The following is a 57,671-nucleotide window of genomic DNA, read 5'->3' as shown; positions in this document are numbered from 1 at the left end:
CACCCTCGATGCGATCCCCGGCAAGCAGATGTCGATCGACGCCGATCTTTCTGCCGGCATCATCGACGAGAAGGAAGCCCAGCGCCGGCGTAAGGAACTCGAAGAGGAAAGCTCCTTCTTCGGTGCGATGGACGGTGCGTCCAAGTTCGTTCGCGGTGACGCGATTGCCGGTCTTCTGATTACCTGCATCAACATTTTCGGCGGCATCATCATCGGCTATTTCCGTCACGGGATGCCGATTGGCGAGGCCGCCGACGTTTTCGTCAAGCTCTCGGTCGGCGACGGCCTCGTCTCGCAGATGCCGGCGCTCATCGTTTCGCTCGCCGCCGGCCTTCTCGTTTCGCGCGGCGGCACGGTCGGTTCCACCGAGCAGGCGGTCGTCAATCAGCTCAGCAACTATCCGCGCGCGCTTTCGGTGTCCGCCGTGCTGATGGCAATCCTCGGCCTCATGCCGGGTCTGCCATTCGTCCCCTTCATGTTCCTTGCCGGTCTTTTGGCCTTCGGTGCCTGGTTCATTCCTCGCCAGGTCGAGGCTGAGAACAAGGCTCGACGCGAGCAGGAAGAGAAGAAGGTCGTCCAGAACAAGGAACTCGAAAAGGACTCCGTCAAGTCGGTGCTGCGCACCTCGGAGATCGAACTCGCGCTCGGCAAGATGGTGTCGACCCGGCTGCTCGGCGCCCATCAGGAGCTTGCCTTCCGTGTCGGAAAGATGCGCAAGAAGTTCGCGACGCAGTACGGCTTTGTCGTTCCCGAAATCAAGGTGACCGACGACATCGCCATCGCCGAGAAGTCCTATCAGATCCGAATCCACGGCACGACGGTCGCGTCGAACATGCTGCGCGTCGGCGAAGTTCTTGTTGTCACCGGCTCTGGCCGCAAACCGAGCATTCCCGGCGACGAGATTCGAGAGCCGGCCTTCGGCATGCCCGCCGTTTCCATCCTTGAGGCTTTTTCCGAAGACTTGAAGCGCGAAGGTTTCCAGCCGATCGACAACGTTTCCGTCGTGCTGACGCATATGAGCGAAGTCATCCGCAACAATCTGCCGGCGCTTCTCTCCTACAAGGACGTGAAGGTGCTGATCGACAGGCTCGATCCGGAATACAAGAAGCTGGCGGACGAGATCTGCTCGTCGCATATGTCTTACTCCGGTCTGCAAGCCGTATTGAAGCTGCTCCTTGCCGAGCGCGTATCAATTCGCAACCTGCATCTCATCCTGGAAGCCGTCGCCGAACTGGCGCCCCATGTCCGCAAGACCGAGCAGATTGTCGAACACGTTCGCGTTCGGATGGCACAGCAGCTGTGTGGCGATCTTGCCGACAACGGCGTCCTGCGGGTGTTGCGACTCGGCAGCAAGTGGGATCTTGCCTTCCATCAGGCTCTGAAGCGCGACAACAAGGGCGAGATCATCGAATTCGACATCGACCCGCGCATGCTCGAGGAGTTCAGCGAGCAGGCAACGAAAGTTATCCGTGAATTCATGGATCGCGGTCTGCCGTTCGCCCTTGTCACTTCGCCGGAAACCCGCTCCTATGTGCGCATGATCATCGAACGCTTGTTCGCAACGCTCCCGGTCCTCTCGCATGTAGAGCTCGCCAAGGGCATCGAGATAAAGATTCTGGGCTCTATTTCATGATAACTGACCCGCAAGGGACCGTGCTGGCGTTGTTCCTGATCTTCTGCAGGATCGGCGGCTGCGTCCTGGCGATGCCCGGCTTTTCCTCGGCGCGGGTGCCGCCGCAATTGCGGGTCTTCATCGGTGCTGCCCTGTCGCTGGCGATCCTTCCGGTCCTGTGGGATACGGTCTATCCGATCGTTCATACATCGAACGCCACCTATATCGGTTACATCTTCAGCGAATCGTTGATCGGTGTGATGTACGGCATGCTCGCTCGGGTCTACACGCTCGGCCTGCAGTTCGCCGCGAGTGTCATCGCCATGATGGTGGGATACACGCAGCCGAGCGCCGGCGACATCTTCGAAGATACCCCCGAAAGCAGCCTTTCAGGCTTCATCACCTTCGCCGGCATGATGATCCTGTTCATGATGGACTTTCATCACATCGTGTTCCGAGCGTTGGTGGATTCCTACACGTCGATGCCCTTCGGAGGCATCCTGCAGATGCGCAGCACGCTGATCTCGTTCACCGACACGCTGTCGTCGACCTTCATGATCATGCTGCGGCTCTCAAGCCCCTTCCTGATCTACGGCCTGATGTTCAACATCGCCATCGGCTTCATCAATAAGCTCGCGCCGCAGATTCCGGTGTACTTCATATCGACCCCGTACCTGCTTCTCGGCGGCCTGTTCCTTTTCTATTTCTCCGTGGCGGCACTGGTGAGCCAGTTCGGCCAGTCCTTCGCTAGCGTCTTTATCGGCAGGTAGCGGCATGGCGGACGAGACACGCTCCCAGAAATTGAAGCGCCTCGTGGCCGTTCAACGTCATCTGGAGCAGATGGCCGAATTCGATCTTGCCGAAACCAGCCGCCAGCGCGCAGAAGTTAACGACCAGATGGACAGCGTCATCCTGGCGCTTGGTTCTATGGATCCGGTCCACCACGCCTTCTCTCAGGGCTACGCGGATCGCTTCAACCGGCTCGGGATCAAGGACAAGCAGCTGACCGGCATGCAGCAGATTCACGAAATGCGCGTTGTTCAGGAGCGCGCCAGGGGCGACAGGCTGGAAGACGGCATGCGCGAGGCCTTGGAGTCGGAGCGCCGCGAAGCCGACGACAACGCGGTCTATGATCTCATCGATCAAAAGTTCGGTACGCCAGCCTCCAGCAAGCTTCAAAAACCATAATCGTCACAATCTTAAAGCAAGAGGATTGTGACTTGGCTATTTCACCTCCGAGTGATCTGGTCCTGGATGTTGTCAAGGCTGCCGACCCACTCGAGGTTCAGGCGGCGCAGGACAAACTGAAGGCAAACCAGGCCGCTTTTGCCGCCAACAGTCTCGCCGAAGCCGGCAAAGGCTTCACGTCGGCCGTCGATATTCTCGACCGCGCCGTCGGCAAGACCGGTTTGAGCGACGGCAAGAATCGCACCACCAAGACGGAAGAGGTGCCGGAAACCTATCGCAAATTCGAGGCGATGGTGCTGCAGAACTTCATCAAGAACATGCTGCCGAGCGACAGTGAAGAAGTGTACGGCAAGGGTGCCACCGGTGATATCTGGAAGGGCATGATGGCCGAACAGCTCGGCAACGAGATTTCAAAGGGCGACGGCATCGGCATTGCCAAGCAGCTCTATCAGGACGCGCTGAAGAAGCAGGAAGGCAAGGTCGCCAACGCTTCGACCGATCAGGACGATCGCAACATGGCGATGAGTATGATCGACGAGTTCCAGCGCAAGACCTTCGGTACAACAACTGCGGACAACAAGTCCGCCAATGACGCCTGAGAGAATCGAGGACAAAAATGGAAATAATCTCGAACGAATACCGTATCAAATCGGTTCTTGGACGCCTGGAGATGATCATCGACAATGAGAACACGCGTATCGGCAACGATCCGCAGTTCGATCTCAAGGTGTCGAACGCGCACAAGAGCCGCTGCCTCTATGAACTCTCGATGCTCTTCCGCGACACCGATCCGAAGGAACTGGCGGAGACGCATCTCGATCAGCTGCACGGGCTGAAGAAGAAGCTGGTACTGAACGCACGGCGCGTCGAAGCTCATCTTGAGGCGGTCCGCACGGTTGCCGATCTCCTCAAGAATGCGGTTCAGGATGCGGATGCCGACGGCACCTATTCCCAAGAGCAATTCGTGGCACGTGACGCTTGATGATTAAGCTCGTTCTGACAGGCGTCTGGGTTTGCGCGATCACGCTGGCATCGGTCTATTTCTCGGTGCACATGGCCACGGCCCCTGCGCCGGCTCCTGATGATTCCAAGCAAAGCCAGCTCGAGCTTGTAAAGGGCGAGACGATCACCGTGCCGATCATTGCCGATGGTGCGGTCACCGGTTACTTCCTCGGCAAGGTGTCTTTCATGATGAACAAGGACGCGGTGAAGAACGTGTCCTTGCCTCTGACCGAAATGACCACCGACGAACTCTTCACACTGCTCGTCGGCAACAAGATGGTCGACATCTCGAACATGAAATCCTTCGATCCGAATGCCTTCCGGGAGATGATCAAGAAGGACATCAACCAGCATCTCGGCGGGGACTATATCGACCAGGTCATGCTGGAGCAGCTCGACTATCTCTCCAAGGAAGACGTCAAGGCAAACGCTTCCGGTCAACAGAAGAAGACAGTCAAGCCTGTCAACGTCGTAGCTCCGGCGCCAGTGTCGGATCCGGCTGCAACCGAATAGACCTTGCCGTTGCCGGCATGTCTGCGTGTGGGTCTCGATGGTTAATCATTCCTTCGTTCGCAACCGGCAATTCAAGCGATTTTCCTAAGGGATAGTTGAAATCGCGCTGCTACAAGTCCCGTCGATGGGCTGATTGTGCACCTGCATTCCGGTTCCCGGAATTCTTACATACGCTCCCAGGCGAACGCGCTCGGTCGATGCTCAATCGCCCGCGCGATTGATTATCTGTTCCGGGATGCATGCGGCATGAAGCACTACCGTCAGGAGACCGGCATGAACTTGATCGCGAATTTCGCGGTTCTGTCGTCCCGTCGTGCGATTTTCGATCTGCCGGTTTGCGATCTCGGCTGGGATGACGCGCTGGTGTTCATCAACGAACTGCTGTCGATACCGGCCGGACAGACGACGATCTCGTTCGTCAACGCGCGCAATATGCTGATGACGCTGCGCGACAGTGAATATCGTGCCGTTCTTGCGCAAAGTCTGCTGCTCCCCGATGGCCAGGGACTCGATATCGCATCGAAGGCGGCGCACGGATCACCGTTCCCAGCCAGCCTGAAGGCTCCCGATTTTGTGCCGGCGCTACTGACGTTCATGGAAATACCACGGCGCATCGGCCTGGTCGGCAGCACCCCAGTGGCCGTCAGAAAGACAGCCGCGACATTCCGGCAGCACGCTCCGTGGCATGAATTCATCGTCATTTCCGACAGATTCGACGGGACCGAAGGGGGATCGGCGATCGTCAAGGAGATCGACCAGCAGCGACCCGACATACTCATCGTCGGGGCGACGACGCCGTCTCAGGAGAAATGGGTTCATAGGAATATCCGGGCTGATCACGCCCGGCTCGTTCTTGTTGCCGGTGACTTGTTCGCCGCCGTCGCAGGTGCTCCCCGTCGTCCGCCGACGATTGTGCGGAGGCTGGGCTTCGGACGCTCCTATCTCCGGACGCAGAAACCGGCTCGCTTGGGCCTTCAGTATGGCCTCGGCTTTGCAGCGTTTCTCTACTATGTGCTCCAGTACCGCCGATCACGCCGCAAACGGATCCTGAGTCGATCGAGGTAAGATGCTAGCGGCATCGCATCAGGCGCCGCCAGTTAACCATTTCTTTGCCATGAACATTTAGGCTTGGTTAACCATCCGCAATCGCGGGCGTCCGACCGTTCATACGCATGAGATCTGGCGATGTACGACAGTAATCAGAGAAGCCAAGCCTTCGATCGGTCGGCCGCCCGGCACGATCGTGCCGCGGCCCGATCCAATGCGGCGGCTGCGTTGCCGGCGGCCGAGGCACAACTGCTCGGCGTGATCGAGCGCGCGCTTGAGCAGCAGAGAGCAAGGCAGGCTGATGCGCCGGCGCTCGTCAGCCGCATCGAGACGATCTTGGGCAAGAGGCTCGAAGCCGCAAACGATGCAGAATTTGCAGTGGTTGAGCCACAGCCAGTGGTGGCGGAGCCAGAGGTGGTGCGTCCGGCCGCAAATCTCAATCAGGCGCCACTTGCCGTCGGTGCGCGGCGTTTGCAGCCCCTTTTCATGATTGGTCTCATGTGTGCATTGGGCGCCGCGAGCGGTACTCTGATCCCGGTGGAACCGGCGCGCTATAGCGCCGAAGGCAGGCTTAGCATCCAAGGCACCGGCCAAGGTCGCGGTGAAATGGCAAAAGCGGCCGAACGGACGCTTTTGTCTTCTCACACGGTCGCAGCAACCGTCGCGGCATTGAAGCTCGATCGCGATGCCGAGTTTTCCGGGGCGTCCTCCGATGCGCTTGCGGTGACTTTCGACCTGATCGCGGCCGATGGCGCCGCCACCGATCCTGTTTCACGCGCCGAGGCATCACTCGCCTCCGCAATTCAAACGGCGACCGATACACATGCGGGCACGGTCGATTTCAAGGTGACGACCGGGAGTGTGGCGAAATCCACACGGATCGCCGGCTACCTTGCCTCAATCCTAACAGGCGCAGGCGCCACCACCGCAGTGGCCGAAGGCGGATCGCTGAAGAACGCGGCTGACGCCGCACAGCTCGAACTTTCCTCCTTTACGCAGAAGAGCGGCGAAGGAAACGTCAAGGTTGCCACTGATCTGCGGCAGCAGATCGGAAGCGTTGATGCGGCGGTGAAGGCGGCCGAGCAACGCATCGTCACCGCTCAGGACAGGGTGCGCCGGCTAAAAACGGCGAAAGTCGGCGATGTGTTGGCCGGCACACTGGATGCGGATCTCATGTCGCCGACACTCGTCGAGCGCCGCGACAAGGATGTGGCCGCGCAACTCGCCCTTTCGCAACGGTCCGTCAGTCTCGGCCCCCGTCATCCTCAGCTTCAGGCGCAGCAGGCGGAGGTCGACAGCGTGAGGGCAGCAGTCGGCGACGAACTGGCGCGCCTGGTGCGCGACGCGAATGATGAGATCAAGTCAGCCACTACAGACAAACGGCAGCTGAGTGACCGCCGCAATGCGCTCATCGCGCAGAGCAAGGATACGGGCGTCGACCTGGCCAAACTCATCGAACTCCGCGACAAGGCGAGCGCGGCGCGCTCGCGTCTTGACGATGCGATTACCACAGGATCCGTGCCTGGCGCTGGCGGCGTGCAACTGCTGAAACCCGTGCAGGTCGCTGCGGTGCCGGCCGATCAAGGCTGGCTTCCACCGCTGCTCGGCGCTCTTGCTGGGCTTGCTTTCGGCCTCGCGACTCTCTCAGTAAAGGCGCGTACCATCTTGGCCGTTCCGATAAGGAAAGAGCCATCAATGCGGACAATTACGCGAGAGCCGGCAAGTGTCACTCCATCATCGGCTCCGGTCGAGACTTCACAGGACATGGCCGCCATCCGCGCGGACCTCGCCGCTATGCGGCAGAGGCTGCATACCCGGTCGGCGACGTCCTGACCTTGCTGCGACACGATTGTTCTTGCATTTGCCATTTTAGGCAGGATAGGGCGTGGACAGGCAAATCGCGCTGAGCGCCACCGGCTATAATGAGCGAAAGCAAGGGCAGGAGACAGTCTTGACGACAGTGATTGATGGCAAACAGGTCGCAGCTTCCGTCATCGAAACGGTAAAGGCGGCGACATCGGCACTGGACAAGCAGAGTGGCGTCAAGACGGGACTCGCCGTCGTGATCGTCGGCGATGACCCGGCCAGCCATGCCTACGTCAATTCCAAGAGCAAGATGGCGAAGGAATGCGGGTTCAAATCCGTCCAGCACACCTTGCCGGTCGAGACGACCCAGGAGGAGTTGGCGGCGCTCGTCGCTTCGCTGAACGACGATCTGTCGATCCACGGCATCCTCGTGCAACTACCGCTGCCCAAGCACCTGAAATCCGAGCCGATCATCCAATCGATCCTGCCGGAAAAGGACGTCGATGGTCTCCACGTCGTCAATGCCGGTAAGCTTGCGACCGGCGATCTCGAAACAGGCTTGGTCTCCTGCACACCGGCAGGCGCGATGGTCTTTGTGCGCCGGACACACGGCGAAGATCTTTCTGGCTTGAATGCCGTGGTTATCGGCCGCTCGAACCTCTTCGGCAAGCCGATGGCACAATTGCTGCTGAACGCCAATGCGACGGTGACGATTGCTCACTCGCGCACAAAGGATCTGCCCTCCGTCTGCCGCAACGCGGACATTCTGGTTGCGGCAGTCGGACGCCCCGAGATGGTCAAGAGCGATTGGGTAAAGCCCGGCGCTACCGTCATCGATGTCGGCATCAACCGCATTCCCGCGCCGGAAAAGGGTGAAGGCAAGACCCGTCTTGTTGGCGACGTTGCCTTTGATGAAGCCGCGAAAGTCGCTGCCGTCATCACGCCGGTTCCCGGCGGGGTAGGGCCGATGACGATCGCGATGCTGATGGCCAACACCGTCATCGCCGCGCACCGCACGGCTGGTCAAACCCCGCCCAAGTTCTGATCCGCTCGCGGCACAGGCCCCGTCGAGGACCTGACGATCAGCTCGGTCTTCCAGAGTTCCTGCTCCGGAAACGGCCCATCCTGCTTGATCGTGCCGATGAGGCGCTGGGCAATGCGAACGCCCGCGGCGCGCAGCGACGATCGCGTCGTTGTCAGCGGCACGGAGAAGTTCTCTGGCTTCAGATGCGGCAGGACGTCGTCATGCGCGATTAGCGAGACGTCCTCCCCGAGCTTCAAACCAGCCTGATTGACGGCGCGGATTGCGCCGAGCGCCAGCACCGTACTGGAACACAGGATCGCCGTCGGTCGCTCCGGCATCTGCAGAAACCGTTCCATTGCAGTCTGGCCAAGCTCGTCGGTCATCGTCGTGTGGCTCATGTGATCGTCCGGAAGTGACAATCCGCGCTCGGAAAGCGCGGCAATCATCCCGTTCTTGCGGCGCATTGCGAAGTCGAGATGTTCCGGCCCGTTGAGCAGGGCGAAGCGCGTATGGCCGAGTTGCAGCAGCAGGCGCGTCGCATCGTAGAAAGCGCCTTCGTTATCGATATCGAGATAAGGGTAGTCCGGCTCAGAACCGATGGAACGACCATGCACGAGGAAGGGCATGGAGAGCGACTTCAGCATTGGCAGCCGCGGATCGTGGCCACGCATATAGGCCACAAACAGCGCATCGACATTGCCGCTGATCGCAAGCCGCCGCAGCGCGCCCACTTCGTCGTTAGGATCGGCAGGCATGATCACGAAATGAAAATCGTGGCGGACGGCCTCCTCGCCGAGGCCCGTCAGGAACTCGCCGAAGTGCACATCGGAATAGTGGTCGGGAGCCGTCGGCATCACAAGGCCGATCGAGCCGGCCTTGCCGGTTGCAAGCCGCTGAGCCGCCTTGTTCGGGCGGTAGCCAGTTTCCTTCACCGCCTGCAGAACGCGCTCGCGCGTCGCTTCATTGACCTCTGGATAGCCGTTCAATGCACGGCTTACCGTCGTCTGCGACAGGCCAAGCAATTCCGATAGCTGTTTCAAATTCACGTGCTATGCTTCCTCCGCCTACCCTGGCTGCCAGCTCCCAATGGCATCCAAAGCGCTTTTAATTATGTAGCAATTGTGCCGCTTGACTCAAGGAAAATCGCTCCATATTCCCAAGATATGGCGCTGAAGCCGTGATATAAAAGGCCGCATCTTTTACGCTTTTCGCAAAATTGCTTGACTCTTTTCCGCCGAAAGTGACATGAGTGCTTTTGTCAAAGCGCTTTGGAACGGCGTCAAAATGGTTCAAAAGTGCGGTTGGGATTGTGATGGGAGGTTGATCACATGAGAAAGACGTTTTTGATGGGCGTTGCTGCGGCGGCGCTTCTTGCTGCCGGTGCCGCATCTGCTGCCGATCTGAAGTTTGCCCCTGGGCAGGATTCGAAGTTCAACTGGAAGAGCTACGACGATTTCAAGGCTGCTCACGCCGATCTCAAGGGCGAGCAGATGACGATCTTCGGGCCGTGGCGCGGCGAAGACGAAGCCTTCTTCCGCAGCATTCTTGCTTATTTCACCGAAGCGACCGGCGTAGACGCCAAATATTCCTCTTCGGAAAACTACGAACAGCAGATCGTCATTGACACGCAGGCAGGTTCGCCGCCGAATATCGCCGTTCTGCCGCAGCCGGGCCTTCTCGCCGATCTCGCCAGCAAGGGATTCCTGACGCCGCTTGGTGAAGAGAACTCCAAGTGGATCAAGGACAATTACGGCGCTGGCGACAGCTGGGTCGGCTACGGCACCTACAAGGGCAAGGACGGCAAGGAAGCCTTCTATGCCTTCCCGTATAAGGCCGACGTGAAGTCGCTGGTCTGGTACGTTCCCGAGAATTTCAAGGAAGCAGGCTACAAGGTCCCGACGACGATGGAAGAACTGCACGCCCTGACGGAGCAGATCGTCAAGGACGGCGGTGTTCCGTGGTGCATCGGTCTCGGTTCAGGTGGTGCGACCGGTTGGCCGGCAACGGACTGGATTGAAGACATCATGCTGCGCCAGCAGAAGTCTGACGTTTACGACAAGTGGACCACCAACGAAGTGAAGTTCACGGATCCTGCCGTGGTGGCTGCGATCGAGGAATTCGGTTCCTTCGCCAAGAACGAGAAGTATGTCAGTGGCGGTGTTGCAGCTGTAGCCGCAACCGACTTCCGCGACAGCCCGAAGGGCCTCTTCGGGGTGCCGCCGAAGTGCTACCTGCACCATCAGGCTTCGTTCATCCCGTCCTTCTTCCCTGAAGGCACGAAGCTCGGTCAGGATGCCGACTTCTTCTACATGCCGACCTATGCGGCGCATGCCGACCTCGGCAAGCCGGTTCTCGGTGCGGGTACTCTCGTCACCATCACCAAGGACTCCAAGGCTGCTCGTGCTTTCGTCGAATTCCTGAAGACGCCGATCGCACACGAAGTCTGGATGGCGCAGTCGAGCTTCCTGACGCCGTACAAGGGTGTCAACACGGCCGCCTACGCCAATGAGCAGATGAAAAAGGAAGGCGAGATCCTGACGACCGCGACTACCTTCCGCTTCGATGGCTCCGACCTGATGCCTGGCAAGATCGGTGCCGGTGCGTTCTGGACCGGCATGGTCGATTTCGTCGGTGGCAAGTCCGCGGAAGAGACCGCCACGGAAATCCAGGGCGCCTGGGATGCCATCAAGTAACAACGCCTGAGTTCCATGCCGCCGTTTGCGGCGGCATGATTGAAGTGCATGGCCGGATACTGGGAGTGTCCGGCCACTGTCGCCTGTCGCTTCGAAAGCGACGGCGGCGTGACGACATCGGCGCGCAAACCCGTCAGGATAGACCGGGTCGCAGGGGAGGGACGAATGCTGTCGCAGATAGTTTCCGCTTTAGGGGTCGTGGTCGTGGCGGTCTTCGCCTGCTCGGCCTATTTCTACTTCTCGAACAAGATCTTGGATTGGTCGCTGCCGGTGAAGCATGGCGATATCCATTTCGCGGCGCGTAACCTGAACCGCCGGGCAATGATCCGACCGTGGCTGTTCATCGGGCCCGCCCTTTTGCTGCTTGTCGTCTATCTCGTCTATCCTGTGGTCGCGACGCTGATCCTGTCTTTCTATGACCGCTCCGGCGAACAGTTCGTCGGCTTTGCGAACTACCAGTGGGCCTTTACCGACCGCGAATTCCGCCAGTCGATCTTCAATAACATCTTGTGGCTGGCTGTCGTGCCGGCGGCCTGCACTTTCTTCGGCCTCGTTATCGCCGTCATGACCGATCGCATCTGGTGGGGCAATATCGCCAAGAGCATCGTGTTCATGCCGATGGCGATCTCCTTCGTCGGCGCATCGGTCATCTGGAAGTTCATCTACGAGTATCGTGGCGGCAACGATGTACAGATCGGCTTGCTCAACGCCATCGTCCAGCTGTTCGGCGGCACGCCGCAGGTGTGGATCTCGGTGCCCTTCTGGAACAACTTCTTCCTGATGATCATCCTGATCTGGATTCAGACGGGTTTCGCCATGGTGATCCTGTCCGCAGCACTTCGCGGCATCCCGGAGGAAACCATCGAGGCTGCCGTCATCGACGGCGCGAATGGTTGGCAGATCTTCTGGCGCATCATGGTGCCGCAGGTCTGGGGCACGATCGCCGTTGTCTGGACGACGATCACGATCCTCGTCCTCAAGGTCTTCGATATCGTGCTGACCATGACCAATGGTCAATGGAATACGATGGTGCTCGCCAACCTCATGTTCAACTGGCTCTTCCGTGGAGGCGGCGATTCCGGCCGAAGTGCTGTTATCGCGTTGATCATCATGCTCGCCGTGACGCCGATCATGGTCTGGAACGTCCGCCGTGCAAATCGCGAGCTGGGAGGCCACTGAGATGACGCTGACCCGAGATTTCTTCAAGATCGGCCCCGCCCGCCTCTTCGTTCACTTCGCGGTGCTTGTCATCGTCATCATTTGGCTGATCCCGACACTCGGCATCTTTGTCAGTGCGCTGCGTGACAAGGACCAGCTCGTCGTCTCCGGCTGGTGGACGGCTTTTGCCGGCTCGTCGCGGACGGTTGCGGCGCGTCTTGGCCAGCCGGACCAGCAGACGCAGGAGGGAGCCGTCTACGTCATTTCCGGCAATGTGCTGGAGGGCCAGCAGGGCCGTTCCATCCGGGCCTTCGGAACGCGCGTCCAGCAGCCATCTGCCTATAAGGCCGGCGAGACGGCAGATCTTGGCGATGGCCTTTCGCTGACCGTCGCCAGCGATGGTAACTATCGCTACATGAAGAACGCCGCCTTTGGACCGGATGATGGCGGCCGGCGTGTTTACATTTCCGTCGCCACGCCGCCGGAATTCACCCTGCAGAACTACAAGAACGTTTTGACCAGCGAGGGGATTGGCCAATCCTTCATCAACTCGTTGACCGTGACCATCCCGGCGACGATCATCCCGATCCTCATTGCCGCCTTCGCCGCCTATGCGCTGAGCTGGATGGAATTCCCCGGTCGCGCGCTGATGATCGCGCTCGTCGTCGGCCTGATCGTCGTGCCGCTGCAGATGTCGCTGATCCCGCTTCTCAGGCTTTATAACGGCATCGGCGCGCTGCTCGACGCTCCGTCGAAGACCTATCCCGGTATCTGGTTTGCGCACACCGCCTTCGGCATGCCGCTCGCCATCTACCTGCTGCGCGCCTATATCGCCGGCCTTCCGAAGGAGATCATCGAATCCGCCCGCGTCGACGGCGCCAGCGATTTCGAAATCTTTACCCGTATCGTACTGCCTTTGTCCTTCCCGGCGCTCGCATCCTTCGCGATCTTCCAGTTCCTGTGGGTGTGGAACGACCTGCTCGTCGCCATGGTCTTCCTCGGAACCGACAGGGATCACCTCGTTCTGACAGGTGCCCTGAATGCACTGCTCGGCTCGCGGGGTGGCAACTGGGAAATCCTGACGGCATCGGCCTTCGTCACCATTGTCGTACCGTTGCTCGTGTTCTTTAGCTTGCAGCGCTATCTGGTGCGTGGTCTGCTCGCGGGCTCGGTCAAGGGCGGCTAGCAACCAGAAAGCATCCAACAGGAAACATGAGCATGGCATCCCAATCCATTTTGACGGCCGACAAGGACTGGTGGCGGGGCGCGGTGATCTATCAGATCTACCCGCGCTCCTACCAGGATTCGAACGGCGACGGCATCGGCGATCTGAAGGGCATCACCGCCCGTTTGCCGCATGTCGCGGCCCTCGGCGCCGACGCGATCTGGATCTCGCCGTTCTTCACCTCGCCGATGCGCGATTTCGGCTATGACGTTTCCGACTACGAAAACGTCGATCCGATTTTTGGCACGCTGGTGGATTTCGACACGCTGATAGCAGAAGCCCATCGCCTCGGTATCCGCGTGATGATCGACCTCGTCATCTCGCACAGCTCGGACCAGCATCCTTGGTTCGTCGAAAGCCGCACGAGCAAGACGAACGCCAAGGCGGATTGGTATGTCTGGGCCGATGCCAAGCCGGACGGCACGCCGCCGAACAACTGGCTGTCGATCTTCGGCGGGTCCGCATGGGCGTGGGACCCGACGCGCATGCAATACTACATGCATAACTTCCTGACCTCGCAACCGGATATGAACCTGCACAATCCCGAGGTTCAGGATCGGCTGCTGGATGTGGTGCGCTTCTGGCTGAAGCGCGGCGTCGACGGCTTCCGTCTCGATACGATCAACTTCTACTTCCATGATAGGGAACTGCGCGACAATCCGGCTCTGCCCCCTGAGCGTCGCAACGCGTCCACCGCTCCGGCGGTCAATCCCTATAACTTCCAGGAACACGTCTACGACAAGAACCGCCCGGAGAACCTCGAGTTTCTCAAGCGGTTCCGCGCCGTGCTCGAGGAGTTTCCGGCGATTGCGGCCGTCGGCGAGGTGGGCGACAGTCAGCGCGGTCTCGAGATCGTCGGCGAATACACATCAGGCAACGACAAGATGCATATGTGTTATGCCTTCGAGTTCCTTGCGCCCGATCCCCTGGCTCCCGAGCGGGTTGAAGAGGTCATGGAAGACTTCGCTGCGGCTGCACCGGATGGCTGGGCCTGCTGGGCTTTCTCCAACCACGATGTCATGCGCCATGTCAGCCGCTGGGGATCGCTGGTCGCTGACCACGATGCCTTTGCCAAGCAGTATGCGTCCCTGCTGCTGACGTTGCGCGGCTCGGTCTGCCTCTATCAGGGCGAGGAACTCGGCCTCACCGAAGCCGATCTTGCCTACCAGGACCTGCAGGACCCGTACGGCATCCAGTTCTGGCCGGAGTTCAAGGGCCGTGACGGCTGCCGCACGCCGATGGTCTGGGACAGTCAGGTTGCTCAGGGTGGCTTCTCCACCGTCAAGCCATGGCTGCCGGTCCCGGTCGAACACATCCTGCGCGCAGTCAGCGTCCAGCAGGGCGATGAGACCTCGGTGCTCGAGCACTATCGCCGCTTCCTCGCCTTCCGCAAGCAGCATCCCGCCTTTGCGAAGGGCGAGATCGAGTTCATGGAACCGCAGGACGACGTGCTGATTTTCGTGCGCGAATACGGCAACGAGAAGCTGCTTTGTGTCTTCAACATGAGCGCTACCGAAAGCGCAGCTGTTTTGCCCGCCGGCGACTGGCAGGCGTTGACGGGCCACGGCTTCGTCAGCAATAACTACGGTGAGAAGATCGATATTCCGGCATGGGGAGCGTATTTCGCTCGTCTCGCCTGACGATTCTGGAGGAGGAATTAATGACTGGACTGACGCTCAAGGATATTCGCAAATCCTACGGCTCCGTGGACGTTCTTCACGGGATCGATCTTGAGATCAAGGAGGGCGAGTTCGTTGTGTTCGTCGGTCCTTCGGGCTGCGGAAAATCCACGCTGTTGCGCATGATTGCCGGCCTGGAGAACATCACCGGCGGTGACATGTATATCGATGGCCAACTGGTCAACGATGTGCCGCCGTCGAAGCGCGGCATCGCCATGGTGTTCCAATCCTACGCGCTCTATCCGCACATGACGGTTTACGACAACATGGCGTTCGGCATGAAGATCGCCGGCGAAAGCAAGCAGGAGATCGATCGCCGTGTTCGTGCTGCGGCCGACAGCCTGCAGCTCGGCAAGTATCTCGATCGTCTGCCGAAGGCACTCTCCGGTGGTCAGCGCCAGCGCGTGGCCATCGGCCGCGCCATCTGCCGCAACCCCAAAGTCTTCCTCTTCGACGAGCCGCTGTCGAACCTCGATGCAGCTCTTCGTGTCGCAACCCGCATCGAGATTGCCCGCCTCAGCGAGCAGATGGCCGGCACGACAATGATCTACGTCACCCACGATCAGGTCGAAGCGATGACGCTTGCCGACCGCATCGTCGTTCTTTCTGCAGGCAACATCGAGCAGGTAGGCGCGCCGCTGGAACTCTACGAGCGCCCGGCAAACCTCTTCGTCGCGAAGTTCATCGGCTCTCCGGCGATGAACGTCATTCCTGCGACCATCACCGAAGCTGGCAACACGACAACGGTGACGCTGACGGGCGGCAAGTCCGTCACGCTGGATATTGCGACAGCGGCTTCCGAGAAGGGCAAGACGGCAAGCTTCGGCGTCCGCCCTGAAGATCTGCGTGTCGCCGGTGCGGGCGACGACTATCTTTTCGAAGGCGAAGTCTCGATCGTCGAGGCGCTCGGTGAGGTGACGCTTCTCTACATCGAGGGCCTTGTCCGCGGCGAACCGATCATCGTCAAGCTGCCAGGCATTTACGACATCAAAAGGGGCCAGAAGATGCATTTCTCTGCCGACCGTTCCAAATTGCATCTCTTTGATGCGGACGGCCGTACGTATCGTAAATAAAATTGCTCCAAACGGGAGCAGCAAAAAGCGAAGCCCGGGGGTCAGCAAGCGCTGCCGGGCTTTTTATGTATCTGATCGAAAACAATATTATTTGCTGAGACACGCCTCGCCGTTCGCTGTGGACAGTACTCGATATCGAAACTGCTCTCACCTTCTGTTAAGCATCGCCCGCTAGTATTTCCTCATTGAGTATTGAGGGGAATACGAGCGGTGGCTCCATCCAATCCGATGCCCTTTGGGCAGCACTTTCTGAACAAAGAGGAATCCTTCATGTACGACCGCGAAGTGCGGTTCAGAATGGAGGATACGAGGAACGCCGCGCGCATCGAATATACGGAAAAAGGCGTCATGCACATGGCGTCCCGGCGGTGCGACATCATTCGCATTTCCAAGAGCACGGCGGTTCTCGCGCTCCTCACCCAATACGCCCTTCCGAAGCAGTTCTATCTCGATATTCCGGATGCGCGCATCACCAAAGTCGGCTGCATGCTGATGAGGGTGAATGCGAACAACACGATCGAAGTCCGATTCCTGCGCATGCTGAACGACAAGGAACTGAACAAGATCTTCGTCTACAGCACACATCCGGCGCACCGCGATCGCGTTCTCGATATTCGCGCCTGAGTTTTCAAACCATCAAAAGACAAAGCCCGCGAGCTTCCTCGCGGGCTTTGTTGTTTGATGGCTGGCTACCGACTAGTGGAAGAGCACACTCGCACCACGATCCGACGGGCCAACCGCCCGGCGGAATGGCGCAAACAGGTCGCGGCCCATGCCGAATTCGTTCTCCGACAGATCGGCGACCACCGACTCACGCTCGGCCATATCAGCTGCGTCGACAAGAACTTCCAAAGTGCCGGCGATCGCGTCGAGACGGATGATATCGCCGTCCTTGATGCGAGCGATCGGGCCGCCATCGACAGCCTCGGGCGTGACGTGGATCGCCGCCGGCACTTTGCCGGAGGCGCCGGACATGCGGCCATCTGTCAGCAGCGCGACGCGGAAGCCGCGATCCTGCAGCACGCCGAGCGGCGGCGTCAGCTTGTGCAGTTCCGGCATGCCGTTCGCCTTCGGTCCCTGGAAGCGCACGACGGCGATGAAGTCCTTGTTGAGCTTGCCTTCCTTGAAAGCGTCCTGAAGCTCCTGCTGGCTATGGAAGACAACGGCCGGTGCTTCGATGACATGCCGGTCCGGCTTGACCGCCGAGATCTTGATGACTGCCTTGCCGATATTGCCGCGAAGCATCTTCAGGCCGCCATTAGCCTGGAAGGGCGTTTCGATATTGGCGAGCACCTTCGGGTCGACACTCTTTTCCGGTGCGGGTTCGCGCACGATCGCGCCGTCGTCGCCGAGGCGGGGGTCGATCGTGTAGGCCTGCAGGCCATGTCCGAAGACGGTGCGTACGTCATCATGTACCATGCCGTGCTTGAGCAATTCCTTGATGAGGAAGCCCATGCCGCCGGCGGCGTGGAAGTGGTTCACGTCGGCAAGGCCGTTCGGATAGACGCGTGCCAACAGCGGCACGATCTCGGAGAGCTCGGCAATATCCTGCCAGGTGAGCTGGATACCGGCTGCCCGCGCCATGGCGACGAGGTGCAGCGTGTGGTTCGTCGAGCCGCCGGTGGCATGCAGGCCGACGACACCGTTGACGACCGAGCGCTCGTCGATCATCTCGCCGGCCGGCGTGAATTCGTTGCCCTGCGCGGTGATCGCCAGCGCCCGTTTGGCCGCTTCGCGCGTGAAGGCCTCGCGCAGCGGCGTGCCTGGATTGATGAAGGAGGAGCCAGGCATATGGAAGCCCATGATTTCCATCAGCATCTGGTTCGAGTTCGCCGTACCGTAGAAGGTGCAGGTGCCCGGACCGTGATACGACTTCGATTCAGCCTCTAGCAACTCGGCACGGCCAACCTTGCCTTCGGCATAGAGCTGGCGCACGCGCGACTTTTCGTCGTTCGGCAGCCCCGACGTCATCGGGCCGGCAGGAACGAAGATCGCAGGCAGATGGCCGAAGGATAGGGCGGCGATGACGAGACCCGGCACGATCTTGTCGCAGACGCCGAGGAAGAGAGCGGCATCGAACATGTTGTGGGAGAGGCCAACGCCGGCCGCCATGGCGATCAGGTCGCGGGAAAACAACGAGAGCTCCATCCCCGGCTGACCTTGGGTGACGCCGTCGCACATGGCGGGAACAGCGCCTGCGACCTGTGCAATGCCGCCGGCCTCGGCTGCCGCCTCGCGGATAATCGCGGGATAGGTCTCGAACGGCTGATGCGCCGAGAGCATGTCATTGTAGGAGGTGATGATGCCGAGATTGGGCACGCGGTCCCCCGCAAGAGCGTCTTTCTCGGCGGGGGAACAGACCGCAAAGCCATGCGCGAGGTTGGCGCATCCGAGAACGGAGCGGCTCACACTCTTCGAGGCGGCATTGCGCAGGCGCTCCAGATAAAGTCCGCGCGTCGGCTTCGATCGTTCGACAATGCGGGCGGTGATCGCAGAAATGCGTGCATTAGCGGACATGGGAGTTATCCTGCCTTGTTTGCTCTTCAGTTTTTCGTTCGCGGCTATCTGCCCGAAGGCTTATGGAGCCCAGTAGATTTCGACGGGGCTCGCTGCCCGCCGCAGAATGGCGCGGATCGGCATCTCTGCCTCGTCGCCGGCGCCTTCCGCCTTCGCCAGGACGTCCTTTTTGCTCTCGCCTTCGATATGAAGCACGAGCAGCTTTGCATCCTGGAGGCTGGAGAAGGTGAAGGTCAGCCGCGGTTCACCCGCGCCCTCAGCCTCCATGGTGATGATACCACGCGGCGTCTTCGGGTCGAGAGCGGCATTGAGGTTGCTGCCATCAGGGAAGAACGAAGCGGTGTGGCCATCACCACCCATCCCGAGGATTGCAACATCGAAGGGATTGCCGATTGTTTCGGTCGCCTTCGTCGCGAGCTTTGCGGCGTCCTCGACCGAAGCTGCCGCCTGGTAGAGCGGCAGGAAATTCGCTTCCTTGGCCTTGTTCTGGAGAAGGTTTTCGGCCACCAGCAGATGGTTCGAGCGTGGGTTGTCGGCCGGAACAAAGCGTTCATCCACGAGCGTGATGGTCACCTTCGCCCAGTTGAGATCGCGCGCCGAAAGCTCCTGGAAGAAGCGCTTCGGCGTCGAGCCGCCGGAAACGGCAAAGGTTGCCGCTCCCCGTTCGTCGATTGCCGCGGAAAGCGACGCAGCGACTTTGTCTGCTAGGTTGCGAGCCAGTTCCGCGCCATTGGCAAAAGCATGCATCGTCGCTGCCATCGTCTCTGATCCTACAGGTTGTCGTGCCAGGTGCGGCCATCACGCTCGATGAGCGCAATCGACTGGCTGGGGCCCCAGGTGCCGGCGGTGTAACCCTGAACTTTCTGGCCGGTGGATTCCCAGCCCTTCAGGATCGGGTCGACCCACTGCCACGCGGCCTCGACTTCGTCGCGGCGCATGAACAGCGTCTGGTTGGAGCGGATGACGTCCATCAGCAGGCGCTCGTAAGCGTCAGGGTTACGGACCTGGAAGGCGTCGGCGAAGCTCATATCGAGCGACACGTTGCGCAGACGCATGCCTCCCGGGCCGGGGTCTTTGATCATCAGCGACTGCTTGACGCCTTCATCTGGCTGCAGGCGGATGATGAGCTGGTTCTGGTTGATACGACCGGCGGACTGGTCGAAGACCGAGTGCGGGATCGGCTTGAAAGTGATGACGATTTCCGACATGCGACCCGCAAGGCGCTTGCCGGTTCTGATATAGAAGGGAACGCCAGCCCAGCGCCAATTGCCGATCTCCGCCTTGATCGCCACGAAGGTCTCGGTGTTCGAAACGCCGCCTTCGAGCTCTTCAAGGTATCCCTTGACCGGACCGCTGCCGGAAGCGCCGGCACGATATTGGCCACGTACGGTGTTGGTCTCGACGTTCGATGCGTTGATCGGCTTCAATGCACGCAGCACTTTCAGCTTCTCGTCGCGGACGGCCTCGGAGTCCATCGAGGAGGGGACTTCCATCGCGACCAGGCAGACGAGCTGCATGATGTGGTTCTGCACCATGTCGCGCAGCGCCCCAGCGGTGTCGTAATATCCGGCGCGGCCTTCGAGACCGACCGACTCCGCGACCGTGATCTGCACGTGGTCGATATGGTTGGCGTTCCACAGCGGCTCGTAGAGGGCGTTGGCAAAGCGCAGCGCCATCAGGTTCTGCACCGTTTCCTTGCCAAGGTAGTGGTCGATGCGGAAGATCTGCTCTTCCTTGAAGACCTTGCCGATGGTGTCGTTCAGCTGCAGGGCGGAAGCGAGATCGCGACCGATCGGCTTCTCGACCACGATGCGCGTCGACTTAGTGATCAGCTTATGATCGTGGATCTTCTGCGAAATGTCGCCGAAAATGCCCGGTGCGACGGCGAGGTAGAAGGCGCGTACGCGATCCTTGCCTTCGTCCAGAAGCTTCTTGAGGTGATCCCAGCCGGCATCCGAGCGCGCATCGACTGGTACGTAGTACAGGCGCTGCAGGAACTTCGTGACTTCGGCTTCGTTGTATTCGCCCTTCTTGAGGTGTTCGTTCAGGGCATCCTGGGCAAACTTTCGATATTCCTCGTTCGTCAGCGGGCTACGCGACGCACCGATGATGCGGGTCGGCTCGGAGAACTGACCCTCGACTTGCCGGTGATAAAGGGCCGGCAGCAACTTGCGTTCTGCAAGGTCGCCACTGCCGCCGAAAACGACATAATCAAAGGGTTCAACGGGGATGGTTTGGCTGCTCATGAGGATGTCTCTCAATCAGACGGGTTATTGGCTCTTTAATCTAATCGATTTAAAAAAGCCAGTGTGCGATGCAATGAATCTCTCGGAAAGAGGTTTTAGATCGAATTGCCGCGCGATGAAATCCGCAATCTGACTAAAACTTGTCGCGCAAGGCAAACCAGGAAAGCGCCAGGAAAAGCAGCGGCGCACGCATGGCCGCGCCTCCCGGAAATGCCGGAATATCCAGCGATTTGAAAAGCTCCAAATCCGCCGATCGCCCGAGCACCGTGTCAGCATAGAGCTTTCCACAGTAATTGGACAGCATCACGCCATGCCCGGAATAGCCGCCAATGGACGTCACACCAGGCATCACCTCACGCACGAACGGTTGCCGTGGCATGGTGATGCCGACCGAGCCTCCCCAGGCGTGCGAAATCTCGATATCCCGAAGCGCCGGGTAAATCTCGGCGATTTGTCGGCGGATGTGCTGCGTTATGTCGCGCGGATTGTCGGCCGTATAGGCCTCCCGACCGCCAAAGAGCAGCCGGCCGTCCTTGGATTTGCGGAAGTAGCGCACGACGAAGCGTGAGTCGGCCACGGACTCTCCGCCTGACAGCACTTGCGGGTGCCCATCGAGCGGCACGGTAGCCCCGATAAAGGAGCGGATGGGCATCACATGGCTAGCCGTCACCGGCTCGAGATTGCCGATGTAGCCATTGCAAGCGATCAGCGCCCTGTCGGCAGTAATCGTGCCCCGCGACGTCTCGATTATCACCTTGTTGCTGCCATGAAGGATCGCCGAGGCCTTGGTCATCTCGTAAATCTGTGCACCGGCATTGGCTGCAACGCGGGCGAGCCCGATCAGCAGTTTGAGCGGCTGAATGTGGCCAGTGCCGGTGTCGCGAACGCCGCAATAGTAGCGCGTTGAGCCGAGACGCTCTTGGGTTTCGGCTTTGTCCATGAAGCGCATGTGCGGATAATTGTAGCGCATCGCCGCGATTTCAGCATTTTCGTAGTAGTCCGCCTTGTAGCTCTCCTTGTGCGCGACGTTCATCTGACCCGGCATGTACTCCATGTCGATCTGATGGTCGGTCGCGAAATCCATGAGATGGTGCTTGGCTGCCTCGGCCAGATCGAACAATGCGCGCGAGCGTTCGTAGCCGATCTTTTCCTCAAGTTCTTCCGGCCACCAGCGCTGTCCGGTACCAAGCTGGCCACCATTGCGGCCCGAGGCGCCGTCGCCAACCCGGCACGCCTCGATGAGAACCACCGAGACGCCTGACGTGGCGAGATTGTAGGCGGCTTGAAGGCCGGTGTAGCCGCCGCCGACGATGGCGACGTCGCACGTCTTCGAGCCGTCCATTTCGGGATAGGTCGGCCGCTCGCCCGAGGTGGCCTGATACCACGAAATGCCGGGCGCAATGGGGCTCTGCCATCTCTCCTGCGATGTCATGACTGAGCCCTCCCTACACGTTCAGCAGAAGGAATTCGCGCTCCCAGGGGCTGATCACCTGCATGAAGGTTTCGAACTCTCCACGCTTCACGCCAGCATAGATGCCGAGGAACTCTTTGCCGAACACTTCCTCGAAGGCCTCCTCGTCTTCCATTAGCGCGACCGCTTCCAGCAGGCCGCGCGGCAGGTCGATCGAGCCCTCGTTTGCGGTATCCTCTGTCGGCGCTGTCGGTTCGATGCCCTTCATGATACCGAGCAGGCCGGAGGCGAGCGAGGCCGCAAGCGCGAGGTATGGATTGGCATCCGAACTCGGCAGCCGGTTTTCCACGCGCCGTGCCTGCGGGTCGGACACCGGCACGCGGAACGCCGTCGTGCGGTTGTCGTAGCCCCAGGCGTTGTTGACGGGCGCCGACATGTCGGGTGTCAGTCGCCGATAGGAGTTCACATAGGGCGCCAGCATCACCATTGAACTCGGCACGTATTTCTGCAGGCCGCCGATGAAATGGAAGAATTCGCGAGAGGCAGAACCATCGGGGTTCGAGAAGATGTTCTTGCCCGTCTCGCTGTTGACCACCGATTGGTGGATGTGCATCGCCGAACCCGGCTGCCCCTGCATCGGCTTGGCCATGAAGGTGGCATAGATGCCATGCTTCATCGCCGCTTCGCGGATGGTGCGCTTGAACAGAAACACCTGGTCGGCAAGCTCGATCGGATTGCCGTGGCGCAGGTTGATTTCGAGCTGCGCCGGACCTTCCTCGTGGATCAGCGTGTCGATCTCGAGGCCCTGCTTTTCCGAGAAGTGATAGATGTCGTCGATCAGTTCGTCGAACTCGTTGATGCCGGCGATCGAATAGCCCTGACCGCCGAGGATCGAGCGGCCGGAGCGGCCCTTCGGCGGATGCAGCGGATAATCAGGGTCGTCGTTCTTGGCAACGAGATAGAATTCGATCTCTGGCGCCACGATCGGTTTCCAGCCGCGGTCGCCATAGAGCTTCAGCACGCGCTTCAGGACGTTTCGCGGTGTATAGGGAACCTCTTCCCCATCCACGCTAACAATATCGCAGATCACCTGCGCCGTCGGGTCGGTTTCCCAAGGGACGACGGAAAGCGTCGAAAGATCGGGCACCAGCTTCAGGTCGCTGTCCCGTGGCTCGTAGCGGAAGCTTTCCGTTTCGTCAGGATATTCGCCGGAGATGGTGTGGCGATAGATCGCCGAAGGCAGCGCAAGCGAGGTGTTCGAGGTGAACTTCGAACTCGGCATCATCTTGCCACGCGGCACGCCGGCGAGGTCCGGCGTGATGCATTCGATGTCCTCGATGCCGCGTGCCCGCAAGAACTGCGCCGCTTCCTTCCAGTTTGCCACGCCGCGCTGATGTCCGGGGTCCGGGGGAGTTTTTTTCGAGGCGGGTACGTTTCTGGCAGGCTTCAGCGTCGTCTTTTTTGGGGACATGACACACCGGTTTGCGTTGATCGTGGCGGCATCATAACCGGAGTTTGGCAATTGGCGAGAGGGTGGCACGTTGACTTTCGCCCAATGATGGAAAAAGAAGACGCCTTTCGACAAGGGAAGTGGTTTTGCAGCGAAAATGCGATGTGATCGTCCTCGGCGCGGGCGCCGCCGGCATGATGTGCGCCATTCGCGCCGCTCAGCGCGGCCGCTCGGTCATCGTTCTCGATCATGCGAAGTCGCCGGGCGAGAAGATCCGCATTTCGGGTGGCGGGCGCTGCAACTTTACCAACATTCATACCAGCCCGAAGAGCTTCCTCTCCGCCAATCCGCATTTCTGCAAGTCGGCGCTGGCGCGTTTCACGCCATCGGATTTCATCGCCATGGTCGATCGCCACCGGATCGCCTGGCATGAGAAGACGCTTGGGCAGCTATTCTGCGATGACACCGCCAAGGATGTTATCCGGATGCTTCTCGACGAGATGCAGGCCGCAGGCGCAGCTCTGCATCTGCGTACCGAGATCGTTGATGTCGAGAAAAGCGACGAGGGCTTTCGTATCGCGACGTCGGAGAGTACATACGAATGCCGCTCGCTGGTCATTGCGACCGGCGGCAAGTCGATCCCGAAGATGGGTGCGACCGGCCTCGCCTATCGTATCGCCGAGCAGTTCGGCCTTCCTCTGGTGGAGACGCGGCCTGGCCTCGTACCACTGACCATGGATCAGGCCACGCTCGAAAATCTTTCCGAACTATCGGGGATATCCGCACCCGCCGAAATACGCCACGGCAAGACCGCCTTTCGCGAAGCGCTGTTGTTCACGCACCGCGGCCTGAGCGGCCCCGCGATCCTGCAGATTTCATCCTATTGGCGCGAGGGCGACGATATCACCGTCGACATCGAGCCCGACATTGATCTCCTTGAGCATTTGAAGGCGGCGAAGAGGGCAAACGGTCGGCAGTCCGCTCAGACGGCGCTGGCCGAGATACTCCCCAAGCGACTCGCGCAACACCTGACTGACCGGGAGGGTATTGTCGGCCACATGGCGGACCTTTCCGACAAGACGCTGCTGCGCCTCGCCGAGGCCGTGCAGAGCTGGAAGATCAAGCCATCGGGTTCGGAAGGGTACAGAACCGCCGAAGTGACGCTTGGCGGCATCGATACCGCGGCACTCGACTCCCGGACCATGGCGGCGAAGGAGGTTCCGGGCCTCTATTTTATCGGCGAATGCGTCGATGTAACCGGCTGGCTCGGCGGCTATAATTTTCAATGGGCCTGGGCGTCTGGCTTTATTGCCGGCGAATCTTTGTAGACGTGAAACTATCTGGCCGATTCAAGAGTTCTTAAACTGGGTGCGCCATCCTGCCTCATGAACAGTTGGAAAAGCGCTTCCTAAATAAAGCTTTACCAGCAAGACGTTTTGTTGGATTGTTATGCCAGAGATGAAGTGAGGTTCTGCAAATGAACAAGAACGCTCGACGCGCACGCGCCATTGCAATCGCCCAGGCTAAGCCGGACAAAAAGCTCGTTGCCTTGCGTTATCTCGTCATCTCTGCCAGCGCGTTGGCCGCTGTGGCCGCTCTTCTCCTCGCACGTTGGCTCTGACATCCCCCGAGTTCTTTTGGCGGCTGCATGAAGTAGTTTGTCCCGCTGGCTATCGCGCGGATAAATCGATTTGAATGCGCTTTTCCATAGTTTTCGCTTATCCGAAAATTAAGACATCCTCTGCAACATTCGCTCAATAATTTGGGCGCTTACGCATGCGCGTGAAGCGAGTTGGCAATGACTGCCGCCCGGTCCCGGCCGGGACTCCAATTGTTCCAATTTAAGCAGCTCAATGCACTCGGTCGGCGCCCATCAGGCGGCTGGCGGGAGGAGTGGTGTATGGAAGGCCGGAACCGCCATGTTGATTGATAAGATTCTTTCCCGCTTCAGGATCAAAACCAAGGTCCTGATTTTTGTGTTGCCGTTCGTTGTCAGCATTTCGGCAGTCGGCCTGACGGGGCTTTATGCTTCGGGCATGCTGCAAGGACGCATGGAAATCTCCAATAGCGTGCTGCAGTCGCTGAGCGGGTTCAAGGATCTTTACGGCTCCATGGACGATTTCCTGCAAATCACCAGCCAGGAAGCCCGTGACAAGCTTTACGGGGACATCAAGACACAGCAAGGCACGCTGAACGCGACGCTGAAGCAGATCGGCGATAATGGTGGCCGCGACAACCTGCGGGCCGCGACAGATGGCACCTCGGGGATTTCCGATACTGTCGGCAAGCTCTGGACCCTGCATGAGCAGGAACTTGCCCTGCGCAAGTCGATCGACGACGCGCAGAAGGTAATGATTACCAGCCGCTTCAACGTCAACTACGATGCCCAGCAGCTTGAGGAAAACATCCGCAAGGACGAGGGCAACGCCACGGCGACGCTGCGCGCGGCGGATCGTCTGCTGAAGGGCGGCGATACGCTGGCGACCGTTATGGGCGACTTCAACAAGGCCCAACTGCCAGCTGACAAGCTCAAGGTCGTAACCGATGCCATTCCTGCGATCGCCAAGGCTCAGCGCCTGATCGAGATTTCCGTGCCGCAGAACCAGAAGAGCATGACGCAGTCGCTTTCGCAGACGATTAGCGACGTCAAGGCGCAGGCGACTGCCGCCGACGCCGGCACCGATGAGGCGATTGCCAATCTCGGTCGGCTCGTGTCCCGCTTTCGTCAGATGTCGACCTATACTCAGCTGACGGCAACGCAGATGATGCGTGAAGCGACGACGACCTTCGTCGAGCTGGACAGCCGCATTGCGCAGACGAACTCGGTTCTCGAAGACACGCGCCGTCTGGAGAGCGCGATCTACTCGCTGCAACTCGTTCTGGGCGAATTCGCCGCGAAGCCGGGCAAGGAAAACCGCGTTCGCCTGCACCAGGAGATCGCGACGCTCGGCACCAACCTCAACACCCTGCTTGCCAGTGCGAAAGGCATGAACTTCGCGGAAGACATCGTCGCTGCGATGTCGCCAGCCCTTGCCTCCATGGACAAGGATGCCCAGAGCCTGGTCGACACGATCAACCAGCGCGTTGCCGACTACGCTTCCGCTCGCCAGCAACTCGATGCTGTCTGGGGCCAGCTGACAACCTTCGCCGAGCTGCAAAAGCAGAGCGCCGGTGCCGAACGCACGCAGGCAAACGGCATCTCGGTGCTGACGACCGGCCTCGGCATTCTCGTCTCGATCATCGGCGGCATCGCGCTTGTTCTGACGCTGCAGCGCCCGATCGGCCAGATCACCGCAGCGATGCGTCGCATTGCCGACGGCGTTCTCGATACCAACATCTCGGGCCATCTGCGGCACGACGAAATCGGCGACATGGCTCGCGCGCTCGGTATCTTCAAGGAGAACGCGATCTCCAAAATCCGTATCGAGGAGCAGAGTGAGGAAGAGCGCGCCGCAGCCGAGCATGAGCGCCAGTGCAACGATGCCGAGAAGCGGGAGATGGACCGCCAGATCGAGTTTGCCGTCAACGCGCTCGCGTCCGGCCTCGAACGGATGTCGCAGGGCGACATTTCGACCACGATCGAGACGCCGTTCATCGGCCGCCTTGAACAGCTTCGCCAGGATTTCAACGGTTCGATGATGCGCCTGCAGGCGACGATGAGCCAGATCCGCGATAACGTCGAGATGATCCAGGGCAATGGCAACCAGATGGCCCAGTCGGCGGAAGATCTCTCCAAGCGCACCGAGCAGCAGGCTGCCTCGCTGGAAGAGACCGCTGCTGCGGTTGAACAGATCACGGTGACGGTCCGGTCTTCCGCGGAGCGAGCCAAGGATGCGGACCAAATCGTCCGCCAGGCCAAGCGCAGCGCCGACGACTCGGCAGTCGTCGTCAGCAACGCCATCGACGCGATGGGCCGGATCGAAGGGGCGTCCCGCCAGATCGAACAGATCATCGGCGTCATCGACGAGATCGCCTTCCAGACCAACCTGCTGGCTCTCAACGCCGGAATCGAAGCTGCGCGTGCCGGTGAAGCCGGCAAGGGCTTCGCCGTCGTCGCGATGGAAGTGCGTGAGTTGGCGCAGCGCTCCGCTGCCGCAGCGCAGGAGATCAAGGGGCTCATCAACAAGTCGACGACAGAGGTCAGTTCCGGTTCGCAGTTCGTGCAGGAGACCGGCACGGTGCTCGCAAAGATCAGCGCCCAGATCGTCACGATCAGTCAGCATGTCGAGACGATCGCGCGTGCAAGCCACGATCAGTCGAACGCCCTGCAGGAAGTCAATGCGACCGTCAACCAGATGGATCAGATGACGCAGCAGAACGCCGCGATGGTGGAAGAGACCACTGCGGCAAGTCGCGAGCTTGCCGTCGAGGCGGATTCGCTGCTGCGGCTCATCCAGCAGTTCAAGATTGATGGCGACGCGCAGCCGGCGGTCTATCGCGCCGCATAAAGCGACCGCAGGCACAAGCGCTTTGAGGGCCCCGGTATTCCGGGGCCCTTTCTGTTTCTCGATCGGTTGCGTGCCTTTTTCAAATTTTTGACAATTGTCAATTTTTTGAAGACTTTCCTTAAATTTTTAGCGCTAACCCATGAGGCTCATGTCTCAGGGGATATCTATGCTGCGCCTGTTCTCGGCTTCCATCGTACGTCAGATCGTTGCCATCACACTTGTTCTACTCGCCTTCAGCACCGCGGCGATCGTCTGCGTCACCTACTACAATCTGAGCGCCTACGTGATGGCGAGCGCCGTTTCCGACGCAAAGGACGCGAGCCGGACGATGGCGGTTCTCTACGGCGCGAGCGATGCCGGAGTGAGGGTGGACGTCAGCAACAATGAGCTTGCGAGTGTGACAGAAGAGAAGCTTCCTTCACTCGGCGATCACGTGCTGGTCGATCGCACGGCACAATCGATCGCCGGCGTTGCCACCGTCTTTGAGCGCCAGGGCGGCGACTACGTCCGCGTCTCCACCAACGTCAAGAAAGAGAACGGCGACCGCGCTGTCGGCACGAAGCTTGCCACGGATCATCCGGCGCAAGCGGTGTTGGCCAAGGGTGAGGCCTACTACGGTCCCGCTGACCTTTTCGGTCGCAAATTCATGACGGGCTATTTCCCGGTGAAGAACACGGCTGGTTCGAACGTCGGGATCCTGTTCATCGGCATCCCGATGGAGGTCTACTACAGCAGCCTGCAGCAGCTGCTGATGCTGGTGGCCGGTGTCGGCGTCGCAGTTTTGCTGCTGGTCGGCGTGGTGGCCTACTTCGCGATCCGCGCGTCCATCAGGCCGCTGGAGGCGCTGACCGCAACCATTCACACGATTTCCGACGGTAATCTCAACGGGCCGATCCCTTGCGTGGAGAAGCAAAACGAATTCGGTGCGATCGGACGCGCACTCGCGCTGTTCCGCGACAATGCGCGCGCCCGTCAGACGCTGGAGGTGCAAGCCGCGGAACAGCGGCAACTCAGCGACGATGAGCGTGCCCGCAACGACGCCGAGAAGCGCGCGCTCGACGGCCAGATCGACTTCGCCGTCAACCAGCTGGCTGTAGGCCTGGGGCGCCTGGCGGGGGGCGACGTTTCGCAGACGATCCAGACACCATTTGTCGGTCGCCTCGAGCAGCTCCGTGTCGACTTTAATGCCTCCCTCGTTCGGCTGCAGGAAACGTTGGCACGCATTCGCGACAACACCGCTTCGATCCAGAACAACTCCGGTGCCATGCTGGCCTCTGCCGACGAGCTTTCGAAGCGCACGGAAGCACAGGCCGCTAACCTGGAGGAGACCGCAGCTGCAGTTGAGCAAATCACCGTGACCGTCAAATCGTCCGCGGTGCGTGCACGCGAAGCGAACGAGGCCGTGTCCGCGACCAAGAAGAATGCCGATAGTTCGGGCGCAGTCGTCAGCGACGCGGTCGCGGCGATGAACCGCATCGAAGAGGCATCGAAGCAGATCGAACAAATTATCGAAGTCATCGATGATATTGCGTTCCAGACCAACCTTTTGGCGCTGAACGCCGGTATCGAGGCGGCTCGGGCCGGCGAGGCGGGCAAGGGCTTTGCCGTGGTCGCGCAGGAGGTGCGCGAGCTTGCACAGCGCTCCGCCGACGCGGCGCGCGAAATCAAGGGGCTGATCGAGAAGTCGACGCGTGAGGTTATGGCAGGCTCGGGCCTCGTGCAGAAGACCGGTGCCGTGCTTGCAACGATCAGCCAGGAGATCGTTGCGATCAGCAGCCACGTTGAAACGATCGCGACGGCAAGCCAGGATCAATCAGCCGCTCTGCAGGAGGTCAATGGGGCCGTCAATGCGATGGACCAGATGACGCAGCAGAACGCTGCGATGGTCGAGGAAACCACGGAGGCGAGCAGGAAACTTGCCAACGAAGCTGATGCTTTGATGACGTTGGTACAGCAGTTCCGGTTCGAAGCCGCCCAGGATTATGACCGCGCAAGGCAGGCGGCGTGACCGATCTGTCCGGATCGGCAGGAGTCCTTTCCTCGGGGGCGAAGCGTCCCGCGGTTTAGCCGGGGGGACATGAGGAAGGCCGCGAAGCGGACCATACTGGAGTTGCCGACGCTCTCGTAGAATTCGCTTTCGGCTTTTGCCGAATACTTGTCACGACTGTCGTTCAGCAGATCCGCAATCTGTGCGATGGCGATGAGAGTAATCATGGCGATGTCCTTCAATCTTGGGCATCACCTTAGTTATTCCCCGGAATTTGCTTTATAAACGGGAATTCTCTCACTATGTTTTTCACTCATGAAAAACACTCAATGGGATTCCTTTCAATTATTCGTGCAGGTCGCGCGCTTCGGCGGGCTGACGGGCGCCAGCACGTCGAGTGGGCTCAGTCCGGCCACGATCGGTCGCCGCATGCTCGATCTTGAACATGAGATCGGCAAGGCTCTCTTCATCCGCAGCCAGACGGGATACGGCCTCACTGTGGACGGCCAGGTCCTGCTGGAACATCTGCAGGACATGGAGGCTGCGGCCCGCAAGGTCGACGCCTGGCGGCAGGCGGGCAGCGTCGGCGCCACGGTAAGGGTGGCTGCAGGCACCTGGGTGGCCTGGCTCCTGACGGACAACTTCGCAGCGATCCGCAAGCCCGGCGATGCCTTTGCCGTCTCGCTGACCATCGGCGAAGCGCGCGCCAACCTCAATTACAGGGAAAGCGATATCGGCATCCGCGCTTTCGAGCCGGAAGAAAGCAACCTCGCAGCACGCCTGCTCGGCGAGGTGGCCTATGCAGTTTACACGAGGCGCAATGCTGACGGCGCCGAAGAACGGTGGGTGGCGGTCGCCGAAGAGGAAGCGATCTCGAACTATCTCCGCTGGCCGCATCGCAATGCAGCCGGTTCGATCGTTGCGACAGTCAACCGTCCGCGCTCCCTTCCGGAGTTGGTCAGAGCCGGTGCGGGTAGGGCCGTCTTGCCGTGCTTCGTCGGTGACCTCGATCCCGCACTGCAGCGTCTTGGTGGCGAGTTGCCCGAACTGCGCCACCGGCAATGGATCGTCATGAACAACGAGGATCGGCACCGACCGGAAATCCGGACCGTTGCCGATCGCATGACGAAATTGCTGAAGAGCTATGTCGATCTCTTCGCGGGCAAGCGCCCCAGTCGAAGCTGAGGGCGCCGACCGGTGCCGTTCAGCTGCGTCCCGCGACGATGACGGGGATCAGAAGGTCGCCCCAGTTCCCGTCGCCACCATGGTGTCTCGCCGAGCGAACGATCTCGACGGAAACGCCGGCATCGACTGCCTTCATGACCGATTGGTTCAGTCGGTGCAGGTCGTTGGCGAGCATGCGGATCATCGTCTGCTGATCCGGGGTCATGCAGGTGGACTGTTCTTCAGCGCGTTCCTTGACGCGTGCAAGCGTGGGCATGGCATTCTCCTCCTTGGTGCGTTCATTCTGCTGCTGGTTTGAATTGTGCGTGTTCGGTGGATTCTTTCATTGCAGTGGTCGACGAACGTCCGCCGGTGATGGCCATCGAAACGGCATCGAAGTAACCGGTGCCGACTTCGCGCTGATGCTTGGTCGCGGTGTAGCCGTTAATCTCCGCCGCGAACTCTGCCTCTTGCAGTTCGGAGTAGGCGGCCATCTGCCGGTCCTTGTAGCCGCGGGCGAGCTCGTACATCCCGAAGTTCAACTGGTGGAAGCCGGCAAGCGTGATGAACTGGAACTTGTAACCCATCGCGCCGAGTTCGCGCTGGAACTTGGCGATCGTCGCGTCATCGAGGTTTTTCTTCCAGTTGAACGACGGCGAGCAGTTGTAGGCGAGCAGCTTGCCCGGATGCACCTTGTGGACCCCTTCGGCGAAGCGGCGCGCCTGCTCGAGATCCGGCTTCGAGGTCTCGCACCAGATGAGATCGCAGTGCGGTGCATAGGCGACCGCGCGTGCGATGCATGGCTCGAGCCCATTGCGAACCTGATAGAAGCCTTCGACCGTGCGACCGGCATCATAATCGACAAAGGGTTGGTCGCGTTCATCGATGTCTGAGGTCAGCAGCTTGGCGGCCTCGGCGTCCGTGCGGGCGATGACGAGCGTCGGGACGCCCATGACATCGGCTGCGAGGCGAGCCGCGTCAAGGTTGCGGATATGAGCTGCGGTCGGGATCAGGACCTTGCCGCCAAGGTGGCCGCATTTCTTCTCGGACGCCAACTGATCCTCGAAATGGACGCCGGCGGCACCGGCTTCGATATAGGCCTTCATGATCTCGAAGGCATTCAGCGGACCGCCGAAGCCTGCCTCCGCGTCGGCGACGATCGGCGCAAACCAGGTCTCGACGGAAAGGCCGTTCCGCTCTGATGTTTCGATCTGGTCGGCGCGCTGCAGGGTCCGGTTGATCCGCTTGGCAAGCTCTGGCCCGGCGTTCGCCGGATAAAGCGACTGGTCCGGGTACATGGCAGAAGCGGTATTGCTGTCTGCGGCGACCTGCCAGCCGGAAAGGTAGATTGCCTTCAATCCGGCACGAACCATCTGCATCGCCTGATTACCGGAGAGCGCGCCGAGGGCGTTGACGAAATCATCCTGATGCAGAAGTTGCCACAGCCGCTTGGCGCCCATTTCGGCGAGGGTATGGCGTAGTTCGACGGAGCCGCGCAGCCGCTTGACGTCATCGATCGAGTAGGGACGCTCGACCCCGTTGAAACGTCCTGCCGGAAGATCCCGGTGCAGCTTGTCAAATTCTGTCATCTCATGCTCCTTGTAGATTATGTGGTCGGTCTGGATGATTGACAGAATTTACAAATCCCTGAGAAAAGCCAGAGTTATCTATGGTATAGCGGGCGAAAACGAGTTAGGATGCAAAGCTTTGACAGGTTCGCTTTGTGAATTTGTAAAATATTGTAAATGTCGCGCGTCGAAGTTTTGTAAAGGATTGTCACATGGCGGAGCGCAAGATCTTTGCGGGACCAAAGGTTCGGCGCATTAGAAACGGTCTCGGCTTGACCCAGTCCGCGATGGCCGAGGCGCTCGGGATCTCTCCGTCCTATCTCAACCTTATCGAGCGCAACCAGCGGCCACTGACCGTGCAACTGCTCCTGAAGCTGTCTTCGGTCTACAAGGTCGATCTGGAGGAGCTGAGGGAAGGCAGTGGCGGCAGTCTCGATCAACTGAGGGAGATTTTTGCGGATCCGCTGCTGGCGGGCGAACTACCCGGCGATCAGGAGCTCGTCGAGGTCGCGGAAGCAGCGCCCAACGCGGCCAGTGGCATCATCAAGCTGTACCGCGCCTACAGCGAACAGGCGAGCCGCTTGTCGGACCTGACGTCCCTGACAGCGGGACCGGGACAAATGCCGCTGGCGGGCGCGCGGCTTCCAGCCGACGAAGTCCGCGATGTTCTAGAGCGGCGCTCCGCCTATTTCCCTGAGTTGGAGGCAGCGGCAGAGGCCTTCCTGGCCCGCTTTGCCGAGGTGCGTGATTTGCCGGCGGCTTTCAAGGAGTGGCTCGGGGCGGAGCGCGGGATCAGTGTGCGTGTCCTTCCAGTTCATGTCATGCCCGACCTGCGGCGCCGCTTCGACCGGCACTCGATGCGTCTCTTCGTCTCCGAGCGACTGTCGCCGGCCGATCAGGCGCACGAGGTCGCCATCGAGGTTGCGACGCTCGCCTTGCGCGATGCGATCCTGGCGGAGCTCGACGGTCTGGCGCTGTTGACGCCGGAGGCGAAGCGGATAGCGCGCTTCGAACTCTCTCGTTACGGCGCGTTGGCGCTCGCCATGCCCTATGCGCCATTCCTCTCTGCAGCACAAGCCAGCCGATACGATGTCGACATCCTTCGCTCGCGCTTCGGCGTTTCCTATGCGCAGACGGCGGCCCGGCTGGTCACGCTGCAGCGTCCGGGTGCCTCCGGCATTCCATTCTTCATGATGGAGATCGATGCGGCCGGCCACCGGCTGCGGCGTGCGGGAGCGCAGGGCTTCCCGCATTCGCGTTTTGGCGGCGGCTGTCCCAAGCTGAACATTCATGCGGCCTTCCTTCAGCCCGGCCAGATTCTTGCCGAAACGGTCGAACTGCCGGATGGCGGTCGCTACCTCACCGTCGCCCGGACGCTCGAGGGGCCGAACGTTGCGTTCGGCGAGCGGGTGAGGCGCACGGCATTACTACTCTGCTGCGAGGCGGCGACCGGTGAAGCGTCGGTCTATGGTCAGGTTGTAACTGCGCAGCAGCCGGTCCTGATCGGACCCGCCTGCCGCTTGTGCGAGCGGCGCGGTTGCCTCTCGCGCGCTGAACCACCCGTCACACGACCGCTAGGCCTCGATGAGATGGTTACAGGCCTCAGCAGCTTCGACTTTCAATGACTGTGAAATGATTGAGACTACTGGTTTTTGCGCTTGTGGGCTCTCGAAAACCTTTCTAGTCTGCCTGCAAAACCAGAGGGGCGGCGTCCGCAAACGGCACCGCAAAGCAAGAAGAAAACAGGAGATAGCATGAGGTCAGTAATCGCAAGACTTGCAGCGGGCGCCGTTATACTCGCGTTCGCCGCTGCGCCGTCCTTTGCGCAGGAGCGTGTGGTCAACATCTACAACTGGTCGGACTACATCGACAGCTCCATCCTAGAAGACTTTACCAAGGAAACCGGCATCAAGGTCGTCTACGACACCTTCGATTCCAACGAGACGGTTGAAACAAAGCTGCTCGCTGGCGGCACCGGTTACGACGTGGTCGTGCCGAGCGGTGACTTCCTTCAACGCCAGATCCAGGCGGGCGTCTTCCAGAAGCTCGACAAATCCAAGCTGCCGAACCTCTCCAATATGTGGGATATGATCCAGCAGCGCACCGCGATGTACGACCCCGGCAACGAATACGCCGTGGACTACATGTGGGGCACCAACGGCATCGGTTACAACAAGAAGAAGGTCGCCGAGATCCTCGGACCCGACGCAAAGGCGCCGGGCCTTGAAGCAATCTTCGATCCGGCGGTTGCGGCAAAATTCAAGGATTGCGGCATCTATATGTTGGATGCACCAAAGGACGTCATGCCGTCGGCCTTGACCTATATCGGCCTTGACCCCAATTCGAGCAAGCCGGCCGATCTGCAGAAGGCCGGCGAACTGCTGGAAAAGGTAAGGCCCTTCGTCCGCAAGTTCCATTCCTCGGAATATATCAACGCCTTGGCTAACGGCGATATCTGCATCGCGTTCGGTTACTCCGGCGACATCTTCCAGGCCGCCAACCGCGCGACCGAAGCCAAGAATGGCGTCGAAGTCGGTTATTCCATTCCGTCACAGGGCGCGCAGATGTGGTTCGACATGATGGCGATCCCGGCGGATGCCAAGCACGTCGCCGAGGCGCACGAATTCCTCAACTACATGATGAAGCCTGAGGTCATCGCCAAGGCCAGCAACTATGTGTTCTACGCCAACGGCAACAAGGCGTCGCAGCAATTCATCGACAAGGAAGTCCTTGACGACCCGTCGGTCTATCCGAGCGAGGACGTAATGAAGAAGCTCTACAGCGTCACACCATGGGATCCGAAAACGCAGCGCACCGCGACCCGGATCTGGACGAAAGTCGTCACCGGCCAATAACGAAGATTAGGCCCGGCCGGTAACGCCCGGGCCTTTTCTTTCCGTGCCGGCCTCGGGGAAGCCGGCTCTTAGAATGACTTTTCGGGGCACAATATGAAGTCACTTGGCAATATCCGCCGCTCCTTTTCACCGTGGACAGACCCGGCATCGAAGCCGTTTATATCGTTCAACAACGTCACGAAGCGATTTGGCGACTTCACGGCCGTCGACGACCTGTCTTTGAATATCTATCACCGCGAATTCTTTGCTTTGCTCGGGGCTTCCGGCTGCGGAAAATCGACGCTGCTGCGCATGCTTGCAGGCTTCGAGCAGCCGACTTCGGGCGAAATCGTCCTCGACGGCACAAACCTTGCCGGCACGCCGCCCTACAAGCGGCCGGTCAACATGATGTTTCAGTCCTACGCGCTCTTTCCGCATATGACCGTGGAAAAGAATATCGCCTTCGGCCTGCGCCAGGATGGCATGCCGAAGGAGGAGATTGCCGAGCGCGTTCTGCAGATGCTGAAGATGGTGAAGCTCGAAAAGTTCGCCGCGCGCAAGCCGAACCAGCTGTCTGGTGGCCAGCGCCAGCGCGTTGCTCTGGCGCGTTCGCTCGCCAAGCGGCCGAAGGTGCTACTGCTCGACGAGCCGCTTGGCGCGCTGGACAAGAAGCTGCGTGAGGAAACGCAGTTCGAGCTCATGGATCTGCAGCAGAACCTCGGCCTGACCTTTGTCGTGGTCACCCACGACCAGGAAGAGGCGATGACCATGGCCGATCGAATTGCGGTGATGAGCCACGGCAAGGTCGTCCAGGTGGCGACGCCGGCCGAGATCTACGAGGCGCCGAACTCCCGCTTTGTTGCTGACTTCATCGGTGACGTGAACATCTTCGATGGCAAGGTCGCGAGCGCGAATGACAGCACCGTCGAGATTGCCGTCGACCAAGATTTCTCGATCAGCGTCGTCACCCCCGAAAAGCCGACCATGGGCTCGTCTGTCGGCTTCGCGATCCGTCCGGAAAAGCTCAAGGTTTCACGCAAGCCGCCTGCCAATCCAAAGGTGAACGCGGCCTCCGGGGAACTGTGGGACATCGGCTATCTCGGCGACATGACGGTTTTCCACGTGAAGCTGACGAGCGGCAAAGTGGTCAAGGCCTCGCTTCTCAATGCCCAACGCGCCGTCGACGATCCGTTTACTTACGATCAGGAAGTCTGGATCACCTTCGCCGAGGATGCCGGCGTCCTTCTCAAGGATTGAACCATGGGCAAGCTCGGTTCCGCTTTCTACAATCGCCTGGTCATCATCGTTCCCTATGTCTGGCTGCTGCTGTTCTTCCTGGCGCCGTTCTTCATCGTCTTCCGCATATCGCTGTCGACGACGGCAATCGCCATGCCCCCCTACGAGCCGGTTTTTTCGCTCGGTGATGGCTTGGCCGGTTTCTGGGAAAAAGTCGGCACCTTTTCCTTCGACAACTATAGCTACCTCATCGATGATCCGCTCTATGTGAACGCTTACATATCGAGCCTGGTGATCGCCGGCATCTCGACGTTCCTGACGCTGCTGATCGCCTATCCGATCGCCTACGGCATGGCACAGGCGCCGCGCAGCATTCGTCCGACGCTGCTGATGCTGGTCATCCTGCCGTTCTGGACGAGCTTCCTTATCCGGGTCTACGCCTGGATCGCGATCCTGAAGCCGGAAGGATTGTTCAATCAGCTTCTGCTATCGCTGCACGTCATCGACACCCCTCTGATCATCCTGAACACCAACGTCGCGGTCTATATCGGCATCGTCTATTCCTACCTGCCGTTCATGGTCCTGCCGCTCTACTCCTCGCTGGAAAAGATGGATGGCACCTTGATCGAAGCTGCGCAGGATCTTGGCTGCACGCCGATCAGCGCGTTTTGGCGAGTGACTTTCCCGCTGTCGCTGCCCGGCGTCGTCGCCGGCTGCATGCTGGTGTTTATCCCCGCTGTCGGCGAGTTCGTTATCCCCGATCTCCTTGGCGGATCGCAGACGCTGATGATCGGCAAGACGTTGTGGAACGAATTCAATTCCAACCGCGACTGGCCAGTGTCCTCGGCGGTCGCGACCATCCTGCTGCTGATCCTGGTGATCCCGATCGTGTTCTTCCAGAACGCGCAGGCCAAGGCCGATGAGCAGGGGAGATAGACATGCTGAGATGGACCCGTTTCAACGTCGCTTCCGTCGCGCTCGGCTTCGCGTTTCTCTACCTGCCGATCGTTCTTCTGGTCGTGTTTTCCTTCAACGAGTCGAAACTCGTGACCGTCTGGGGTGGCTTTTCGGCCAAATGGTACGTCTCGCTCCTTCATAATCAGGCTTTGCTCGATGCGGCCTGGGTGACGATCCGCGTCGGGATACTCTCGGCCACCGCGGCAACGATCCTCGGAACGCTCGCCGCGATCGCTCTGGTGCGTTACACGCGCTTTCGCGGGCGCATGCTGTTTTCCGGCATGGTGTACGCGCCGCTGGTCATGCCCGAGGTGATCACCGGCCTGTCGCTTCTGCTGCTCTTCGTCGCAATCGGCCTGGACCGCGGCTTCTGGACGATCACGCTGGCGCACACGACGCTGACCATGTGCTTCGTTGCCGTTGTCGTGCAATCGCGGCTGCTGAGCTTCGACCGATCGATCGAGGAGGCAGCCCAGGATCTCGGCTCGCCGCCCGTGCGGACGTTCTTCGAAATCACGCTGCCGATTATTGCGCCTGCAGTGCTTTCCGGCTGGATTCTCGCCTTCACATTGTCGCTGGATGACCTTGTCATCGCGAGCTTCACCTCCGGCCCCGGAGCGACGACGCTGCCGATGAAGATCTACAGCCAGGTCCGCCTCGGGGTAACGCCCGAGATCAATGCGGTCTGCACTATTCTGATCGGCATCGTGGCGATTGGCGTCATCTGTGCATCGACGATCACGAAGCGCCGCGAACTGCAGCGCGAGCGGGACGAGCGTGCGGCGGCAATCGCGCCGTGACTATTTGGTCGACCCCTGCTGCGTGACCGGGGCAGGCGAGATAACCGGCTCCGGCCACGCACCGCCAACGAAGAATGGCAGAGGCGGCAAGCTCGGTGATACCGTTGGGTCGGTCGCCTCGATCGTTCCCGACAAGGCCAATCCACTCGACCGATAAGGAATGACGCCCGAAAGGATCAGCGTCTGCTGCGGTCCCTCGATCCGTGCCCCGTGGATTGTCGCTGCGCCGTCCGCGAGGTCCGCGGTGATGTCGAAATTGTCGAAAGCGAAGGCGCGATGGGATACTGAATTCAAGGGAAAGAAGTCGGCTCGTGCTGCCTCTTCGCGCACCGCTTCCGCATCAAATCCTGGAAGTGAGCCCGACCGCGCGCGGAAGGCGATCCTTCCCGTCACGTCGCTGGCCCCAGCCTTCCAGAGCGGCATCGATGTCTTCACCGACATGTCCAGAGAACCCGTTGCAAGCGGCAGCGGTCCTTGGAGCTGAAGCCGCTCGATCAGGCCGGCAAAGTCGGCACCCCGGATCGACAGTTGCAATCTGCCACCGCCGTCGAAATCTCCACGCATCGCCTCCAAGTGAGCAGATAGTTCGCCGCCCTCGAATTGGCTGTCGCCGATGTCGAACTTCGCCTCGTTGCTGGAAACGATGATGCTGGCCCCGACGTCCGATAGCGTGAAAGGCTCCACCAGCGCCTGCTTGGCGGAAAGCCGCAGGTCGAGGTCCAGCTTTTGCAGAAGTCCGCCATCGGGCGGTCCATCCGCCTCACCGGCGGCCAGGCGCAGGATAAACGCATCGAACAGCGACCGGAAGTTCATTTGGTCGAAAGCGAGCGTGCCACCAAGCTTGGCGCGCTTGCCCGGTGGAAAGGCCACATCCATCGCACCGCGCGCATTCGATCCATTCATGCTCATGTTGACATTGTCGAAGCGGAAGCCGTTCGGCACCGACGCGACATCCGTCTCGAGCGAGAAGGTCCGAAGGGTCGCGATACCCGGCAGCGATCGGTCGACCCATGTCAGCAGTGCCGGCATGTCGGGGATGCTGAGCGCCATGTTGCCGGAGAGGTCGAAGAGATGCGAGATATTTGCCACCCCTTGGAACCGCGCTGTAAGCAGGCCGGAAGTCAGCGACGCCGTCATCTCCGCGCTCTTGCCGCCGAAGATGAGCAACGGGCTGCGGGAGGAAAAATCGAGCTTCAAATCCTGTCCGCTCGTCCGTGCGATCAGCACGGCGGTGATTGGGCTCGACAGTTTGCGCCAGCTGACATCGGCCGTCACGCCGTCGAAACGGAACGTCCTGCCGCTGGCGACGTCGGCGACATTCACTGTCCCGTCCTCAACGGTAATCGCCCCGATGGCGGCATCCAGTTTTTTGTCGAGGACTTCTCTTCCGCCTTCTTCGCGCGCATTGGCGATCGCCTTTGCCAGAAGCCCCTCATTGGTCCAGTCGATCACGCCGCTGCTTTCACGCGTCAGCAGCAGGTTGGGGCGCAGAAGATGGAACTCGTGGAAGCTTGCACGCCCTCTGATCGCGTCAATCAGGCTGAATTCGGCGGAAAGGCTTTCGACCGTTCCAAGCAGCTTGGCGCCGTCGTCTTTCTGGCGAACGGAGATCTTGCTGAGGATAATCCGAGGCGTCGGCCAGAATTCGATGACCGGCTTGCCGGCGATCTCTGCACGATAGCCTGCCCATTTCGAAAGCGCATCCTCAATGCCGGATCGAACAAGGCCGGTGGAAATCAGATAGGGGGCGGCCACCCGAAGCGCGACGAAGATAGACAAGACAACGAGCAGCGTGACTGTTACCAGCCTCGCAAAGCTTGGCAACCAGCCGGTCACTGGCCTGATTTTGTTCCACCACCGCGGCTGTCGTGACGTCCCCATATAATCCGCCAGTCTCTTTGGGTAATTGCCCTTAATGCTCTGAAATGCCGGATATATCAAATGCCGTTTGCTTGCAAATACATGCCGCTGGCCGTGCTCGTCACTGCCTTTATAAGCTGATATTGCATTGTATATAGGCGAGCGAACAGAAGGAGTGTCGAATGCGCGACGATAAGCCACTTTGGGTGCCATCTCAGGCATCGATCGAGGCAAGTCCGATGTATGCCTTCATGAAGAAGTGCAACCGCGACTTTGGGCTCTCACTGGCAGGCTATGGCGAACTGCACGCATTTTCTGTCGCTGATCGGGAGCGGTTCTGGACATCCGTCTGGGACTTCTGCGGTGTCAAAGGCGAGCGCGGAATGCCGGCGCTTATCAATGGCGATGTCATGTTGGATGCGCGCTTCTTCGCTGATGCCACCCTGAATTTTGCCGAGAATCTGCTTTGCCAAGAAGGCGCCGACGATGCCCTGATTTTTCGCGGCGAGGACAAGGTCGCCGACCGCTGGAGCTGGGATCGGCTGCGCGATTTAGTTTCCAGGCTGCAGCAGGCGTTCAAGGCGATGGGCGTCGGCTCCGGGGATCGCATTGCGGCGATGATGCCGAACATGCCGGAAACGGTGGCCTGTATGCTGGCCGCCGCTTCGATCGGCGCGATCTGGTCGTCGTGTTCGCCAGACTTCGGGGAGCAGGGCGTGCTCGATCGGTTTGGTCAGATCGAGCCGAAGCTCTTTATCGCCTGTGACGCCTATTGGTACGGCGGCAAGCTGCAGGATGTGAAGACCAAGGTCGCGGCCGTGACAAGGCAACTTGGCGTGCCCTGCCTCGTCGTCCACTATGCCGGCGATGCAGCCTCTGTTGTCAACGAGACACCGGGTGGCAAGACGCTGGAAGACTTCATTGCGTCCTTTGAACCACGTCCGGTCGAGTTCACGCGGCTGCCGTTTTCCCATCCCCTCTATATTCTCTTCTCGTCGGGAACGACCGGCGTTCCGAAGTGCATCGTGCACTCCGCCGGCGGCACATTGTTGCAACATCTCAAGGAACACCGGCTGCATTGCGGCATTCAACCCGGCGAAAAGCTCTTCTATTTCACCACGTGCGGCTGGATGATGTGGAACTGGCTGGTAAGCGGACTGGCGGTCGGGGCCACTGTCTGCCTCTTCGATGGCTCGCCTTTCGCGCCCGATGGGAATGTGCTGTTCGACTTTGCCGCAACCGAGAAGTTCGCCGTTTTTGGAACGTCGGCGAAGTATATCGACGCGGTCCGCAAGAGCGGGCTGACACCACGAACAAGCCACGACCTTTCCAGCCTGCGGCTGATGACGTCGACCGGATCACCGCTTTCGCCCGAGGGCTTCACCTTCGTCTATGAAGGTATCAAGGAAGACGTGCAACTCGCTTCCATTTCCGGAGGGACGGACATTGTCTCCTGTTTCGTCCTCGGTAATCCTTTGCAGTCGGTCTGGCGTGGCGAGATCCAAGGCCCCGGCCTTGGTCTGGCGATGGATGTCTGGGATGACGACGGCAAGCCGGTTCGGCAGGAAAAGGGCGAACTCGTTTGCACCAAGGCCTTCCCTTCGATGCCCGTGATGTTCTGGAACGATCCGGACGGCGCAAAGTACAAGGCAGCCTATTTCGAGCGTTTCGACAACGTCTGGTGCCACGGCGACTTTGCCGAGTGGACAGAGCATAACGGCATCGTCATTCATGGACGATCCGACGCCACGCTCAACCCCGGCGGCGTCCGCATCGGAACGGCCGAGATCTACAACCAGGTGGAGCAGATGGGCGAAGTCGCAGAAGCGCTCTGCATCGGCCAGGAATGGGATGACGACGTCCGAGTCGTTCTCTTCGTTCGCCTGGCGCCCGGCGCAGCCCTTACCGAGGAATTGACGAAGGCGATCAAGAGCCGCATTCGCACCGGCGCCTCGCCTCGCCACGTACCTGCGAAGATCGTTGCCGTCAGTGATATTCCCCGCACCAAGTCGGGCAAGATCGTCGAGCTTGCCGTGCGCGAAATCGTCCACGGCCGGCCGGTCAAGAACAAGGAGGCGCTCGCCAATCCAGAGGCACTGGAGCTGTTTGCGGGGCTCGAGGAATTGCGTATCTGACCGAGAGAAATAACGAGCCGGTTACAAGCTTTCACCTTTGAGAGATTGAGGACCGTGGCAACCTTTTGTTAAGAGACGTTGGTCAGAAGTGAATTCAACTTGGGGCTGCGCATGAACGATGCAGCCGGAGCGGTTGGCTCCCAAAACATGATGTTGGACTGACTAAGCCCTTGTTGAACAGCACCCAAACTCTGAGGCAGCCTTTTGGCTGCCTTCTTTTGTTCAGCCTGCGAGGACCCGCTGCGACGGGAAGGCGATCTCGACCAATGTTCCTTCGTTGGGTGCGGAGCTAATCGCGAAAATCGCGCGGTTGGCATCTACCATCGCCTTGGTGAGCGGCAGGCCAAGCCCCGTGCCGTCACCGCGGTGTCGCGACTGTGCGGAAACCTGGCGGAATGGCTTCATGGCCTGCTCGAGTTCGCTGCGCGTCATGCCGACACCGGTATCACGCACGCGCAAGACGACGCTGCCGTTTGCCTCGTAGGAGGTTGATACGACGATCTGCCCCCCAGCCGGCGTGAACCGGATCGAGTTGGAAAGGACGTTGAGCGCGATCTGCTTGATCGAGCGAAGATCCGCAACGACATCGGGCACAGCCTGGGAGAGGGCGGTGCGGATGATCACGCGTTGGCTGTTTGCCTGCGGTTGGAGCAACGAAACTGCCTCCGAAATCGCATTGTTCAGGTCGATGGCGCCGAAGTCCAGTTCCATTTCCCCGGCCTCGATCTTCGAGATGTCCAGCAGGTCGTTGACGATGTCGAGGACGTGGCGGCCGGAACGACCGATGTCATTGGCGTATTCGACATAGCGCGGATGCCCGATGGGACCGAAGCGCTCGGTTGCCATCATGTCGGAAAAGCCGATGATTGCATTGAGCGGTGTGCGAATCTCGTGGCTGACTCGCGCCAAGAAATCCGTCTTGTGTTCGTTGGCGGTCTCCGCAGCGCTCTTGGCGTTTCGAAGTTCGTCTTCCGTGCGTTTCCATTGGGTAATGTCGCGAATGACCGCGCAATAGCCGCTGGAGGAGGTGAGCCGTCCCATCGTCATGAAGAGCGGCACAAAACCGCCGCCGGCCTCGCGTCCGATCACTTCGCGGCCATCGTTGAGCACGCTTGCGACGCCATGGCCCGACAGGCCGCCGAGGTAGTCGAGTACAGCCTTCTGGCTCTCATGCGCAAACAGCATGACGAACGGCTTCCCGCGGGTTTCGTCCTCGTCGTAATTAAAAAGCGCGCTGGCGGAGCGATTCATCGAACGGATGTCACCCTCCGCGCCGATCACCACGACCCCGTCTGTTGCCGTTTCGAGGATCGACCGCAGCTCCTCGACCTCCACCTGCAGCTTGGCGACCTTCTCCAGCATCCTTTCGAAGGAGCGGGGCTCCGCAGGCGGCACAGGTCGCGTCGGAACCACCGCATCACTTGCTGCCGGCATCAGGGCGAGCATCAAGGCGCTGCTTTCTTCCCAGCGAATGGACTGCAGCCGTGCCGTGACTGGAATGAGACTATCGTCGGCCGTTACCAGCATCATCGAGCCGGAGCTGCCGGCGCTGCCTTCGAGCTCCGAGCGCTGCAGCAGCGCATCGATGCCGCCCACCTCGCTTAATTCCTCAAGCGTGTTGTAGCCGGTCAGTCGCATGAACTCCGGGTTCGCGTGGATCAATTCGTCGCCGGCGTGCACGAGGACGGCGACGGGGAGCTGGTCGACGGTCGCGGCGGACAGTCCCCCGATCATTTTGGCGCGCGGCGGAATGAAGCTTGCCAGCATATCCATTTGGCTGACGGTTTCTTCCAGCCCTTCGGTCACATCGTCTTCACCAGGCTCGCTGGTATCGACCGTCTCGCCTTCACCGGCCTCAGCCTTGGTGATGTCTTGATCTTCAAACGAGGCGTCTGTGGCCGCTTCATCAACATGCCCGGTGATTGCCTGCGTATCCGCTGCGGGCGCGTCATGCCGTTCAGTCTCGCTCACCGTAGGCTCTTCGTCGCGCACTTCCGGCTCTCGGACGCCGAAGGCTTCGAGCCGTTTGGCGATCTCGCGGAAATTTGCCTGCTCGGCCGAGGTTAGCCGCGGGCCGACGCCATGCAGTTGCACGATCTTGTCCGTCAGGCGACGGCTTGGGGTTTCGACAATCCGCAAGGCCGGCGGCTCGGCGGCTGGCGACGGATTGACTGACAGCTCGGTCCTCACTTCATCGTCAGAGTCGGCGGTAGCAGGTTCCTCTGCGGCGGGCGCTTCGGATGGGGGCGTCGTTGCCTCTGTCTCGTCGCTGGCCGCCACTTCTTCGGCGCGCGCCGGCGCCGCATCATCCTCGGAGGCCTCTGGCTGGTCGGGTATTGCGGCGTCATCGATCAAGCCGTTCGGACCAAGCGTCAGTCCAAGCGCCAGAGGGTCTTCGGCCGCATCGGACAGGCGCACGACGCCAAATCCTCGAAAGCCGTCGAATTCGCGGCTGCGTGTATAGGTGGGCAGGGCTGCGAGATCGACCGGTACGGCCAGGCTCGTTCCCTCGATTGGCCAATGAATCGTCTTGCCGGACCAGGTGTCGCGGCGCGCCAGAGCTTCGCTGATCTTGCCTTCAGGATCGAGATTGAAGAGCGCCGCAATGTCGCTGAACGGCGTGCCGATGATATCAGCCGCATGCGGTCCCACCGCTTCGGCAAACTCATTTGACACCTCGCTGAACCGCCCTGCCGCGTCGATTTTCCAGACGAAGCGGGTGGCGCGGCTGTTCGGGTGGAAAACGAAGGCATCAGCCTTGGCAGCCGGCTCAGGTTCCGGCTGCTCTCTCTCTGCAGCGATTTCGACACCATGATCGGTTGTCCCCGGGCTTTCCACAGCTGGCGTTTCTGCCGGAATCTCTCCGGCCGCCGTCGATTCCTCGCTCGAGGCGATAGAACCCGGCTCGTTCCCGGCTCCATCCGATATTGTTTCCATTGCCGGTACGTCCGCATAGGCTTGGACAGAGTGTCCTTCGACCGGCGCGGGCGACTCACCGGCGTTTTCCGATACCGGCCCGTCCTCGTGGCTCATCACCTCAGGAGCCGGCTCGGCGTCCATCGCTTCTTCGGCGATTGCAGCAGGGTCCGAGTTCACCGCTTCCACGACATCGCTTTCATGGAGGTTCTCGTCGAGAGGCTCTTCCAGGTCTTCGATGCCGGCAATTGCATCGATCGCATCGACGAAGTTTGCTGTCTCTGGCGCCTCGTTATGGTTAACGGCGGCTGTGGATAAGTCGTCTTCAGGGGCCGTCGGGGTGTCAATCGGGTCGAGGTGCCCGATGACGGTTTCCACCGCAAAAAGCAGATTGAGCACCGGCTCATCGCTGAGTCGTCCGACGGCCGCCGGAAGGTAGCCCTTGCCGGTCGCGACGGGCCGCTTCACCAATCGATCGGCATGATCGCCGGCCATCGTGGTCATGGCCTTGGCGGTCTGCTGTGTGACACTGAGCGCTGCGAAACCGGGGGAGGCGGCGATGATTTCGCCGCCAGCGCCGATTACAGCCATATGCGTATCCGGGTCGTCGAGCCCTTTGAGCATCTGTTCTGCGGAGGCCTTGATCGACAGTGCACGAGTCGCGACCGGCAGCGACAGGAGAACGGCGCGCTCGCCCGAGGAAAGGCGGATTAGTTCTACCGTTGCCTGAACGGCAACGCGCTGGAAGCCCCTGGCAATTCGGATCATGAAGTTGCGGCTGTCGCCCACATTCACAAGCTGCCGGGCTGTCACCTGCAACTGGCGAAAGGTGATGTCGGCGCCGTCGATGCCCTGGTCCAGCAGGTCGTAGACTGCCGATTGCCCGAAGAGTTCAGCGCCAGCGCCGTTTGCCCAGAGAGCACGGCTGAGATCCGCCGAAAGCAGCACCATCGCTTCGCCGCGCGAAAAACGTTCCCGCACGCGTGGATGCACGGCGATGTCGATGAACGGATATTGGACTGCGGGCATGATCGAACCTTCAGCTTCGGTCATTCTGAAATTAATAGTCTATTAATAACGATAGGCCGGAATGGGGTCCAGAACAGCCCTCGGTTTTCGGCCGAAAAGGTTAACACGTTGTGCGACGCACAAAGATGTTGCAATGCACAAAAACTTGCGCTATATAATGAACATCTAACCTACGAGGCGATATCCATGCCGAGGCAAAAGGAGCACAAACCAATGGCGAGCATAAAGATGGACGACGTTTTTTCAATGTCGTCGTTTGATCCTTCCAAGTTCACTGAATCCTTCCGGGATTTCGCGGAAAAGGGCGCGCAGCAGTCGCGCGAAGCCTACGCGAAGATGAAGACCGCTGGCGAGGATGCGAGCAAGACGCTCGAAGCAACGGTTCAGACCGCCCAGGCCGGCGCCGTTGAAATCGGCCACAAGGCAATCGACGCTCTGCGCACGAACGCCGAAAACTCGCTGACGCACATGGAAGCTCTGCTTGCCGTCAAGTCGGTCGCCGAACTCGTCGAACTGCAGACCACCTTCCTGCGCAAGCAGGTCGAGCTGACGATCGAGCAGGCCAAGGCGATGCAGGAAACCTCCAAGCAGGTTGCCGAAAAGCTTGCCAAGCCTTCCAAGGAAGCTGCTGAAAAGGTCATGGCCTCCTTCAAGGCGGCCTGATTTTTCGAGACGACACACGAAGAGGCTGGACCATTTGTCCGGCCTTTTTGTATATTGGGGAGAGATAGGACTTGAATTAATTTCCAAGTCCTCGTATGTGACCCCCGTCGCGTCGGACGCGATTTGTGCGGTTGTAGCTCAGTTGGTTAGAGCGCAGGTTTGTGGCACCTGAGGTCGGAGGTTCGAGACCCCCCAACCGTACCATTCTCCCCCAAGAAAATTAGTTGCAGTACGCGGGTGGTGAAGAAGCCATCCTTATACGTCGCTCCGACGAGCGATGTCGCCTCGCCCGCCTTTCCGCGGCAGGTCCTTCACTCCGCACTCTCACTTTTTGCCTTGCACCCGAGCGCGATAAGGCTAGGTTCGCTACGAACAGCCGCCCGGCTGGTTTCTTATAAACATTCGTAGGAGATTCGTGATGGAGTATCGTCGTCTTGGCAAATCAGGCCTGAAAGTCAGCGAATTCTCCTTCGGATCTTGGGTCACCTTTGGCAAGCAGGTGGAGGGCGGCGATGCGGTCAGCCTGATGAAGCTCGCCTATGACAACGGTGTGAACTTCTTCGACAATGCCGAAGGCTATGAGAGTGGAAAATCCGAACGTGTCATGGGCGAAGCGCTCAAGACGCTCGGCTGGAGCCGCGATAGCTTCATCGTCTCCAGCAAGGTCTTCTGGGGTGGTGAGAAGCCGACGCAACGCGGGCTGTCGCGCAAGCACGTGACCGATGCCGCTCACGCCGCGCTGAAACGGCTGCAGGTCGAGTACCTGGACCTCTATTTCTGCCACCGGCCGGATATCGATACGCCGATCGAAGAGACGGTTCGGGCGATGCACGATCTCGTGGCGCAGGGGAAGATCCTCTACTGGGGAACCTCGGAATGGTCGGCGCAGCAGTTGACCGAAGCCTATGCCGTCGCGCGAGATCTTCGCATCACGCCGCCAACGATGGAGCAACCCCAATACAACATATTCGAGCGCCAGAAGGTGGAAGCCGAATATCGGCCACTTTACGATCTTCTGGGTCTCGGAACCACGATCTGGTCGCCGCTTGCGTCGGGCGTCCTCACCGGCAAATACAATGACGGTGTGCCGGCTGACAGCCGCATGAACCTTCCCGGATACGAGTGGCTGAAGGAGAAGCTATCGAGCGATGCAGGCCGCGCCCAGCTCGCAAAGGTCCGCGAGTTGGCGAAGCTTGCAGACGAGATCGGGATATCGATCACGCACCTGGCTCTGCTGTGGTGCCTGGCCAACAAGAACGTCTCGACCGTCATTCTTGGCGCATCGCGCACAAGTCAGTTGCAGGATAATCTTGCCGCCCTTTCGCATAGGGACAAATTGACGCCAGACGTGCTCGACCGGATCGACACAATCACCGGAAACAGACCGGCGGCGCCCCAGCGGTTCTAACTGCGCTAGACCCGCAGGGCCGCACGCGAGCCGACCGTCTTGCGACCGGCCGGAGCACTTGGCTGGATGCGTCGTCACGCGGAGGTCCTGTCTGGCGCGTAGCCCGTCAGACACAAGGCGGGTCAATACTTCGGGGGAACGTAGAGCTCCTGCGGCAGCACCTTGCGCTCGTAGTCGGGATTGAAGACTCGGTCGGGCAGCGTTATTTCCTCGTGCGGAACATCGCCATAAGGTATTTGCTGCAGCAGGTGATCGATGCAGTTCAGTCGCGCACGCTTCTTGTCGTTGCCTTCCACGATATGCCACGGCGCTTCGGGAATATTGGTGCGCGCGAAAGTCTCTTCCTTGGCCTTCGTATAGGCCTCCCAGCGGACGCGCGATTGCAGGTCCATCGGCGACAGCTTCCACTGCTTCAGGGGATCGTGAATGCGAACGAGGAAGCGCATCTGCTGCTCTTCGTCGGTGATCGAGAACCAGTACTTGACGAGCCGGATGCCGGAACGGACGAGCATGCGCTCGAATTCTGGAACGTCGTTGAAGAATTGATCGACCTGGTCCTCGGTCGCAAATCCCATGACGCGCTCAACGCCAGAGCGATTGTACCAGGAGCGATCGAAGAGGACGATTTCACCGCCGGCTGGCAAATGCGGCACGTAGCGCTGGAAGTACCACTGCGTCTTCTCGCGGTCGGAAGGGGCGGGCAAAGCGACGGTGCGGACGACACGCGGATTGAGGCGCTGCGTGATGCGTTTGATCACGCCGCCCTTTCCTGCGGAGTCGCGACCTTCGAAGATCACGACGACCTTCTCTTTGTTATAGACCACCCAATCCTGAAGCTTGATCAACTCCGCCTGCAGCGACAACAGCGCGCGGAAATAGTCGAGCCTCGGGATCGAGACCGGATGGGCGTTTCGATAGATCTTGCGGATTGCGTCGGAGAGTGCCGGTTCCGAGAGTTCCAGCTCATAATCCTCATCGAGGGTGTCGGCCAGTTCGGCCTCAAGCCAATCTGAATGTTCGGTGTCGGATTTGTTGTTCATGGACGTTCACCCTCAATGCGTTCGTGGCAAGGTTTGAAGTATGGTTGCCGAGCCGGCGTCAGAACAATTGGCGCAAGACGACAAACAAAAGAAAGGCGATCATGATCGAGGCAGGAAGTGTCAAAATCCACGCCATCAGCATGTTCCTGACCGTCGACCATTGCAGCCCCGAGCCGTTCGCGGCCATCGTCCCGGCCACACCGGACGATAGTACATGTGTCGTGGAAACCGGCAATCCCAGGTGATCGGCTGCACCGATCGTTGCCATTGCCACGACTTCGGCAGCGGCACCTTGGCCATAGGTCAAGTGCGTCTTGCCGATTTTCTCGCCGACCGTGACGACAATGCGCTTCCAGCCGACCATTGTGCCGAGCCCCCCAAGTTCCGCCGGCATCGACCGTGTGTAGATGACGGTCGCAACGGAGTTGGCCGTGTCATGAAAGCCGTTTACGAACTCGAAGCCGAGCGCAATGAGCAGCGCGATCCCAAGCAGAATCCAGGGAACGGCGGCGGCGCTGGTTAGCTCCGGGCCAAGCGCGTAGGCAACATAACCAAGTCCTGCAAGGAGCAGGATCAAGAAGACTGGGAGGAACCATCTTGCTGCGCTGCGTCCCTCCAGTGGGTGGCTCGCTCGATCGTGACGATGTTCTTCACCCTGAACTATTGTCATCTTTCGGCTCCTCTTGGGACTGGTCCTTAGTCGGGTCTATTCCCATAGAATGAAGCTCCTGTGACATCAGGCGCCCGGCCTGTGCATTGAGTGCAAAGAATTTCTCATCTTATACGTGCGGCTTTCCTTGAATTAGGCAAAGATACATTGCGATATCTCTATATGGACGCGGTTCAGCCACCTTCTCGCCGCCCTTTGTTCATTCTTTACTAATAAATCCATTGCCGGGGAACGGGGCACCAAAGAGGGATCACAGACTGTCGGAACGTTAATTCGCTCACTTGTAGATGCCGATCGATATCGGCGCCTGGTGCGATTTCCCGTGTCCTGACACTCAGACCTACCTGCGTTCCAACGCTGTGATCCAAAGAATGAAAGGTGCATAAGTATGGGATTTACTCTCCTTATTCAGACTCTCAGCCAAGATCCTGCAGTATCAATCAAGTCTGCATTGAGAATAGTGCATTTCATTGGGTTGGCACTCGGGCTTGGCGCCGCAACAGTGCTCGATCTTCTTGTGTTGCGGTTTTTGGTGAGAGGCAAGATCACCGAAGATCATTGGAAGGTCTTCAAGTTCGGCTCTAAAGTCGTTAACTGGGGCCTGATCCTGCTCTGGGCCACAGGACTTGGTTTTCTCACTTATTATGGTGCGTTCGATCCGGCGAAGCTGGGCAATGAGAAGATCTGGGCCAAGATGACCATCGTGCTCATCCTGACCGTCAACGGCGGCTTTATCCACTCCGTCATCCTTCCGCGCGTAAAGAAGCAGATCGGTCGTTCGATCATGGAAGGCCTGCCGTCGTCGCATCGCAGTGTGTTTATCGTCTCTGGTGCGATTTCGGCCGTCTCCTGGTACGTGCCGATGATGCTCGGCGCGCTGCCGCAACTCAACTTCGCGGTGCCGATGGGTACAATCCTGCTCGCCTACGCGGCCCTGCTGGGCTCGGCGATCTTGTTTGCCCACGCATTGCTGTTCGTCGTCCCGACCGGAAGCTCTGAGGACGCTTCTGAGGAAGACGTCGCTTTGTCCGCCAAGTTTGCGTGACAGCCACGTTGAGGCGCGTGATCTTCGGGCCACCCGCTACATGATCCCTTGACCTAGCGGTATCGTTGGATCCCACCTTTATCCGCTCGGCCTGGACTTGCTTCGGAAAATGCCTTGCCCCTTTTCGAAGCAAGTCCGGCCACGCATTGGTCTTTGCCGATGCGCCTAACCAGGAGCCTTGGCTCTTGTCTCATTTGCCCGATTTCGATCGCAATGATTCGTCCTCAAGCCGATGTGAATGCCTAAAAATAGGTGACAAATCGCCGCGTGCCGGCCGTTTTTTACATCGATGGCAGCGTGGATGAAGCGGGCGGGACTGTCAGGCAAATGTGCTTTGCTTACAAAGGACAATGGGGTTTTAGGACCCGGTTCGGCTTCCCGCTGGCGGGCTCTGGCCGATCACGAATTAACCATACTGCATTGCAAATCGTGATCGGGAGTGCCATTTTCCCGCCGGGGGCTAATTCAGAGTGATTTCAGAAGGAGACTTAAATGTCCATTTCGCTCAGCAATCTGGATGCATCCAAGGCTACCGCCGTTTCGGCCGTGAATGTAGCCGGTGCTGTACGTGCCGCTCGTGAGGCGGTCGGCTATAGCGTCGACGACCTCGCAGTAACCTGCGGTTTGGTTGTTAATGAGATTGAGGAAATCGAGAGCGGTGAGGATGCTGATCCCGCCAAGCTCAAGCGGATCGCCTCTGCACTGCAGGTGCCGGTCTCATCGTTTGTTCCGATGTGAACATAATCTCAGGGCCGGGCGGCATTTGCCGCCTGGCCTTGCCTGCCTTCAGGCACCTTAAAACGACCCTTAATCCTTCTTTAACTTTTCCCTCCGAACCGGCTGAACGCTTTTGCCCGCAAAGGGTAGTTTTACCGTCGCTGATTGTGCGGTGCGTTAGCAACTTCATAGCAAATCTCCCTCGAACGAGCCGAGCGCCACCGCGCTGCGGTGGTTTACTGTATCGGGGAGGTAGAATGAGCCGGGTACGCATTGGCGCCACGCGGATTGACTTGAACGAAATCATCAAGCGCGGTGTGCTTGCCGTCTTTTCCGTTCTCGCGGTCTTGCTGCCGATCCTGAAGGTTAGTTCCCTGGGTGAATCCGACGATGTTGTTCTCGGCGACTTTCCGCTCCTGGGCGGCGCTGCCTATCTGTTACCGGTGGCATTTCTCTGCGGCCTTGCGACCGTTGTCATCGATGGCATGAGGGCACATGCGCGCTTCATCGACATGGCCGGACTGATCGTCGCGTTCGTCGCCGTCCTGCGCGGCGCCTATGCTCTTGGCTCAAGTTCTGCGCCGGGCGCGGCAGCTGGATCCATGCCGAGGCTGGATCAACTGGCGCAGGTTTCCCTGTCCTACGGCAGCATAGCCTTGTTGCTGGTGCTGCTCGGTGCCATCTGGCAATTGCGGAAATCCTGGCGCAGCTGAGCCCCGTTGCGGTGGATGGAACCGTCCATACTCCTTCGACGTTCCGTCGAGAGGAGATAATGTGCATGTCGAAAACGCTTCTATATGGTGCCACCAAGGTGGATGAGGACAACAGCGCCTATTCCGCCCTCACAAGTCTCGAGCAGTTTCAATGGCGCAATCGCGTCCTGGTCATCTTCGCGGATAAGAAGAATGCACGGGCCGCGCGTCAGGAAAATCAACTCCTTGCCAATCGGGATTCCTTGCAGGAACGCGACATCGTCCTTCTCAAGATTGTCGGCGGTAGCGTGAGAGTGCTTTTCGGGGCAGGTGAAAATCTCGACGCTGCGGCGATCGCAAGCGAACTCGGCAATCCGACGGTTGGAGATTTTGTCGCCTTTCTTGTCGGCAAGGACGGGACGGTGAAACTGAAGGTCGGCGAGCCGATCACGAGCGGCGAATTGTTCACGATTGTCGATGGCATGCCAGTGCGCGCAGCGGAGGTCGCTGCAGAGAAGCAGCAGATCAGCGACGAGCCTGACAGGCGTGATTGACCATCATGCGCTGCGCCGGTGTCACAGGAATATGTGGCGCTCGGCAGCGACGAGTTCCTGCAGGAAATCGGAAACCGTGCGCACCCGCACGAGTTCCCGCGCGCTCTCGTGAAATGTCGTCCAATATGCCCGCCGGATCGAAATATCCGGCAGGATGCGTACGAGTGCCGGGTGCTGGCGCGCGATGTAATCATGCAGGATGCCGATGCCGGCGCCTGAGAGCACCGCTTCTGTCTGCCCCGTCGCCGATGAAATCTCGAAGCCGGCGTTCCAGTTGCGCATCACCTCTCCGGTGAAATTCAGCGACTGCGAGAAGATCAGATCCTCGACATAGCCGATACGCCGATGCTGCTTCAACTGCTCTGCATCGGCGGGCAGGCCATTGAGTTCGGCGTAGCTCCTCGACGCATAAAGTCCGAGCGTGTAGTCGGTCAGTTTGGCCGAGACCAGGCGGCCTTGCTCGGGCCGCTCCAGCGTGATGGCGATATCGGCCTCGCGCTGTGAGAGTGAGAACGACCGCGGCACCGGCACAAGCTGGATCTTCAGTTCCGGATGGCGCTCGATCAGCCGACCGATGCGGGGCGCAAGAAACGAAACCCCGAAACCATCCGGTGCTCCCACGCGCACGGTTCCCGCGATTGCCGTATCCGTGCGACCGAGATTGGCCTGCACGGAAAGCATTTCGGTTTCCATTCGCTCTGCGGAGGCAAGGAAAACCTCGCCTTCCGCCGTCAGTTCGCAGCCGTTTGTGCGGCGGACGAAGAGGCGGCTCTTCAGTGCCTCCTCCAGCGAAGTAAGGCGCCGCGAGAGCGTGGCGTGGTTTAGACCCAGCCTCTTTGATGCGGCCAGGATCTGACCTGTGCGGGCAACGGCGAGGAAGATGCGAACGTCGTCCCAGTTCATGGCTTGCCGTGCATGGCGATTGGATCGACGTCGAGCAACGTCAGGGACGTCACCATACCCGCGGTCGCGCTCTTGTATTTGAGGAAATGCGGAGTCTGCAGGTGTGCTTCATACGCCGCCTGGCTCGCGTACACCTCGAGAATACGAATGCTGTTGGGACTGTCCTTGACGGAGACCGCATTCAGCGACAGAACGCCGGGCTCCAATGCGACGGACGCCTCGATCTCCTCGGCCAGCAGAGCCCGATAGGATTCAAGCTGATCGGAGTCGATCTCGAGCTCCGCTATTCTGACAACCAGTTTCCCGCTCATCGAGCACTATCTCCTCTCCAGTTTGGGCCGGCCGTGGTAGTCTGGTCATGTCCTTTGCAGGCCTTGAGGAAGCGCAGCTCGATTTGCCGGGCTTCAATTTGTGCACAACGGTTGCTTATCGCAGCTCATTGATTTGTGCAAATTGTAGTGCGAATGTTCGCCATCCAAAAAACAGGAGGAGCACTCATGCGTGAGATTGGTCATTTCATCGGCGGCAAGCATGTCGCCGGCACCAGCGGCCGCACCAGCAATGTCTACAATCCGGCCACCGGTGAAGTTCAGGCAACGGTAGCGCTCGCGAGCGTCGAGGACATGCGCGCCGCGGTCGAGAACGCCAAGGCCGCTCAGCCGAAGTGGGCCGCCACCAACCCGCAGCGTCGTGCACGCGTTTTCTTCAAGTTCGTCGAGCTGCTGAACAAGCATATGGATGAACTCGCCACCCTCCTGTCCACCGAGCACGGCAAGACGGTCGAGGATTCGAAGGGTGACATCGTCCGCGGTCTGGAAGTCTGCGAATTCGTCTGCGGCATCCCGCACCTCCAGAAGGGCGAATTTACCGAGGGCGCGGGTCCGGCAATCGACATGTACTCGATGCGCCAGGCAGTCGGCATCGGCGCGGGCATCACCCCGTTCAACTTCCCGGCCATGATCCCGATGTGGATGTTTGCGCCGGCAATCGCCTGCGGCAACGCCTTCATCCTGAAGCCGTCCGAGCGCGATCCGTCCGTTCCGATCCGCCTGGCAGAACTCATGATCGAAGCTGGTCTTCCGGCCGGTATCCTCAACGTCGTCAACGGCGACAAGGCTGCAGTCGACGCGATCCTCACGGATCCCGATATCGGTGCTGTTTCCTTCGTCGGCTCCACACCCATCGCCCGTTACGTCTATGGAACGGCTGCCATGAACGGCAAGCGCGCCCAGTGCTTCGGCGGCGCCAAGAACCACATGATCATCATGCCGGATGCCGACATGGATCAGGCCGTCAACGCTCTGATGGGCGCAGGCTACGGCTCTGCCGGCGAACGCTGCATGGCGATCTCCGTCGCCGTGCCGGTCGGTGAGGACACCGCCAACCGCTTGGTCGAGAAGCTGGCACCGAAGATCGAGTCGCTGCGCATCGGCCCTTACACCGACGACAAGGCCGACATGGGTCCGCTCGTCACCAGGGACGCCTATAACAGGGTCAACGGCCTCATTGACCGCGGTGTGGAGCAGGGTGCCAAGCTCGTCGTCGATGGCCGCGGCTTCAAGCTGCAGGGATACGAGGACGGCTACTTCGTCGGCGGCACGCTGTTCGATCATGTCACGCCCGACATGGACATCTACAAGACCGAGATCTTTGGGCCGGTCCTTTCCGTCGTCCGCGCCAAGAACTACGAGGAAGCCCTCGATCTGCCGATGAAGCACGAATACGGCAATGGCGTCGCGATCTATACCCGCGACGGCGATGCCGCCCGCGACTTTGCATCGCGCATCAACATCGGCATGATCGGCATCAACGTGCCGATCCCGGTTCCGCTCGCCTACCACTCCTTCGGCGGCTGGAAGGCATCAAGCTTCGGCGACCTCAATCAGCACGGTTCGGACTCGATCAAGTTCTGGACCAAGACCAAGACGATCACCGCCCGCTGGCCCTCAGGCATCAAGGACGGCGCCGAGTTCGTCATGCCGACGATGAAGTAAGGCAAAGGAACGAACCTTATCGAATTGGGGGCTGCGGCCCCCAATTTGCATTTCGGGATGTCGGCGCGTAGGCACCTGGGAACTGTTGCAGAAGCAATTGTCGCGGCAATCGGTCTCACATAAGGTGAATATGGTTTTCATATTTTGGAATTGTTCAAAACTAGCAAAGCCCCTATATAGACGATTGTAGACGACGATTCTGGAGATCGGCATGCGTTTGACCAAGCAGACCAACTATGCGGTTCGCATGTTGATGTATTGTGCTGCCAACGATGGGCAGTTGAGCCGGATTCCTGAGATTGCGAGGGCATACGGCGTTTCTGAACTGTTCCTGTTCAAGATCCTGCAACCCCTCAACAAGGCAGGTCTCGTTGAAACCGTCCGCGGCCGCAACGGCGGCGTGCGGCTCGGCAAGCCGGCGAAGGACATCAGCCTGTTCGACGTCGTTCGCGTCACTGAGGACAGTTTTGCGATGGCAGAATGCTTCGAAGACGACGGCATGGTCGAGTGCCCGCTTGTCGATAGCTGCGGTTTGAACTCTGCCTTGCGCAAGGCCCTCAACGCCTTCTTCGACGTGCTGACGCAATATTCGATCGACGACCTCGTCAAGGCACGACCGCAGATCAACTTCCTGCTTGGCCTGACCGGCGAACAGGAACACCGCAAGCCTCGCGTGGCGGCACCCGCCGCCTGATCAGCGATGACAAAGTTTTGATAGGCCGTGGCTGCGTCAAGCGCCGCGGCCGTTCCGTTTTAGGGGAGTTTTTGTCGGTAAATTCGCGTGAAGCGTGTGCGCAAAAGTCGCCATCGACGCGAAATTATACCAAATGCGACAAGAATCGAGTTTATCCAGTCCGATTATTTCTAAATACGGCCCATTTTTGGCGGAAAATTACTAAAGTTGTCCGCGTGGAAAAATTTTCCACTTCGGTCGTTGATTTCAGCAAACAAATGTCGTTCCATCTGCCGTCATTCCGGGGTCCCCGGGGTCTCAAATAAAAGAACAAATCTGGGAAATGATATCATGAAAAAGATGTCTGTCTTGCTGGCCGCGACGGTCCTGGCTTCGGCCATGGCATCCGCAGCCTGGTCCAAAACGCTCGTTTACTGCTCCGAAGGGTCGCCGGAAGGCTTCGATCCGGGCATCTACACTGCAGGCACCACCTTCGACGCTTCCTCGCGTACGGTTTATAGCCGTCTCGTCGAGTTCCAGCACGGGAAGACCGAAATCGAGCCGGGCCTGGCCGAAAGCTGGACGGTTTCCGACGACGGTACGGTCTACACCTTCAAGCTGCGTCCGGGCGTAAAGTTCCAGACGACGGAATTCTTCACGCCAAGCCGTGATCTGACCGCTGACGACGTCGTCTTCTCGTTCGAGCGCCAGCTGAAGGCTGATAGCCCGTGGGC

The 57,671-nt window shown here is 59.7% G+C and carries 50 protein-coding genes and 1 tRNA gene (2 of these 51 only partly in view); 36 read left to right on the top strand and 15 right to left on the bottom strand.

Annotated elements, in window-relative coordinates; all coding sequences use genetic code 11:
• The 9 genes from flhA to folD all read left to right on the top strand — a co-directional run.
• A protein-coding gene (flhA, locus tag FHT97_RS04460) for a flagellar biosynthesis protein FlhA (RefSeq protein ID WP_183752644.1) crosses the window boundary here: on the top strand, positions 1–1,633 show its 3' portion. The gene continues 455 nt to the left of window position 1, outside the view; 1,633 of the gene's 2,088 nt are visible here — the last part of the coding sequence; the start codon falls outside the window, past its left edge; the stop codon is at positions 1,631–1,633.
• Positions 1,630–2,382, top strand: coding sequence for a flagellar biosynthetic protein FliR (fliR, locus tag FHT97_RS04455; protein ID WP_183860190.1), 753 nt, complete (start codon positions 1,630–1,632; stop codon positions 2,380–2,382). The genes flhA and fliR overlap by 4 nt, the downstream gene beginning before the upstream one ends.
• A gap of 4 nt (positions 2,383–2,386) precedes the next feature.
• Complete coding sequence (locus FHT97_RS04450; RefSeq protein ID WP_183860188.1) at positions 2,387–2,800, top strand: hypothetical protein; 414 nt, start codon at positions 2,387–2,389, stop codon at positions 2,798–2,800.
• A 32-nt stretch (positions 2,801–2,832) separates the two neighbouring features.
• Complete coding sequence (locus FHT97_RS04445; RefSeq protein WP_016552788.1) at positions 2,833–3,399, top strand: rod-binding protein; 567 nt, start codon at positions 2,833–2,835, stop codon at positions 3,397–3,399.
• Positions 3,400–3,416: 17 nt separating this feature from the next.
• Entirely contained in the window at positions 3,417–3,782 is a 366-nt protein-coding gene (locus FHT97_RS04440; RefSeq protein WP_183752638.1) for a hypothetical protein, read from the top strand.
• A complete protein-coding gene (locus FHT97_RS04435; RefSeq protein ID WP_183752636.1) occupies positions 3,782–4,315 on the top strand; it encodes a hypothetical protein in 534 nt (177 codons plus the stop codon). Before FHT97_RS04440 ends, FHT97_RS04435 begins: the two co-directional genes overlap by 1 nt.
• Positions 4,316–4,588: 273 nt before the next feature.
• On the top strand, positions 4,589–5,380 hold the full coding sequence (locus FHT97_RS04430) for a WecB/TagA/CpsF family glycosyltransferase (RefSeq protein WP_183860186.1): 792 nt from the start codon (positions 4,589–4,591) through the stop codon (positions 5,378–5,380).
• Between the two features lie 120 nt (positions 5,381–5,500).
• Entirely contained in the window at positions 5,501–7,195 is a 1,695-nt protein-coding gene (locus FHT97_RS04425) for a succinoglycan biosynthesis protein (protein WP_183860184.1), read from the top strand.
• A gap of 118 nt (positions 7,196–7,313) precedes the next feature.
• Positions 7,314–8,213, top strand: a complete 900-nt coding sequence (folD, locus tag FHT97_RS04420; RefSeq protein ID WP_183860182.1) for a bifunctional methylenetetrahydrofolate dehydrogenase/methenyltetrahydrofolate cyclohydrolase FolD — start codon at positions 7,314–7,316, stop codon at positions 8,211–8,213.
• Here folD and FHT97_RS04415 read toward each other — a convergent pair.
• Positions 8,192–9,238, bottom strand: coding sequence for a substrate-binding domain-containing protein (locus FHT97_RS04415; protein WP_016552794.1), 1,047 nt, complete (start codon positions 9,236–9,238; stop codon positions 8,192–8,194). The genes folD and FHT97_RS04415 overlap by 22 nt on opposite strands.
• 282 nt (positions 9,239–9,520) lie before the next feature.
• On the opposite strand from FHT97_RS04415, the gene FHT97_RS04410 reads away from it, so the two are divergent.
• From FHT97_RS04410 to FHT97_RS04385, 6 genes are all read left to right on the top strand, one after another.
• Positions 9,521–10,885, top strand: a complete 1,365-nt coding sequence (locus tag FHT97_RS04410; RefSeq protein WP_183860180.1) for an ABC transporter substrate-binding protein — start codon at positions 9,521–9,523, stop codon at positions 10,883–10,885.
• Between the two features lie 165 nt (positions 10,886–11,050).
• A complete protein-coding gene (locus tag FHT97_RS04405) occupies positions 11,051–12,064 on the top strand; it encodes a sugar ABC transporter permease (protein ID WP_114711469.1) in 1,014 nt (337 codons plus the stop codon).
• Between the two features lies 1 nt (position 12,065).
• Positions 12,066–13,229 carry a carbohydrate ABC transporter permease gene (locus FHT97_RS04400; RefSeq protein WP_114711471.1) on the top strand — a complete coding sequence of 388 codons (1,164 nt, stop codon included), beginning with the start codon at positions 12,066–12,068 and terminating at the stop codon, positions 13,227–13,229.
• Between the two features lie 26 nt (positions 13,230–13,255).
• Positions 13,256–14,908, top strand: a complete 1,653-nt coding sequence (locus FHT97_RS04395; protein WP_183860178.1) for an alpha-glucosidase family protein — start codon at positions 13,256–13,258, stop codon at positions 14,906–14,908.
• A 20-nt stretch (positions 14,909–14,928) separates the two neighbouring features.
• Positions 14,929–16,020: a sn-glycerol-3-phosphate ABC transporter ATP-binding protein UgpC gene (gene ugpC / locus FHT97_RS04390; RefSeq protein ID WP_183752622.1), complete on the top strand. Its 1,092-nt coding sequence runs from the start codon at positions 14,929–14,931 to the stop codon at positions 16,018–16,020.
• Positions 16,021–16,290: 270 nt separating this feature from the next.
• Complete coding sequence (locus FHT97_RS04385) at positions 16,291–16,644, top strand: hypothetical protein (RefSeq protein ID WP_040673934.1); 354 nt, start codon at positions 16,291–16,293, stop codon at positions 16,642–16,644.
• 72 nt (positions 16,645–16,716) lie between these two features.
• Here the strand turns inward: FHT97_RS04385 and edd are convergent, their stop codons facing one another.
• The 5 genes from edd to FHT97_RS04360 form a co-directional block, all read right to left on the bottom strand.
• On the bottom strand, positions 16,717–18,537 hold the full coding sequence (gene edd / locus FHT97_RS04380; protein WP_114711477.1) for a phosphogluconate dehydratase: 1,821 nt from the start codon (positions 18,535–18,537) through the stop codon (positions 16,717–16,719).
• A 60-nt stretch (positions 18,538–18,597) separates the two neighbouring features.
• Entirely contained in the window at positions 18,598–19,296 is a 699-nt protein-coding gene (gene pgl / locus FHT97_RS04375) for a 6-phosphogluconolactonase (protein WP_183860176.1), read from the bottom strand.
• 11 nt (positions 19,297–19,307) lie between these two features.
• A complete protein-coding gene (zwf, locus tag FHT97_RS04370; RefSeq protein WP_183860174.1) occupies positions 19,308–20,783 on the bottom strand; it encodes a glucose-6-phosphate dehydrogenase in 1,476 nt (491 codons plus the stop codon).
• Between the two features lie 133 nt (positions 20,784–20,916).
• Positions 20,917–22,215, bottom strand: a complete 1,299-nt coding sequence (locus FHT97_RS04365) for an FAD-binding oxidoreductase (protein ID WP_183860173.1) — start codon at positions 22,213–22,215, stop codon at positions 20,917–20,919.
• Between the two features lie 13 nt (positions 22,216–22,228).
• A complete protein-coding gene (locus FHT97_RS04360; RefSeq protein WP_037139264.1) occupies positions 22,229–23,665 on the bottom strand; it encodes a glutamine synthetase family protein in 1,437 nt (478 codons plus the stop codon).
• A gap of 125 nt (positions 23,666–23,790) precedes the next feature.
• Between FHT97_RS04360 and FHT97_RS04355 the strand changes: the two genes are divergently transcribed.
• The 4 genes from FHT97_RS04355 to FHT97_RS04340 all read left to right on the top strand — a co-directional run bounded on the left by FHT97_RS04355 (position 23,791) and on the right by FHT97_RS04340 (position 30,100).
• Positions 23,791–24,972: an NAD(P)/FAD-dependent oxidoreductase gene (locus FHT97_RS04355; protein WP_183860171.1), complete on the top strand. Its 1,182-nt coding sequence runs from the start codon at positions 23,791–23,793 to the stop codon at positions 24,970–24,972.
• A gap of 149 nt (positions 24,973–25,121) precedes the next feature.
• A complete protein-coding gene (locus tag FHT97_RS04350; RefSeq protein ID WP_183860169.1) occupies positions 25,122–25,265 on the top strand; it encodes a hypothetical protein in 144 nt (47 codons plus the stop codon).
• Positions 25,266–25,563: 298 nt separating this feature from the next.
• Entirely contained in the window at positions 25,564–28,092 is a 2,529-nt protein-coding gene (locus tag FHT97_RS04345) for a HAMP domain-containing methyl-accepting chemotaxis protein (protein ID WP_183860167.1), read from the top strand.
• 166 nt (positions 28,093–28,258) lie between these two features.
• On the top strand, positions 28,259–30,100 hold the full coding sequence (locus tag FHT97_RS04340) for a methyl-accepting chemotaxis protein (protein WP_183860165.1): 1,842 nt from the start codon (positions 28,259–28,261) through the stop codon (positions 30,098–30,100).
• Here FHT97_RS04340 and FHT97_RS04335 read toward each other — a convergent pair.
• The gene (locus FHT97_RS04335) at positions 30,073–30,306 is read right to left on the bottom strand and encodes a hypothetical protein (RefSeq protein ID WP_183860163.1); all 234 of its coding nucleotides are present in this window, start codon (positions 30,304–30,306) and stop codon (positions 30,073–30,075) included. The two genes, FHT97_RS04340 and FHT97_RS04335, sit on opposite strands and share 28 nt — an antisense overlap.
• Positions 30,307–30,394: 88 nt before the next feature.
• Between FHT97_RS04335 and FHT97_RS04330 the strand changes: the two genes are divergently transcribed.
• Positions 30,395–31,264 (top strand): LysR family transcriptional regulator, encoded by an 870-nt coding sequence (locus FHT97_RS04330; RefSeq protein ID WP_183860162.1) that lies wholly within the window; start codon positions 30,395–30,397, stop codon positions 31,262–31,264.
• Between the two features lie 19 nt (positions 31,265–31,283).
• On the opposite strand, the gene FHT97_RS04325 is transcribed toward FHT97_RS04330, so the two are convergent.
• On the bottom strand, positions 31,284–31,520 hold the full coding sequence (locus tag FHT97_RS04325) for a hypothetical protein (RefSeq protein WP_016552811.1): 237 nt from the start codon (positions 31,518–31,520) through the stop codon (positions 31,284–31,286).
• A gap of 22 nt (positions 31,521–31,542) precedes the next feature.
• Positions 31,543–32,832 (bottom strand): isocitrate lyase, encoded by a 1,290-nt coding sequence (aceA, locus tag FHT97_RS04320; RefSeq protein WP_183860159.1) that lies wholly within the window; start codon positions 32,830–32,832, stop codon positions 31,543–31,545.
• Positions 32,833–33,023: 191 nt separating this feature from the next.
• Here aceA and FHT97_RS04315 point away from each other — a divergent pair, with 191 nt between their 5' ends.
• The 5 genes from FHT97_RS04315 (at position 33,024) to FHT97_RS04295 (ending at position 38,638) form a co-directional block, all read left to right on the top strand.
• The gene (locus tag FHT97_RS04315) at positions 33,024–34,436 is read left to right on the top strand and encodes a short-chain fatty acyl-CoA regulator family protein (protein WP_183860157.1); all 1,413 of its coding nucleotides are present in this window, start codon (positions 33,024–33,026) and stop codon (positions 34,434–34,436) included.
• 129 nt (positions 34,437–34,565) lie between these two features.
• A complete protein-coding gene (locus tag FHT97_RS04310) occupies positions 34,566–35,666 on the top strand; it encodes a polyamine ABC transporter substrate-binding protein (RefSeq protein ID WP_183860155.1) in 1,101 nt (366 codons plus the stop codon).
• 93 nt (positions 35,667–35,759) lie between these two features.
• A complete protein-coding gene (locus FHT97_RS04305; protein WP_183860153.1) occupies positions 35,760–36,902 on the top strand; it encodes an ABC transporter ATP-binding protein in 1,143 nt (380 codons plus the stop codon).
• Positions 36,903–36,905: 3 nt separating this feature from the next.
• Positions 36,906–37,817 (top strand): ABC transporter permease subunit, encoded by a 912-nt coding sequence (locus FHT97_RS04300; RefSeq protein WP_114711504.1) that lies wholly within the window; start codon positions 36,906–36,908, stop codon positions 37,815–37,817.
• Between the two features lie 2 nt (positions 37,818–37,819).
• Positions 37,820–38,638: an ABC transporter permease subunit gene (locus tag FHT97_RS04295; protein ID WP_183860151.1), complete on the top strand. Its 819-nt coding sequence runs from the start codon at positions 37,820–37,822 to the stop codon at positions 38,636–38,638.
• Here the strand turns inward: FHT97_RS04295 and FHT97_RS04290 are convergent, their stop codons facing one another.
• Positions 38,639–40,519 carry an AsmA-like C-terminal region-containing protein gene (locus FHT97_RS04290; protein WP_183860149.1) on the bottom strand — a complete coding sequence of 627 codons (1,881 nt, stop codon included), beginning with the start codon at positions 40,517–40,519 and terminating at the stop codon, positions 38,639–38,641.
• Positions 40,520–40,680: 161 nt separating this feature from the next.
• Here FHT97_RS04290 and FHT97_RS04285 point away from each other — a divergent pair, with 161 nt between their 5' ends.
• On the top strand, positions 40,681–42,633 hold the full coding sequence (locus FHT97_RS04285; protein ID WP_183860147.1) for an acetoacetate--CoA ligase: 1,953 nt from the start codon (positions 40,681–40,683) through the stop codon (positions 42,631–42,633).
• Positions 42,634–42,855: 222 nt separating this feature from the next.
• Here FHT97_RS04285 and FHT97_RS04280 read toward each other — a convergent pair whose 3' ends face one another.
• A complete protein-coding gene (locus tag FHT97_RS04280; RefSeq protein ID WP_183860145.1) occupies positions 42,856–46,578 on the bottom strand; it encodes a PAS domain-containing sensor histidine kinase in 3,723 nt (1,240 codons plus the stop codon).
• A gap of 213 nt (positions 46,579–46,791) precedes the next feature.
• On the opposite strand from FHT97_RS04280, the gene FHT97_RS04275 reads away from it, so the two are divergent.
• From FHT97_RS04275 to FHT97_RS04265, 3 genes are all read left to right on the top strand, one after another.
• On the top strand, positions 46,792–47,241 hold the full coding sequence (locus FHT97_RS04275) for a phasin (protein WP_183752582.1): 450 nt from the start codon (positions 46,792–46,794) through the stop codon (positions 47,239–47,241).
• Positions 47,242–47,368: 127 nt separating this feature from the next.
• Positions 47,369–47,445, top strand: a tRNA-His gene (locus tag FHT97_RS04270).
• 214 nt (positions 47,446–47,659) lie between these two features.
• Entirely contained in the window at positions 47,660–48,649 is a 990-nt protein-coding gene (locus FHT97_RS04265; RefSeq protein ID WP_183860143.1) for an aldo/keto reductase, read from the top strand.
• A 122-nt stretch (positions 48,650–48,771) separates the two neighbouring features.
• Here the strand turns inward: FHT97_RS04265 and ppk2 are convergent, their stop codons facing one another.
• Both ppk2 and FHT97_RS04255 read right to left on the bottom strand, forming a co-directional pair.
• Positions 48,772–49,689 carry a polyphosphate kinase 2 gene (ppk2, locus tag FHT97_RS04260; RefSeq protein ID WP_183752579.1) on the bottom strand — a complete coding sequence of 306 codons (918 nt, stop codon included), beginning with the start codon at positions 49,687–49,689 and terminating at the stop codon, positions 48,772–48,774.
• A gap of 58 nt (positions 49,690–49,747) precedes the next feature.
• A complete protein-coding gene (locus FHT97_RS04255; RefSeq protein ID WP_183860141.1) occupies positions 49,748–50,359 on the bottom strand; it encodes an inorganic phosphate transporter in 612 nt (203 codons plus the stop codon).
• A 388-nt stretch (positions 50,360–50,747) separates the two neighbouring features.
• Here FHT97_RS04255 and FHT97_RS04250 point away from each other — a divergent pair, with 388 nt between their 5' ends.
• The 4 genes from FHT97_RS04250 to FHT97_RS04235 all read left to right on the top strand — a co-directional run bounded on the left by FHT97_RS04250 (position 50,748) and on the right by FHT97_RS04235 (position 53,367).
• Positions 50,748–51,404, top strand: coding sequence for a hypothetical protein (locus FHT97_RS04250; protein ID WP_246712554.1), 657 nt, complete (start codon positions 50,748–50,750; stop codon positions 51,402–51,404).
• A gap of 492 nt (positions 51,405–51,896) precedes the next feature.
• Positions 51,897–52,142, top strand: a complete 246-nt coding sequence (locus FHT97_RS04245; RefSeq protein ID WP_016552825.1) for a helix-turn-helix transcriptional regulator — start codon at positions 51,897–51,899, stop codon at positions 52,140–52,142.
• Between the two features lie 236 nt (positions 52,143–52,378).
• Positions 52,379–52,834, top strand: coding sequence for a hypothetical protein (locus tag FHT97_RS04240; protein ID WP_183860140.1), 456 nt, complete (start codon positions 52,379–52,381; stop codon positions 52,832–52,834).
• Between the two features lie 65 nt (positions 52,835–52,899).
• A complete protein-coding gene (locus tag FHT97_RS04235; RefSeq protein WP_183860138.1) occupies positions 52,900–53,367 on the top strand; it encodes a DUF4174 domain-containing protein in 468 nt (155 codons plus the stop codon).
• 21 nt (positions 53,368–53,388) lie between these two features.
• On the opposite strand, the gene FHT97_RS04230 is transcribed toward FHT97_RS04235, so the two are convergent.
• Positions 53,389–54,270: a LysR family transcriptional regulator gene (locus FHT97_RS04230; protein ID WP_183752571.1), complete on the bottom strand. Its 882-nt coding sequence runs from the start codon at positions 54,268–54,270 to the stop codon at positions 53,389–53,391.
• Positions 54,267–54,581, bottom strand: coding sequence for a putative quinol monooxygenase (locus FHT97_RS04225; protein ID WP_183860136.1), 315 nt, complete (start codon positions 54,579–54,581; stop codon positions 54,267–54,269). The genes FHT97_RS04230 and FHT97_RS04225 overlap by 4 nt, the downstream gene beginning before the upstream one ends.
• Positions 54,582–54,767: 186 nt before the next feature.
• Here FHT97_RS04225 and FHT97_RS04220 point away from each other — a divergent pair, with 186 nt between their 5' ends.
• The 3 genes from FHT97_RS04220 to FHT97_RS04210 form a co-directional block, all read left to right on the top strand.
• A complete protein-coding gene (locus tag FHT97_RS04220; protein ID WP_183860134.1) occupies positions 54,768–56,264 on the top strand; it encodes a CoA-acylating methylmalonate-semialdehyde dehydrogenase in 1,497 nt (498 codons plus the stop codon).
• Positions 56,265–56,475: 211 nt separating this feature from the next.
• Positions 56,476–56,958 carry an iron-responsive transcriptional regulator RirA gene (rirA, locus tag FHT97_RS04215; protein ID WP_016552831.1) on the top strand — a complete coding sequence of 161 codons (483 nt, stop codon included), beginning with the start codon at positions 56,476–56,478 and terminating at the stop codon, positions 56,956–56,958.
• A gap of 330 nt (positions 56,959–57,288) precedes the next feature.
• On the top strand, positions 57,289–57,671 hold the beginning of the coding sequence (locus tag FHT97_RS04210) for an ABC transporter substrate-binding protein (protein ID WP_183860132.1). Its footprint extends 1,213 nt past the window's final position; 383 of the gene's 1,596 nt are visible here — the first part of the coding sequence; its start codon is at positions 57,289–57,291; its stop codon lies off the right edge, out of view.

Source organism: Rhizobium sp. BK399 (assembly GCF_014194695.1).
Taxonomy (GTDB): domain Bacteria; phylum Pseudomonadota; class Alphaproteobacteria; order Rhizobiales; family Rhizobiaceae; genus Rhizobium.
Note: the sequence above shows the minus strand (reverse complement) of the source record. Positions and strands in the feature narration are given on the sequence as shown.

What these genes read in the sequence shown, in the direction of transcription:
- fliR (WP_183860190.1), top strand. Translation starts at nt 1,630, where the DNA reads ATGATAACTGACCCGCAAGGGACCGTGCTGGCGTTGTTCCTGATCTTC.
- FHT97_RS04450 (WP_183860188.1), top strand. Translation starts at nt 2,387, where the DNA reads ATGGCGGACGAGACACGCTCCCAGAAATTGAAGCGCCTCGTGGCCGTT.
- FHT97_RS04440 (WP_183752638.1), top strand. Translation starts at nt 3,417, where the DNA reads ATGGAAATAATCTCGAACGAATACCGTATCAAATCGGTTCTTGGACGC.
- FHT97_RS04435 (WP_183752636.1), top strand. Translation starts at nt 3,782, where the DNA reads ATGATTAAGCTCGTTCTGACAGGCGTCTGGGTTTGCGCGATCACGCTG.
- FHT97_RS04430 (WP_183860186.1), top strand. Translation starts at nt 4,589, where the DNA reads ATGAACTTGATCGCGAATTTCGCGGTTCTGTCGTCCCGTCGTGCGATT.
- FHT97_RS04425 (WP_183860184.1), top strand. Translation starts at nt 5,501, where the DNA reads ATGTACGACAGTAATCAGAGAAGCCAAGCCTTCGATCGGTCGGCCGCC.
- FHT97_RS04410 (WP_183860180.1), top strand. Translation starts at nt 9,521, where the DNA reads ATGAGAAAGACGTTTTTGATGGGCGTTGCTGCGGCGGCGCTTCTTGCT.
- FHT97_RS04405 (WP_114711469.1), top strand. Translation starts at nt 11,051, where the DNA reads ATGCTGTCGCAGATAGTTTCCGCTTTAGGGGTCGTGGTCGTGGCGGTC.
- FHT97_RS04400 (WP_114711471.1), top strand. Translation starts at nt 12,066, where the DNA reads ATGACGCTGACCCGAGATTTCTTCAAGATCGGCCCCGCCCGCCTCTTC.
- FHT97_RS04395 (WP_183860178.1), top strand. Translation starts at nt 13,256, where the DNA reads ATGAGCATGGCATCCCAATCCATTTTGACGGCCGACAAGGACTGGTGG.
- ugpC (WP_183752622.1), top strand. Translation starts at nt 14,929, where the DNA reads ATGACTGGACTGACGCTCAAGGATATTCGCAAATCCTACGGCTCCGTG.
- FHT97_RS04385 (WP_040673934.1), top strand. Translation starts at nt 16,291, where the DNA reads ATGTACGACCGCGAAGTGCGGTTCAGAATGGAGGATACGAGGAACGCC.
- edd (WP_114711477.1), bottom strand. Translation starts at nt 18,537, where the DNA reads ATGTCCGCTAATGCACGCATTTCTGCGATCACCGCCCGCATTGTCGAA.
- pgl (WP_183860176.1), bottom strand. Translation starts at nt 19,296, where the DNA reads ATGGCAGCGACGATGCATGCTTTTGCCAATGGCGCGGAACTGGCTCGC.
- zwf (WP_183860174.1), bottom strand. Translation starts at nt 20,783, where the DNA reads ATGAGCAGCCAAACCATCCCCGTTGAACCCTTTGATTATGTCGTTTTC.
- FHT97_RS04365 (WP_183860173.1), bottom strand. Translation starts at nt 22,215, where the DNA reads ATGACATCGCAGGAGAGATGGCAGAGCCCCATTGCGCCCGGCATTTCG.
- FHT97_RS04360 (WP_037139264.1), bottom strand. Translation starts at nt 23,665, where the DNA reads ATGTCCCCAAAAAAGACGACGCTGAAGCCTGCCAGAAACGTACCCGCC.
- FHT97_RS04350 (WP_183860169.1), top strand. Translation starts at nt 25,122, where the DNA reads ATGAACAAGAACGCTCGACGCGCACGCGCCATTGCAATCGCCCAGGCT.
- FHT97_RS04345 (WP_183860167.1), top strand. Translation starts at nt 25,564, where the DNA reads ATGTTGATTGATAAGATTCTTTCCCGCTTCAGGATCAAAACCAAGGTC.
- FHT97_RS04340 (WP_183860165.1), top strand. Translation starts at nt 28,259, where the DNA reads ATGCTGCGCCTGTTCTCGGCTTCCATCGTACGTCAGATCGTTGCCATC.
- FHT97_RS04335 (WP_183860163.1), bottom strand. Translation starts at nt 30,306, where the DNA reads ATGATTACTCTCATCGCCATCGCACAGATTGCGGATCTGCTGAACGAC.
- FHT97_RS04330 (WP_183860162.1), top strand. Translation starts at nt 30,395, where the DNA reads ATGAAAAACACTCAATGGGATTCCTTTCAATTATTCGTGCAGGTCGCG.
- FHT97_RS04325 (WP_016552811.1), bottom strand. Translation starts at nt 31,520, where the DNA reads ATGCCCACGCTTGCACGCGTCAAGGAACGCGCTGAAGAACAGTCCACC.
- aceA (WP_183860159.1), bottom strand. Translation starts at nt 32,832, where the DNA reads ATGACAGAATTTGACAAGCTGCACCGGGATCTTCCGGCAGGACGTTTC.
- FHT97_RS04315 (WP_183860157.1), top strand. Translation starts at nt 33,024, where the DNA reads ATGGCGGAGCGCAAGATCTTTGCGGGACCAAAGGTTCGGCGCATTAGA.
- FHT97_RS04310 (WP_183860155.1), top strand. Translation starts at nt 34,566, where the DNA reads ATGAGGTCAGTAATCGCAAGACTTGCAGCGGGCGCCGTTATACTCGCG.
- FHT97_RS04305 (WP_183860153.1), top strand. Translation starts at nt 35,760, where the DNA reads ATGAAGTCACTTGGCAATATCCGCCGCTCCTTTTCACCGTGGACAGAC.
- FHT97_RS04300 (WP_114711504.1), top strand. Translation starts at nt 36,906, where the DNA reads ATGGGCAAGCTCGGTTCCGCTTTCTACAATCGCCTGGTCATCATCGTT.
- FHT97_RS04295 (WP_183860151.1), top strand. Translation starts at nt 37,820, where the DNA reads ATGCTGAGATGGACCCGTTTCAACGTCGCTTCCGTCGCGCTCGGCTTC.
- FHT97_RS04290 (WP_183860149.1), bottom strand. Translation starts at nt 40,519, where the DNA reads ATGGGGACGTCACGACAGCCGCGGTGGTGGAACAAAATCAGGCCAGTG.
- FHT97_RS04285 (WP_183860147.1), top strand. Translation starts at nt 40,681, where the DNA reads ATGCGCGACGATAAGCCACTTTGGGTGCCATCTCAGGCATCGATCGAG.
- FHT97_RS04280 (WP_183860145.1), bottom strand. Translation starts at nt 46,578, where the DNA reads ATGCCCGCAGTCCAATATCCGTTCATCGACATCGCCGTGCATCCACGC.
- FHT97_RS04275 (WP_183752582.1), top strand. Translation starts at nt 46,792, where the DNA reads ATGGCGAGCATAAAGATGGACGACGTTTTTTCAATGTCGTCGTTTGAT.
- FHT97_RS04265 (WP_183860143.1), top strand. Translation starts at nt 47,660, where the DNA reads ATGGAGTATCGTCGTCTTGGCAAATCAGGCCTGAAAGTCAGCGAATTC.
- ppk2 (WP_183752579.1), bottom strand. Translation starts at nt 49,689, where the DNA reads ATGAACAACAAATCCGACACCGAACATTCAGATTGGCTTGAGGCCGAA.
- FHT97_RS04255 (WP_183860141.1), bottom strand. Translation starts at nt 50,359, where the DNA reads ATGACAATAGTTCAGGGTGAAGAACATCGTCACGATCGAGCGAGCCAC.
- FHT97_RS04250 (WP_246712554.1), top strand. Translation starts at nt 50,748, where the DNA reads ATGGGATTTACTCTCCTTATTCAGACTCTCAGCCAAGATCCTGCAGTA.
- FHT97_RS04245 (WP_016552825.1), top strand. Translation starts at nt 51,897, where the DNA reads ATGTCCATTTCGCTCAGCAATCTGGATGCATCCAAGGCTACCGCCGTT.
- FHT97_RS04240 (WP_183860140.1), top strand. Translation starts at nt 52,379, where the DNA reads ATGAGCCGGGTACGCATTGGCGCCACGCGGATTGACTTGAACGAAATC.
- FHT97_RS04235 (WP_183860138.1), top strand. Translation starts at nt 52,900, where the DNA reads ATGTCGAAAACGCTTCTATATGGTGCCACCAAGGTGGATGAGGACAAC.
- FHT97_RS04230 (WP_183752571.1), bottom strand. Translation starts at nt 54,270, where the DNA reads ATGAACTGGGACGACGTTCGCATCTTCCTCGCCGTTGCCCGCACAGGT.
- FHT97_RS04225 (WP_183860136.1), bottom strand. Translation starts at nt 54,581, where the DNA reads ATGAGCGGGAAACTGGTTGTCAGAATAGCGGAGCTCGAGATCGACTCC.
- FHT97_RS04220 (WP_183860134.1), top strand. Translation starts at nt 54,768, where the DNA reads ATGCGTGAGATTGGTCATTTCATCGGCGGCAAGCATGTCGCCGGCACC.
- rirA (WP_016552831.1), top strand. Translation starts at nt 56,476, where the DNA reads ATGCGTTTGACCAAGCAGACCAACTATGCGGTTCGCATGTTGATGTAT.